This is a genomic window from Microbacterium pullorum (genome assembly GCF_014836535.1).
Lineage (GTDB): Bacteria > Actinomycetota > Actinomycetes > Actinomycetales > Microbacteriaceae > Microbacterium > Microbacterium pullorum.
The window spans coordinates 2849-59036 of sequence record NZ_JACSQP010000001.1; the positions used below are offsets into that span (position 1 = coordinate 2849).

The 56188-nt window shown below is 71.3% G+C and carries 51 protein-coding genes (1 of these 51 only partly in view); 29 read left to right on the plus strand and 22 right to left on the minus strand.

What is annotated here, in order from left to right; genetic code table 11:
* Positions 1 to 166: 166 nt before the first annotated feature.
* Positions 167 to 1405 carry an MFS transporter gene (locus H9651_RS00025; RefSeq protein WP_191717062.1) on the plus strand — a complete coding sequence of 413 codons (1239 nt, stop codon included), beginning with the start codon at positions 167 to 169 and terminating at the stop codon, positions 1403 to 1405.
* Between the two features lie 56 nt (positions 1406 to 1461).
* Positions 1462 to 2427 (plus strand): glutaminase A, encoded by a 966-nt coding sequence (gene glsA / locus H9651_RS00030; RefSeq protein WP_191717063.1) that lies wholly within the window; start codon positions 1462 to 1464, stop codon positions 2425 to 2427.
* 21 nt (positions 2428 to 2448) lie between these two features.
* On the opposite strand, the gene H9651_RS00035 is transcribed toward glsA, so the two are convergent.
* Together H9651_RS00035 and H9651_RS00040 are read right to left on the minus strand one after the other, a co-directional pair.
* On the minus strand, positions 2449 to 4176 hold the full coding sequence (locus H9651_RS00035; RefSeq protein ID WP_191717064.1) for an acyl-CoA dehydrogenase: 1728 nt from the start codon (positions 4174 to 4176) through the stop codon (positions 2449 to 2451).
* Between the two features lie 98 nt (positions 4177 to 4274).
* Positions 4275 to 4940 (minus strand): response regulator transcription factor, encoded by a 666-nt coding sequence (locus H9651_RS00040; protein WP_191717065.1) that lies wholly within the window; start codon positions 4938 to 4940, stop codon positions 4275 to 4277.
* Positions 4941 to 5081: 141 nt separating this feature from the next.
* Between H9651_RS00040 and H9651_RS00045 the strand changes: the two genes are divergently transcribed.
* Positions 5082 to 5369, plus strand: coding sequence for a GlsB/YeaQ/YmgE family stress response membrane protein (locus H9651_RS00045; protein ID WP_191717066.1), 288 nt, complete (start codon positions 5082 to 5084; stop codon positions 5367 to 5369).
* A gap of 160 nt (positions 5370 to 5529) precedes the next feature.
* Here the strand turns inward: H9651_RS00045 and H9651_RS00050 are convergent, their stop codons facing one another.
* From H9651_RS00050 to H9651_RS00065, 4 genes are all read right to left on the minus strand, one after another.
* A complete protein-coding gene (locus tag H9651_RS00050; RefSeq protein WP_191717067.1) occupies positions 5530 to 6999 on the minus strand; it encodes a lipase maturation factor family protein in 1470 nt (489 codons plus the stop codon).
* Positions 7000 to 7063: 64 nt separating this feature from the next.
* Positions 7064 to 7375 carry a hypothetical protein gene (locus H9651_RS00055; RefSeq protein ID WP_191717068.1) on the minus strand — a complete coding sequence of 104 codons (312 nt, stop codon included), beginning with the start codon at positions 7373 to 7375 and terminating at the stop codon, positions 7064 to 7066.
* Positions 7376 to 7405: 30 nt separating this feature from the next.
* Positions 7406 to 8782: an FtsX-like permease family protein gene (locus H9651_RS00060; RefSeq protein ID WP_191717069.1), complete on the minus strand. Its 1377-nt coding sequence runs from the start codon at positions 8780 to 8782 to the stop codon at positions 7406 to 7408.
* Complete coding sequence (locus H9651_RS00065) at positions 8779 to 9522, minus strand: ABC transporter ATP-binding protein (RefSeq protein ID WP_191717070.1); 744 nt, start codon at positions 9520 to 9522, stop codon at positions 8779 to 8781. Before H9651_RS00065 ends, H9651_RS00060 begins: the two co-directional genes overlap by 4 nt.
* A gap of 184 nt (positions 9523 to 9706) precedes the next feature.
* On the opposite strand from H9651_RS00065, the gene H9651_RS00070 reads away from it, so the two are divergent.
* Positions 9707 to 11800 (plus strand): glucose PTS transporter subunit IIA, encoded by a 2094-nt coding sequence (locus tag H9651_RS00070; protein WP_191717071.1) that lies wholly within the window; start codon positions 9707 to 9709, stop codon positions 11798 to 11800.
* A 69-nt stretch (positions 11801 to 11869) separates the two neighbouring features.
* Here H9651_RS00070 and H9651_RS00075 read toward each other — a convergent pair whose 3' ends face one another.
* A complete protein-coding gene (locus H9651_RS00075) occupies positions 11870 to 12568 on the minus strand; it encodes a DsbA family protein (RefSeq protein ID WP_191717072.1) in 699 nt (232 codons plus the stop codon).
* Between the two features lie 139 nt (positions 12569 to 12707).
* On the opposite strand from H9651_RS00075, the gene H9651_RS00080 reads away from it, so the two are divergent.
* The gene (locus H9651_RS00080) at positions 12708 to 14813 is read left to right on the plus strand and encodes a S9 family peptidase (RefSeq protein ID WP_191717073.1); all 2106 of its coding nucleotides are present in this window, start codon (positions 12708 to 12710) and stop codon (positions 14811 to 14813) included.
* Positions 14814 to 14863: 50 nt separating this feature from the next.
* On the opposite strand, the gene pgi is transcribed toward H9651_RS00080, so the two are convergent.
* From pgi to H9651_RS00100, 4 genes are all read right to left on the minus strand, one after another.
* Entirely contained in the window at positions 14864 to 16546 is a 1683-nt protein-coding gene (gene pgi / locus H9651_RS00085) for a glucose-6-phosphate isomerase (RefSeq protein ID WP_191717074.1), read from the minus strand.
* A 116-nt stretch (positions 16547 to 16662) separates the two neighbouring features.
* Positions 16663 to 17568, minus strand: coding sequence for a DUF4097 family beta strand repeat-containing protein (locus H9651_RS00090; protein ID WP_191717075.1), 906 nt, complete (start codon positions 17566 to 17568; stop codon positions 16663 to 16665).
* The gene (locus H9651_RS00095) at positions 17565 to 18242 is read right to left on the minus strand and encodes a response regulator transcription factor (protein WP_191717076.1); all 678 of its coding nucleotides are present in this window, start codon (positions 18240 to 18242) and stop codon (positions 17565 to 17567) included. The genes H9651_RS00090 and H9651_RS00095 overlap by 4 nt, the downstream gene beginning before the upstream one ends.
* Positions 18230 to 19501, minus strand: a complete 1272-nt coding sequence (locus H9651_RS00100) for a sensor histidine kinase (protein WP_191717077.1) — start codon at positions 19499 to 19501, stop codon at positions 18230 to 18232. Before H9651_RS00100 ends, H9651_RS00095 begins: the two co-directional genes overlap by 13 nt.
* Positions 19502 to 19609: 108 nt before the next feature.
* Between H9651_RS00100 and H9651_RS00105 the strand changes: the two genes are divergently transcribed.
* A complete protein-coding gene (locus tag H9651_RS00105; RefSeq protein ID WP_191717078.1) occupies positions 19610 to 20416 on the plus strand; it encodes a Cof-type HAD-IIB family hydrolase in 807 nt (268 codons plus the stop codon).
* Between the two features lie 40 nt (positions 20417 to 20456).
* A complete protein-coding gene (locus H9651_RS00110; protein ID WP_191717079.1) occupies positions 20457 to 21287 on the plus strand; it encodes an aldo/keto reductase in 831 nt (276 codons plus the stop codon).
* A 17-nt stretch (positions 21288 to 21304) separates the two neighbouring features.
* Here H9651_RS00110 and H9651_RS00115 read toward each other — a convergent pair whose 3' ends face one another.
* Complete coding sequence (locus H9651_RS00115) at positions 21305 to 21724, minus strand: VOC family protein (protein ID WP_191717080.1); 420 nt, start codon at positions 21722 to 21724, stop codon at positions 21305 to 21307.
* Positions 21725 to 21984: 260 nt separating this feature from the next.
* On the opposite strand from H9651_RS00115, the gene H9651_RS00120 reads away from it, so the two are divergent.
* Positions 21985 to 22839, plus strand: coding sequence for an aggregation-promoting factor C-terminal-like domain-containing protein (locus H9651_RS00120; RefSeq protein ID WP_191717081.1), 855 nt, complete (start codon positions 21985 to 21987; stop codon positions 22837 to 22839).
* A 15-nt stretch (positions 22840 to 22854) separates the two neighbouring features.
* Here the strand turns inward: H9651_RS00120 and H9651_RS00125 are convergent, their stop codons facing one another.
* Positions 22855 to 23637 carry a siderophore-interacting protein gene (locus H9651_RS00125; protein WP_191717082.1) on the minus strand — a complete coding sequence of 261 codons (783 nt, stop codon included), beginning with the start codon at positions 23635 to 23637 and terminating at the stop codon, positions 22855 to 22857.
* Positions 23638 to 23775: 138 nt separating this feature from the next.
* Here H9651_RS00125 and H9651_RS00130 point away from each other — a divergent pair, with 138 nt between their 5' ends.
* The 4 genes from H9651_RS00130 to H9651_RS00145 are packed head-to-tail and all read left to right on the plus strand — an operon-like array spanning position 23776 to position 27597.
* Entirely contained in the window at positions 23776 to 24789 is a 1014-nt protein-coding gene (locus H9651_RS00130; protein ID WP_191717083.1) for a siderophore ABC transporter substrate-binding protein, read from the plus strand.
* Positions 24790 to 24819: 30 nt separating this feature from the next.
* A complete protein-coding gene (locus H9651_RS00135) occupies positions 24820 to 25836 on the plus strand; it encodes an ABC transporter permease (protein WP_318244702.1) in 1017 nt (338 codons plus the stop codon).
* Positions 25826 to 26842, plus strand: a complete 1017-nt coding sequence (locus tag H9651_RS00140) for an iron chelate uptake ABC transporter family permease subunit (RefSeq protein WP_191717084.1) — start codon at positions 25826 to 25828, stop codon at positions 26840 to 26842. Before H9651_RS00135 ends, H9651_RS00140 begins: the two co-directional genes overlap by 11 nt.
* Positions 26839 to 27597 (plus strand): iron ABC transporter ATP-binding protein, encoded by a 759-nt coding sequence (locus H9651_RS00145; protein ID WP_191717085.1) that lies wholly within the window; start codon positions 26839 to 26841, stop codon positions 27595 to 27597. The genes H9651_RS00140 and H9651_RS00145 overlap by 4 nt, the downstream gene beginning before the upstream one ends.
* Here the strand turns inward: H9651_RS00145 and H9651_RS00150 are convergent, their stop codons facing one another.
* The 4 genes from H9651_RS00150 to H9651_RS00165 form a co-directional block, all read right to left on the minus strand.
* A complete protein-coding gene (locus H9651_RS00150; RefSeq protein ID WP_191717086.1) occupies positions 27598 to 27828 on the minus strand; it encodes a hypothetical protein in 231 nt (76 codons plus the stop codon). It abuts the gene before it with no gap.
* A gap of 9 nt (positions 27829 to 27837) precedes the next feature.
* On the minus strand, positions 27838 to 28851 hold the full coding sequence (locus H9651_RS00155; RefSeq protein WP_191717087.1) for a phosphotransferase: 1014 nt from the start codon (positions 28849 to 28851) through the stop codon (positions 27838 to 27840).
* A gap of 194 nt (positions 28852 to 29045) precedes the next feature.
* Entirely contained in the window at positions 29046 to 30047 is a 1002-nt protein-coding gene (locus H9651_RS00160; RefSeq protein WP_191717517.1) for a DNA-3-methyladenine glycosylase family protein, read from the minus strand.
* A 433-nt stretch (positions 30048 to 30480) separates the two neighbouring features.
* Complete coding sequence (locus H9651_RS00165) at positions 30481 to 31221, minus strand: winged helix-turn-helix domain-containing protein (protein ID WP_191717088.1); 741 nt, start codon at positions 31219 to 31221, stop codon at positions 30481 to 30483.
* Between the two features lie 102 nt (positions 31222 to 31323).
* Here H9651_RS00165 and H9651_RS00170 point away from each other — a divergent pair, with 102 nt between their 5' ends.
* From H9651_RS00170 to H9651_RS14575, 10 genes are all read left to right on the plus strand, one after another.
* Positions 31324 to 31587: a hypothetical protein gene (locus tag H9651_RS00170; protein ID WP_191717089.1), complete on the plus strand. Its 264-nt coding sequence runs from the start codon at positions 31324 to 31326 to the stop codon at positions 31585 to 31587.
* Positions 31588 to 31746: 159 nt separating this feature from the next.
* Positions 31747 to 32778 carry a LacI family DNA-binding transcriptional regulator gene (locus H9651_RS00175; RefSeq protein ID WP_191717090.1) on the plus strand — a complete coding sequence of 344 codons (1032 nt, stop codon included), beginning with the start codon at positions 31747 to 31749 and terminating at the stop codon, positions 32776 to 32778.
* A gap of 101 nt (positions 32779 to 32879) precedes the next feature.
* Entirely contained in the window at positions 32880 to 34190 is a 1311-nt protein-coding gene (locus H9651_RS00180; RefSeq protein WP_191717091.1) for an ABC transporter substrate-binding protein, read from the plus strand.
* Between the two features lie 38 nt (positions 34191 to 34228).
* Complete coding sequence (locus H9651_RS00185; RefSeq protein ID WP_191717092.1) at positions 34229 to 35212, plus strand: carbohydrate ABC transporter permease; 984 nt, start codon at positions 34229 to 34231, stop codon at positions 35210 to 35212.
* Positions 35212 to 36138, plus strand: coding sequence for a carbohydrate ABC transporter permease (locus tag H9651_RS00190; protein ID WP_404802974.1), 927 nt, complete (start codon positions 35212 to 35214; stop codon positions 36136 to 36138). Before H9651_RS00185 ends, H9651_RS00190 begins: the two co-directional genes overlap by 1 nt.
* Complete coding sequence (gene yicI / locus H9651_RS00195) at positions 36138 to 38375, plus strand: alpha-xylosidase (RefSeq protein WP_191717093.1); 2238 nt, start codon at positions 36138 to 36140, stop codon at positions 38373 to 38375. Before H9651_RS00190 ends, yicI begins: the two co-directional genes overlap by 1 nt.
* Positions 38372 to 39853, plus strand: a complete 1482-nt coding sequence (locus tag H9651_RS00200) for a glycoside hydrolase family 1 protein (RefSeq protein ID WP_191717094.1) — start codon at positions 38372 to 38374, stop codon at positions 39851 to 39853. The genes yicI and H9651_RS00200 overlap by 4 nt, the downstream gene beginning before the upstream one ends.
* Positions 39854 to 39862: 9 nt before the next feature.
* Complete coding sequence (locus tag H9651_RS00205) at positions 39863 to 40162, plus strand: GNAT family N-acetyltransferase (protein WP_191717095.1); 300 nt, start codon at positions 39863 to 39865, stop codon at positions 40160 to 40162.
* 112 nt (positions 40163 to 40274) lie between these two features.
* Positions 40275 to 40490, plus strand: a complete 216-nt coding sequence (locus H9651_RS00210; protein WP_191717096.1) for a hypothetical protein — start codon at positions 40275 to 40277, stop codon at positions 40488 to 40490.
* Complete coding sequence (locus tag H9651_RS14575; RefSeq protein ID WP_225216204.1) at positions 40487 to 41050, plus strand: hypothetical protein; 564 nt, start codon at positions 40487 to 40489, stop codon at positions 41048 to 41050. The genes H9651_RS00210 and H9651_RS14575 overlap by 4 nt, the downstream gene beginning before the upstream one ends.
* Here H9651_RS14575 and H9651_RS00220 read toward each other — a convergent pair.
* On the minus strand, positions 41032 to 41811 hold the full coding sequence (locus H9651_RS00220) for an alpha/beta fold hydrolase (protein WP_191717520.1): 780 nt from the start codon (positions 41809 to 41811) through the stop codon (positions 41032 to 41034). The two genes, H9651_RS14575 and H9651_RS00220, sit on opposite strands and share 19 nt — an antisense overlap.
* Positions 41812 to 41917: 106 nt before the next feature.
* Between H9651_RS00220 and H9651_RS00225 the strand changes: the two genes are divergently transcribed.
* Positions 41918 to 42202 (plus strand): DUF2277 domain-containing protein, encoded by a 285-nt coding sequence (locus tag H9651_RS00225; RefSeq protein ID WP_191717097.1) that lies wholly within the window; start codon positions 41918 to 41920, stop codon positions 42200 to 42202.
* On the opposite strand, the gene H9651_RS00230 is transcribed toward H9651_RS00225, so the two are convergent.
* Positions 42181 to 43458, minus strand: coding sequence for an MFS transporter (locus H9651_RS00230; protein ID WP_191717521.1), 1278 nt, complete (start codon positions 43456 to 43458; stop codon positions 42181 to 42183). The two genes, H9651_RS00225 and H9651_RS00230, sit on opposite strands and share 22 nt — an antisense overlap.
* A gap of 140 nt (positions 43459 to 43598) precedes the next feature.
* On the opposite strand from H9651_RS00230, the gene H9651_RS00235 reads away from it, so the two are divergent.
* The 5 genes from H9651_RS00235 (at position 43599) to H9651_RS00250 (ending at position 48732) form a co-directional block, all read left to right on the plus strand.
* The gene (locus H9651_RS00235) at positions 43599 to 44747 is read left to right on the plus strand and encodes an exonuclease SbcCD subunit D (protein WP_191717098.1); all 1149 of its coding nucleotides are present in this window, start codon (positions 43599 to 43601) and stop codon (positions 44745 to 44747) included.
* On the plus strand, positions 44744 to 47731 hold the full coding sequence (locus H9651_RS00240; RefSeq protein ID WP_191717099.1) for an AAA family ATPase: 2988 nt from the start codon (positions 44744 to 44746) through the stop codon (positions 47729 to 47731). The genes H9651_RS00235 and H9651_RS00240 overlap by 4 nt, the downstream gene beginning before the upstream one ends.
* 9 nt (positions 47732 to 47740) lie before the next feature.
* Positions 47741 to 47920 carry a hypothetical protein gene (locus H9651_RS00245; RefSeq protein WP_191717100.1) on the plus strand — a complete coding sequence of 60 codons (180 nt, stop codon included), beginning with the start codon at positions 47741 to 47743 and terminating at the stop codon, positions 47918 to 47920.
* A 4-nt stretch (positions 47921 to 47924) separates the two neighbouring features.
* Entirely contained in the window at positions 47925 to 48053 is a 129-nt protein-coding gene (locus H9651_RS14840) for a hypothetical protein (RefSeq protein WP_263598627.1), read from the plus strand.
* A 100-nt stretch (positions 48054 to 48153) separates the two neighbouring features.
* A complete protein-coding gene (locus H9651_RS00250) occupies positions 48154 to 48732 on the plus strand; it encodes a hypothetical protein (protein WP_191717101.1) in 579 nt (192 codons plus the stop codon).
* A gap of 16 nt (positions 48733 to 48748) precedes the next feature.
* Here H9651_RS00250 and H9651_RS00255 read toward each other — a convergent pair whose 3' ends face one another.
* On the minus strand, positions 48749 to 50827 hold the full coding sequence (locus tag H9651_RS00255; protein ID WP_191717102.1) for an NAD(+) synthase: 2079 nt from the start codon (positions 50825 to 50827) through the stop codon (positions 48749 to 48751).
* Between the two features lie 56 nt (positions 50828 to 50883).
* On the opposite strand from H9651_RS00255, the gene H9651_RS00260 reads away from it, so the two are divergent.
* Positions 50884 to 54432, plus strand: a complete 3549-nt coding sequence (locus H9651_RS00260; protein WP_191717103.1) for a TM0106 family RecB-like putative nuclease — start codon at positions 50884 to 50886, stop codon at positions 54430 to 54432.
* A 28-nt stretch (positions 54433 to 54460) separates the two neighbouring features.
* On the opposite strand, the gene upp is transcribed toward H9651_RS00260, so the two are convergent.
* Positions 54461 to 55093 (minus strand): uracil phosphoribosyltransferase, encoded by a 633-nt coding sequence (gene upp / locus H9651_RS00265; RefSeq protein ID WP_191717104.1) that lies wholly within the window; start codon positions 55091 to 55093, stop codon positions 54461 to 54463.
* 9 nt (positions 55094 to 55102) lie between these two features.
* Positions 55103 to 56188: the 3' portion of a hypothetical protein gene (locus H9651_RS00270; protein ID WP_191717105.1), read on the minus strand. 3 nt of this gene lie beyond the right edge of the window; 1086 of the gene's 1089 nt are visible here — the last part of the coding sequence; its start codon lies off the right edge, out of view; the stop codon is at positions 55103 to 55105.

Sequence of the window (56188 nt, forward strand, 5' to 3'; positions counted from 1 at the left end):
CGCCCCCCCCCCCCCCCCCCCCCCCACGGCGCTGTCGCATGTCGGAGAGGCGGTGTCAGAGGCCGGGTCGACGGCACCCCGATGCTGTGTACTGTCGTAACGGTGCGCGCGCGGCCACCCGATCCGGCGCGCCCGAAGCTCCCCTCGAAAGGCCCGCCGGCACCCCGTGTACTCCCTGCTCCTCACGATCATCTACGTCGCTTTCGTCAGCCTCGGCCTGCCGGATTCGCTCGTCGGCGCCGGCTGGCCCGTCATGCACCAGGACCTCGGCGTCCCCCTCGCCTACGCGGGCATCATCACCATGGTCATCGCGGGCGGCACGATCCTGTCGAGCCTCGCCTCGGAGCGCGTCACGCGCCGGTTCGGGGCGGGAGTGGTCACCGCGGTCAGCGTGGGGATGACCGCCGCCGCCCTCGTGGGCTTCTCGTTCTCCGGCTCGTTCTGGATGCTGTGCCTCTGGGCCATCCCCTACGGGCTCGGTGCCGGTGCGGTCGACGCGGCACTCAACAACTACGTGGCGCTGCACTACGCGGCGCGTCACATGAACTGGCTGCACAGCTTCTGGGGCCTGGGGGCGTCGATCAGCCCGTTCATCATGAGCTACGCCCTCACCTCGGGCCTCGGCTGGTCCAGCGCCTACCTCATCGTCGGCGTCGCACAGGTCGCCCTCACGTTCGTGCTGCTGGTGAGCCTTCCGCTCTGGGGCAGAGTCAACCCCGTCGTGCCGGGCGGCCACGACCTCGAGCCCGATGAGGCGCAGGCGCATGCCGCCGAGGCATCCGGGCGAGGTCGCGCGCACGTCCCGCTCGCCCAGGCGCTGCGCATTCCCGGAGTCACGCTGATTCTGGCCGCCTTCTTCGCCTACTGCGCGCTGGAGAGCACCGCGCTGCTGTGGGCGTCGACGTGGCTCGTCACCGACCGCGACGTGCCGGCGGCGACCGCGGCCGCCTTCGCGTCGCTGTTTCTCCTGGGCATCACCGGCGGCCGGTTCCTCGCCGGCATCTTCGCCGACCGGGTGGGGGACCGGCTCCTCATCCGGGGCGGGTTCGCCACGGTCGCGCTCGGCGCCGTGCTGCTGGCCCTGCCCCTGCAGACCGACGTGGTCGCCCTCGCCGGTCTCGTGATCGCGGGGTTCGGGTGCGCACCGATCTACCCGGCGATCATCCACTCCACCCCGGGCAACTTCGGCCGGCGCAACTCGCAGGCCATCATCGGCATCCAGATGGCGGCGGCCTACACCGGCTCGACCCTCGCACCACCGCTGTTCGGCGTGCTCTCGGCGTGGGTCGGGATGTGGCTGTTCCCGGTGTTCCTCGGCATCCTGGTGGTCCTCGGCCTCGTCATGTCGGAGCGGCTCAACCGGCTCGTCGACCGGCGCAGCCGCGTCGCGCCGTCGGTGAGCTGACCGGACGGTCGCCTCGCCGCGGTGCCAGCCCGCCACGCGCGTGTCAGGGTAGGGGAATGAGCCGTCGATCCGACCCGCGCACCTACGACCTCGATCGGCTGCGCGAGGATGTGCTCGCCGAGCACGGCGGTGAGGTCGACGACAGCATCCCGCAGCTCGCCTCGGCCGACCCCGACTTCTGTGCCCTGGCACTCGCGCTCCCCGACGGCACCGTGCGCTCGAGCGTCCACGCAGACGTGCGTTTCAGCGTGCAGTCGGCGGTGAAGCCGTTTCTGTTCGCCCTCGCCCTGCTCGACACCCAGGGGGAAGCCCTGGACCGCATCGGCATCGAGCCGACGGGTGAGGCGTTCGACGCGATCAAGCTCGAAAGCGGCACCGGCCGGCCGCCGAACCCGATGGTCAACGCCGGCGCGCTGCTGACCGCGGCCCTCGTCTCGGGCGACGACGTCGCGGCGCGCGACGCGCGCATCCTCGCGGGGCTCTCCGCCTTCGCCGGTCGCGCCCTCGAGGTCGACGAGCACGTGGCCCGCGACGAGCACCTGCTCGGCGACCGCAACCACGCCCTGGCCCACCTCATGCGGGCGGAGGGCGCGCTCGAGGTCAGCGCCGACGACGCCGTCGCCGTGTACGCCCGCGCCTGCGCCGTGCTGGTCGACGTCGAGGCGCTCGCCGTGATGGGCGCGACGCTCGCCCTGGGCGGGCGCAACCCCGTCACCGGCGAGCAGGTGGTGCCGCCGGACGTGGCCCGCGACGTCGTGTCGGTCATGGCGACCTGCGGGGTCTACGACGGCTCCGGCAGGTGGATGCGCTCGGTCGGGATCCCCGCGAAGTCGAGCGTCTCGGGTGCCATCGTGATGGCGGTTCCCGGCCGGCTCGGAGCGGCGGTGGTGAGCCCGCCGCTCGACGAGTACGGCACGAGCGTGCGCGGCCACGCGGCGAGCCGGCGACTCAGCGACGACCTGGGTCTGCACGTGTTCGGCGACCCCGAAGACGGGCTGGGCGCGCCCGTGTCGACGGGCTGAGCGCGGCCAGGCCGGCCGCCGTCAGTCGATCTCGCCGCCGGCCACCGTCTCGGCCAGCGCGTGCACGCGGGGGAGGTGGTGGGCGCCGTAGAAGTCCGCGGAGACGAGCCGTGCGGCATCCGTCTCGCTCGGTGTCTCGTGCGCGAGCACCGCGGCAGCGGCGAGAGCGTGCATCCAGCCGCCGGCGAGGGTGCCGAGCAGCATGAGGTACGGCACGCTCACCGCGTAGACGTCGCGCGGCGAGGCGGCGAAGCCGAGCAGGTCGGCGGTCGCGCGGCGGGATGCCGCGAGCGCCCGCTCGAGCCGCTCGGCGGTGCGCCCCGCGACAGGGTGGTCGAAGCCGCGCAGCTGAGTCACAGTCTCGTCGATGCGCTCGAACAGCTCCGACACGGTCGCGCCGCCGTCGCGCAGCACCTTGCGGCCGACGAGGTCGTTGGACTGGATGGCGGTCGTGCCCTCGTAGATCGTGGTGATGCGCACGTCGCGGTAGTGCTGCGCGGCGCCGGTCTCCTCGATGAAGCCCATGCCGCCCTGCACCTGGATGGCATCGCTCGTCACAGCGATGGCGTCTTCGGTCGTCCAGCCCTTGAGGATGGGCACGAAGAAGTCCGCCAGCTTCACCAGGAAGTCATCGGTGTCGGCCCGGTCGAGCAGGTCGCCGACGTAGACGCCGAGGGCGCGCATCGCGAAGATCTTGCTCGACATCGACAGCAGCAGGCGCCGCACGTCGGGGTGCTCGGCGATGGGAGTGCCGGCCGGGCGCTCCAGCACACCGCCCTGCAGGCGATCGGCCGCGTACGCCGCGGCCTGCTGGTAGGCGCGGTCGGCGATGCCCGTCGCCTGGAACCCCATGCCCGCGCGGGCGGAGTTCATCATGATGAACATCCCCGCCAGGCCCCCGCCGACCTCGCCGACGAGGTAGCCGGTGGCATCCTCGTAGGCGAGCACGCAGGTGGGGCTGCCGTGGATGCCGAGCTTGTGCTCGATCGCGACGGTGGTGATGGCGTTGCGGTCGCCGAGCGATCCGTCGTCGTTCACGAGCACCTTGGGGGCGACGAACAGCGAGAGCCCCTTCGCGCCGTCGGGGGCGCCGGGGGTGCGGGCGAGCACGAGGTGCACGATGTTCTCGGCGATGTCGTGGTCGCCCCACGTGATGAAGATCTTCTGGCCGCGGATCGCCCAGCTGCCGTCGTCGCGTGGCGTCGCCATGGTGCGGATGGCGCCGAGGTCGGTGCCGGCGGCCGGCTCGGTGAGGTTCATCGTGCCGGTCCACTCGCCGGAGACGAGCTTGGTGAGGTACGTCTCACGGATCTCATCGGATGCCGCGGCATCCAGGGCGTGGATCTCGCCGGCCGTCAGCAGCCAGCAGAGCGCGAAGGCGGCGTTCGAGGCGTTCCAGATCTCGCCCAGACCCGCGCGAACGGCGCCGGGAAGGCCGTCGCCGCCGGCGGAGACGGGTGCCTCGGCGGTGACCCAGCCCGCCTCGACGAACGCACGGTACGCCTCGGCGAACCCGTCGGGCAGGCGCACCTGACCGTCGTCGAGGCGCGCGCCGACGCGGTCGCCGACCGCTTCGAGCGGAGCGATGACGGAGGCGGCGAACTCGCCCGCCCCCGCGATGATGTCGGTGGCGTCCTCAGCGGTGAGCTCGCCCCCGGTGGCGCGCGCGACGAGGTCCTGCCCGAACGCGTCGGTGAAGAGGAACGCGTAGTCCTCGACGGGCGGCGTGTATGCGGATGCGTCAGCCATGACGGACTCCTGTGCTCGAGGAAGTGGGACTGAGGTTCAGTCTATGCGGGACTGGGTTCCACTTGCGCCCGGAGTGCACGTCGAGTGCGGCGTGCGCGTCACGGCCCACCCATCCAGTGCTCGATGCGGTGCGTGTCGGGTGTGAAGCCGTGCCGCACACCGTAGAGCACGGCCTGGGTGCGGCTCGTGGCGCCGATCTTGCGGTAGACCGACCGGATGTAGGACTTCACCGTGTTCGGGCTGAGATAGGTGAGGCGGGCGACCTCGGCGTTGCTCTTGCCCTGGGTGATGAGGGCGAGGATCTCGGACTCACGATCGGTGATGCCCTCCAGGCGCCCGGGCCACTCCAGGCCCGGCGCACTGGGCGCTCGGCGCGCCTGGTCGCTGATGACCAGCTCGCCCGCGTGGACCGCCTCGATCGCGGCGACCAGCTGCGCCGCGGGCAAGGTCTTCGAGAGGTACCCGTGCACGCCCTGCTCACGGGCCGAGGCGATGAGATCGGGGTGGAAGTTCCAGGTGTACATCACGACGCGTCGGGCTCGTGGATTCCTGATGAGCTCGGAGATCTCGTGGTGATCCGACTCCGGTTGCGCGAAGGAGTCGTACAGCACGACGTCCACCTCATCGCTCACGCCCTGGTTCGCATCGATCTCGGCGATGAGGATGCGGTCGCGGTAATCGTCGAAGAGGTGCGCCAGCCCCTTCAACACCACGTCGTAGTCATCGACGAGGGCGACCGTGATGGGTTTCGGGGACGAGGCCATACCTGAGCTTTTCACCCCCAGGGGTGTGCCGCCACACCCTGAGGGGTGGTGAAGTGAAGTGATGTCGCGAACTGCGGCATCCCGAGTACCGCACGGTGCCCGACACGACACGCCCTCGGGCGTCACAGAAGAGGAGCAATCATGCTCGGTCTCATCATCAGCGTCATCGTCATCGGCCTCATCGCCGGATTCATCGCCCGGGCGGTCGTCCCCGGCAAGCAGGACATGAGCCTGCTCATGACCATCGTCCTCGGCATCGTCGGCTCGTTCGTCGGCGGGTTCCTCGGCTTCCTGCTCTTCGGGCAGGACGCGGCCGACGGCTTCTTCCAGCCCGCCGGCATCATCGGCTCCATCATCGGTGCGATCATCGCGCTGCTGGTCTACGTGATGGTCGCCGGTCGCAGCACCACTTCGCGCCGTCGCTCCTGAGCTGACGGTCCCGCAGGGCCGCGCGGACACGCGGCCCTGCGCGGCATCCGCCGGTGTTCCGACAGCAGGAGATCTCCCCGCCGCAGGACGTTTCGGCCGGAGGGGTCCTGTTGTGGGGAGATCGCCTGCTCTGGGGAGGGCAGGCGAGGGGCGGATGCCGCTACCGCCCGATCGGCCGCACCAGCACCCGGCGCCGGTCGCGCACCCAGCGCACCCGATCGCGGCGGTACTCCGCGTGGGTCGCGAACCGGTAGTGGTACGACACCACCCGCACCCATCTCGGGTGCTCGCGACCGAACGGCGCCGCGCGCAGCAGCGCGAGCGTCGCGGCATCCGCTTCGAGCAGCCGCACCAGCAGCGTGGTGAACCAGCCCTCCAGTGACCGCCCCAGCGGCAGGAACCACATCAGCCAGTCCAGCCGCAGGTGGTACGGCGCCCACTGCCGTGGCACCCGCCGGACGTCGCCCGGCTTGCCCTTGAAGTCATACTCCCGCCAGGTGGCGTCGTCGGGGTCGGCATCCATCGTCGCCTCGATCACGTACTCGATGCGCTCGCGGGTGACGGTGCCGAACGCGCCGTATGCGTTGGCGAGCTGCCACCGATTGAAGCTCGCGTTCATCAGCTGCCGGTGGGCGAAGAGGTTCTGCAGCGCGGGCCGGCTGATGACGAGGTACAGCAGCCCCACGCCGCAGGTGATCGCGAGCCAGTACAGCGGCAGACCGTCGATCATCCAGGGCGGGTCGGATGCCACCGCGGCCCCCGACCCGGGAAGCGACACCGCTGCGAACGCCAGCACGATCGTCGCCCAGTTGAGCCAGGCGAAGTTGCCGGTGAGCACGAGCCACAGCTGCGTCGCGATGACGATGGCCGCCGCCGCCGTGCCGACCAGCGCCGGCACGGGCCCGGGGATCCAGAGCCCGAGAAGCGGCGCGAACAGCAACCAGGGCACCACGAGCTGAGCGAGGTGGTTGCCGATCACCTCGATCTCGTGGAACCACCGCGGCAACAGGTGTGCCTGACGGCTGAGAGGCCCCGGCATGGGCTGCGTCTCATGGTGGAAGGTGAGTGCGGACAGGTCGCGCCACTCGCGCCCACCGCGGATCTTGATCATGCCGGCGCCGAACTCCAGCCGGAACAGCAGCCACCACAGCAGCACGATCACCACGGTGGGCGGTGGCTGGTCGTTCGACCCGAGGAACGCCGCGAGGAACCCGGCCTCGAGCAGCAGCATCTCCCACCCGAATCCATAGAAGGTCTGCCCGATGCTGACTACCGACATGTAGCCCAGCCACAGCAGCAGGAAGCACACCATCGGCACCCACGGTGGCCCGAGCTGCGGGATGCCGGCGACGAGCGCCGCGCTCACGATGAGACCCGCGACGCACAGCGCCGTCAGCCGCCGGTCGGTGTAGCCCACACGGCGGAAGAGCGTCGGACCCAGCAGGCGCGAGCGCCGAGCCGACGTCGCGACCCACGAGAGCAGCTCGGGGGCGGGCAGCAGCCCCCGCTCGCCCAGCAGGGCGCGGAACTGGTTGAGCGTCGACAGGAAAGCGATCGCGTACAGCGCCGCGATGCCGCGCTGCAGCACCTGCCGGGCGAACTCGTAGTCGACAGCAGCGAAACCCTGCATGCACGACACGGTAGGCCCGTCGCCCGTGACGGCGCACGGGGTTGCGTGCGCCGTGTGCTGTCGGTCAGGCTTCGCCGAGGATGCTCCGCATCACCTCGAGCGAGATCTCCTCGCGCTCGCCGTCGGCGTTCTCGAAGACGCGGAACGGCACCCCGTGCTCGAGCAGGTACGCGGCGGTCTTCTCCAGTCGCGGCACGACCTGCAGGTGGTCGGCGCCGAACAGTTCAGCGGTGTAGAGCGGTTCGCCGGCTGCCACTGCCAACCGCATCTCCACCGTGGATCGGCCGTTGATGCGGTACAGCGCCTGCAGGGCGGCCGGCGACAGCACCGCGACGCCGTCGAGCGTGAGCGACATCGAGACGGGGGAATCGGTCATCTCTCCATCGAACCACGCCCGACGCCGCCCTCACGCCGCGCTGCGGCGCACCGAGCGGGCGAGCGGCTCGGTGGCGGCCATTGCCCCGGCCACCGCGGCGAAGCCGGCGACGAAGGTCAGCGCCACGACGATGATCGGTACCGGCGCGAGCATGCCGGAGGCCCCCACGATCGGCACGCTCAGCGCCGCGCCGACGGCGGCACCGCCCAACGCAGCCCAGCGCAGCGGCACCATGACGGCCAGGCTGCGCGACCGGCGCAGCTGATCCTCGGGCATGCCCAGGCGGTCCAGACCCACGATGAGCTCGCGGTCTTCGAGCACCGATGCCGCCTGCGTGACGCCGACCGAGCAGGCCAGCAGCACGAACGCCGCACCCAGGGTCACCAGCACGCCGACGCGGATGTCGGAGAGGAGTGTCCCCTGCTCGTTCTCGCCGACGGACTCGAGCAGCCCCATCCCGCCGCCGGCGACGACGGCGATGAACGCGATCATCGCGATGCCCGAGACCCGCCGCCACGCCTGCGGTGCGTGGGCGGCCAGCTCGCGACCGGCGATGAGGGTCGCCGCCGAGGTCGCGCGGCGCGCCATGCGGCGGCCGTGCGCGGCGACGATGGGGGCGCCGATGACGTTGATCAGCCCCATCGCACCGGCGAACATGCCGATGAGGATCATGACGCCCAGCGTGTCGCTGAGGGTGCCGAAGCTCGCCGCCGCGGCGATGAGCGCGACCAGCGCCACGAGTCCCCCCACGAGCACGACGATCCGGCGCGGTGCGGCATCCGTCCGCCGGCGCACGCCGAGGGGACCCAGCCGCACGGCGCGCAGACTCAGCGCGGCGCTCGTGGTGGCCAGCGCAGTCACACCCACGACGGCCCAGCCGAGCGCCGGCAGTCCCGCCCACACCGCGGCGATACCGACCGGTCCGCCGAAGAAGGGCAGCAGCCCCACCAACGGCAGCAGCACGAGGTACAGCACGACGCCGACGAGGGCTCCGGCGAAGGCCGTGAGCGCGGCTTCGGCGACGGTCATCGCCGACACCTCGGTGCTGGTCGCCCCCAGCAGTCGCAGGGTCGCCAGCCGGTCGTTGCGGCGCCGGCTCGACAGGCGGGCAGCGGCAGCGCCCAGCGTGAACACCGGCACGGCCAGCAGCACGAGGGCCAGCAGGCTCAGCATCGGGTAGAGCGGGTCGCCCGCCACGCGGGGGTCGGTGTGGAACATCACGGTGCCGCCGACGACCACCAGCAGCAGCGCCGTCGTGACGGCGAAGGCGACGACCGGCAGCAGCAGTGCCGCCCGGCCCTGTCGCGACGGGCGGGCCATCAGGGTCGTGAGCGTCACGATGCGCCCGAACGAGCCCACCGAACCACGCGGCGGCGTCGTGGGGGCGCCCACCAGCGCGGCGGTCATCGTCCGGCTCCGCTCGCGGCGGCGGTGGACGCGGTGCCGGCGGCTTCGCCCACGATGCGGCCGTCGCGCATGTGCAGCACGCGGTCGCAGCGCGCGGCGACGCCGGGGTCGTGGGTGACGACGACGAGGCTGCGACCCTGCCCGGTCGTGGCGTGCAGCAGAGCGCCCATCACCTCGGCCGAGGTGGTCGAATCGAGGGCTCCGGTCGGCTCATCGGCGAACACCACCGGGGCTCCGGTCGTCTGCGCGCGGGCGATGGCGACGCGCTGGGCCTGCCCGCCCGAGAGTTGGCCGATGCGGCGGTCCGCCATGCCGGCCAGTCCGAGCGCGTCCAGCCAGCCGGCGGCGTGTGCCTCGGCCTGCTTTCGCGGGAGCCCGGTGACGATCAGCGGCAGCGCGGCGTTCTCGATGGCGGTGAGCTCGGGCAGCAGCAGATGCTCCTGGAAGACGAACCCGACGTGCGAGCGGCGCACAGCCGAACGCTCCGATTCGCTCATGCCGACCAGTTCCAGCACCGCCGCACCGGGCACGGTGAGGCGCACGGAGCCGGCGTCGGGGGAGAGGATCGCCGCGAGGCAGTGCAGCAGCGTCGTCTTGCCGGAGCCGGATGCGCCCATCACCGCGACGGATTCGCCGCGCGCGATGGTGACGTCGACGCCGGCCAGTGCGGTGAGCGGGCCGTAGCGCTTGATGAGACCGGTGGTGGTCAGGGCAGGAGGGGCAGATGTGTTGTTCACCATGCCAGTCTTCGCTTGCGCCCCTCTGTGGTCGTCGGCCTGAAGAGGGATGCCGCATCCCACTCGGGGATGATTCGCAACCCCTCGACCCGCGGCCGTTCCCGGGCTAAAGTCGCCCGCGATGGACCTGGTCTCCTCGCGACCGAGCCCGGTCGGCAGGCTCATCCCCGTGAAGGGAGCAGCGCCCATGCCTGACAGCCCCGCAGCCGAGATCGTCGAGAAAGTCGGCGGACCCGGCAACATCGAGAGCCTCACGCACTGCGCCACGCGGCTGCGATTCCAGTTGCGCGACGGCGACCTCGTCGACCAGAGCGGCATCGAGTCGCTCCCCGGCGTCATGGGGGCGGTGCCCCAGGCGGGCGATCGCTTCCAGGTCGTGATCGGCGGTGGCGTGCAGACGGTCTACAACGAGATCATGGCGCTGCCCACCATGACCGGTGACGAAGAGGGCGACGTCGACGACGCCGCCGCGATCAAGGCGCGCGAGCGTGCCAAGGGGCCTCGCGGCAAGGTCGCGTGGCTCGACACCCTGTTCGAGTTCCTCTCGGACTCTTTCCGCCCGATCCTGGGTGCACTGCTGGGTGCGTCGCTGTTCATCACCTTCATGGCGCTCATGGCGACCCTCGGTGTCATCCCCTCGTGGAACGCACCGGGCGTCGTGCTCGAGCCGTCGTGGGCGTTCATCAACCTCATGTGGCAGTGCGTGTTCATCTTCCTGCCGCTCATGGTGGCCTACAACGCCTCGCAGAAGATCGGCGCCGACCCCTGGGTGGGCTTCGCGATCATGGCGGTGGTCATGCTCCCGGGCTTCATGGCGCTGGGGCAGGATGCCACGGCGCAGCAGATCGTCTTCTTGGGCTCCGACATCACGACCGTGCCGGTCTTCGGCATTCCGCTGACGATCTTCGACTACAGCTCGCAGGTGTTCCCGCCGCTGCTCATGGCCGCCGTGCTCGGGCCGCTGTGGAAGGGCCTGAAGAAGATCATCCCCACGAACCTGCACCTGATCTTCGTGCCGTTCCTGGCGATGCTCATCATGATCCCGCTCACGGCCTTCCTCATCGGCCCCATCGGCGTCTACGCAGGTGCGGGGCTGGCGAACCTGCTGAGCTCGATCAACGACTTCTCGCCGTTCATCTTCGCCATCATCATTCCGCTGGCCTACCCGTTCATGGTGCCGCTGGGGCTGCACTGGCCGATCAACGCGATCATGCTGCTGAACATCCAGACCCTCGGCTACGACTTCATCCAGGGCCCCATGGGGGCCTGGAACTTCGCCTGCTTCGGCGCCACGGCCGCGGTGCTGGTGCTGGCGTGGCGTGAGCGCGACCAGGCGATGAAGCAGACGGCGACCGGTGCCCTCGCGGCGGGGCTGCTCGGCGGCATCTCGGAACCGTCGCTGTACGGCATCCATCTGCGTTTCAAGCGGATCTATCCACGCATGCTCGTGGGCTGCTTCGTCGGCGGCCTCATCATCGGCATCGGCGGGGGCGTCCGCACCGAGGCGTTCGTGTTCACCTCGTTGCTGACCATCCCGGCGTTCCAGCCGCTGGCGCTGTACGGCATCGCGGTGGCGGCGGCGTTCATCACCTCGATGACGCTCGTGCTGATCTTCGGCTACAAGCCGAAGCCCACCGCCGAAGAGGCGGCCGCGGTCGGCGACAGCGGCACGGTCGCCGCGCCGACGGCTGGGTCGGGTGCACCTGCCGCGGCGACCGCGGGGGCCGCGGTCGGCGGGGCGGCGACGGCGACGGCCGTCAGACCCACGACGGCGACGGCCACCGCCGATGCCGGCAACGCGCCCAACGTGGGGGCGGCGCTGCAGATCATGTCGCCACTGGACGGCAGGGCGGTGCCGCTCTCGGACGTGCCCGACCCGGTGTTCGCCGGCGGCACGATGGGCCCAGGCGTCGCGATCGAGCCGAGCGGTGACACCGTCTACGCGCCCGGCGCAGGCACGGTCGCTGCCGCCCAGCCCACCGGGCACGCCTTCGGGCTGGTGCTCGACGGCGGCATCGAGCTGCTCATCCACGTCGGCATCGACACCGTGAACCTGAAGGGCGAGGGGTTCGATGTCAAGGTGCACAACGGCGACCGCATTGAGGTCGGAACGCCCCTGGTGACGTTCGACCGCGCGGTCATCGAGAAGGCGGGCTACCCGCTCATCACCCCGGTGATCGTGCTCAACGCCGACCAGTTCGACGCGGTCGACCCGATCGAGCTCGGCCCGACGACGGCCGGCGCGCCGCTGCTGTCGGTCGAGACGAAAGCGGCCGACTGACGCGGGCTCACCCTCGACCGGAGCCGACACGGCGGCGCGGCACGTCGGGCTCGTGCCGCGCCGCCGGGGTCACTCGGCGGCGGCCGCCGCCACGGCCTCACGGAGGCGCGCGGCATCCGACCCGTCACCGCGGATCTCGAACGTCTCGCCGTCGACGACGAGCAGCGGCACGTGGTCGACCGGGGTGTCGCTGCCGACGACGGTGCCGACCCAGCGGTCGTTGCTCTCCTGCACCCATTCGGCCATCGTTCGTCCTTCGACTCCCGCGGTGAGGTCGGCGGCGACGCCCGCCTCGGCAGCGTAGGCCAGCAGATCTGCGTCGGTCGGTGCTCCGGCGGCATCCACCTGGTTGGCCTGCAGCAGGGCGTACAGCGGCAGCAGCGCATCGGTCTCACCGGCCTGGGCGGTGAGGGCGAGGAGGTTGGCCGCGCGTGTGGAGTAGTCGGTGGTGTCGCCGCGCTTGGCGCTGACGTAATTCATCGGGTGCAGCGCCAGCGTGATCGTGCCGTCGGCCACCCAGGCTTCGAGGTCGTCCCCGGTGGTCTCCTCGAGCACTGCGCAGTACGGGCAGGAGAGGTCGGTCCACAGCTCCACGCTGACCGCGCCGTCGCCCGTGACGAGTCCCTCGTCCACCGGCAAGGACGCGGGGGACGAGGTGGGGGACGCGCCCCCGCCGGCGCTCGCCTCGTCTCCGGCCGCACTGCAGCCGGAGAGGGCGACCAGCGCCGCCGCGACTACGGCGAGGGGGAGGAGTCGCTGACGGTTCATGCTTCGTTGTTACCGGGTCGGCGGCGCCCGTGCACGTTCATCGTAGAAGAGGCACGACGCATCCCCCCGCTATGGTCAGACCACATGTACGTTCCCTACGAACGGGGGCGGGAACGCAGGCGGCGATAGCCTGGAAGGCATGGTCACGACTCCCTTCGACGCCCTCGACGACTACATCGCCCTGCCTCGCGTGGAGGCGGTGGCAGTGGCTCCGGACGGCGCACGGGCGGTGCTGACCGTCGCGACCCTCACGAAGGATGCCACCGGCTACGAGCGCTCGCTGTGGGAGGTGCCCGCCACCGGCGACGGCACCCCGCGCCGGCTCACACGGTCGGCCAAGGGCGAGGCGGGTGCGGCGTTCCTTCCCAGTGGTGACCTGCTGTTCGTCTCCGCCCGTCCCGATGTCGAGGCAGCCGACGGCGAGGACGCCGGTCAGCTGTGGCTGCTGCCCGCCGCGGGCGGCGAAGCGCGCCCGGTGACGCGGCTGGCCGGTGGCGTGTCCGGCATCGCCGGGGTGGCCGAAGCCGCCGAGCGCCTCGTGCTCGCCGCGGGCCTGCTTCCCTCGGCCGAGACCCTCGAAGACGACGCGCGTCTGCGTGCCGAGCGCACCAAGCGCAAGGTGTCGGCCATCCTCCACGACACCTACCCGGTGCGGCACTGGGACCACGACCTGGGTCCCGACGAACCGCACCTGCTGTCGCTCGACCTCGACGGTCTCGACGACACCCTCGCCGCCGTCGCCGACGAAGAAGCGGCTGCCGAGGGGGCCGACGACCTCGGCGCGGATGCCGACCGACCCGAGCCCTACCCGGCCAGCCTGCCGCGCCCCCGCGACCTCACCCCGCACCCCGGACGCACCGGCGAGAACGCCGGCACCGCCCTCACCCCCGACGGCACGACACTCGTGGCCGCCCTGCTGGTGTCCACCGGCCTCGACGGTCGCTACCGCCTGGTGTCGATCGACGTCGCCACCGGCGCGCACACGGTGCTGCGCGACGAGTCGGGCGTCGACCTCACCGCCCCCGCGATCAGCCACGACGGGACCACGCTCGCCTATGTGCGGTCGGTGAAATCGACGCCGGCCGCCCCGACCGCGCAGGAGCTGTGGGTGAGCAGCATCGACGGCTCGTCGCCGCGGCGCATCGCCGCCGAGTGGGACCGGTGGCCGAGTGGCATCCAGTTCGACCACGACGACCGTGCGCTCATCGTCACCGCCGACTCCGACGGGCGGGGGCCGGTGTTCCGCATCGGCCTGGACGACGGCGCTGTCGACCAGATCACCCACGACGACTTCACCTACACCGATGTGCACGTCGACCGCCGCACCGGCGACCTCGTGGCGCTGCGCTCATCGTGGATCGCCGCGCCCCACCCGGTGCGCATCGCGCGCGACGGTGCGGTCACCGTGCTCGCCACCCCCGCGCCGGCGCCCGAGGTGCCCGGCACGATCACCGAGGTGGAGACCACCGCGGCCGACGGCGCGCGCGTGCGCGGCTGGCTGCTGCTGCCCCAGGGCGCCGCGGCCGAGACCCCGGCGCCGCTGCTGCTGTGGATCCACGGCGGCCCGCTCAACAGCTGGAACGCGTGGAGCTGGCGCTGGAACCCGAACCTCGCCGTCGCCCGCGGCTATGCCGTGCTGCTGCCCGACCCGGCGCTGTCCACCGGGTACGGCCTGGACTTCATCGCGCGCGGCTGGAACAGCTGGGGTGCGGCGCCGTTCACCGACCTCATGTCGATCACGGATGTCGTCGAGGCCCGTCCCGACATCGACGAGACCCGCACGGCCGCGATGGGCGGGTCGTTCGGCGGGTACATGGCCAACTGGGTGGCCGGGCACACCGACCGGTTCCGGGCGATCGTGACCCACGCGAGCCTCTGGGCGCTCGACCAGTTCGCCGGCACCACCGACCACGCCGGGTACTGGCAGAGCATCTTCACGCCGGAGGCGATGCTCGAGAATTCGCCCCACCGGGCCGTCGCCGACATCCGTACGCCGCTGCTGGTCATCCACGGCGACCGCGACTACCGAGTGCCGATCGGCGAGAGCCTGCGGCTGTGGGCCGAGCTCATGGAGCACCACGGCAACGACGACGGCACGACCGAGCACCGGTTCCTGTACTTCCCCGACGAGAACCACTGGGTGCTCAAGCCCCAGCACGCCGTGGTCTGGTACGACACCGTGTTCGCGTTCCTCGGCGAGCACCTGCGGGGCGACGCGCCCACCCGTCCCGCCGGGCTCGGCTGACCCGCGGGCTGCGGCGGGGCGAGCGCCCTGTCGCAGCCGCGCGGTCGGCGTCAGTGCCGGCGGTGCGCCCGGTAGTACTCCAGCAGCCCGCGCGTGGAGGCATCCTGTGCCGCCAGCGCGTCGGCGTCGCCCTCGATCGCGGGGGCGATCTGCAGCGCGAGCTGCTTGCCCAACTCCACGCCCCACTGGTCGAACGAGTTGATGCCCCAGATCACGCCCTGGGTGAAGGTGATGTGCTCGTACAGCGCGATGAGCTCGCCCAGCACCCGGGGCGTCAGCGAGTCGGCGAAGATCGACGTCGTCGGCCGGTTGCCGGGGAATGTGCGCGCTGCGACGAGCGGACCGGTGGTGCCCTCGGCCTCGACCTCCTCGGCGGTCTTGCCGAACGCGAGCGCCCTGGTCTGCGCGAGGAAGTTCGCCAGGAACAGTCCGTGCACGTCGCGTCCGTCGTCGGCGAGCGGGTAGGCGGGGTTCACGAAGGCGATGAAGTCCGCCGGGATGAGGCGGGTGCCCTGGTGGATCAGCTGGTAGAACGCGTGCTGTCCGTTGGTGCCGGGCTCGCCCCAGAACACCTCGCCGGTGTCGGTGGTGACGGGCGTGCCGTCCCAGCGCACCGACTTGCCGTTGGATTCCATCGTCAGCTGCTGCAGGTAGGCGGCGAAGCGGTGCAGCTGCTGGGCATAGGGCAGCACCGCGTGCGACTGCGACCCGAGGAAGTTGGAATACCAGACGTTGAGCAGTCCCATGAGTACCGGGACGTTGCGCTCGAGCGGGGTCGTGCGCACGTGCTCGTCGACGGCGTGGAAGCCGGCGAGCAGCTCGCGGAACACGTCGGGGCCGAGTTCGATCGCCAGTGACAGGCCGATCGCGGAGTCCACCGAGTAGCGACCGCCCACCCAGTCCCAGAATCCGAACGCGTTGGCCGGGTCGATCCCGAAGGCGGCGACCTTGTCCAGCGCCGTGGAGACGGCGACGAAGTGGTGGGCGACGGCGTCGGTGCGCGACGCGTCGCTGCCGTCGATCGCGCCGGTCTTTTCCAGCCCCGACCACAGCCAGTCCCGGGCGAGACGGGCGTTGGTGAGGGTCTCCAGCGTCGTGAAGGTCTTGGATGCCACGATGAACAGCGTCGTCTCGGGGTCGAGTCCCGCAGTCTTCTGCGCGATGTCGGTGGGGTCGATGTTCGACACGAAGCGTGCGGATATGCCGGCGTCGGCATACGGCTGCAGCGCCTCCGACACCATGACCGGTCCGAGGTCGGAGCCGCCGATGCCGATGTTCACGATCGTCTGCACCTTCTTGCCCGTGACGCCGACCCATTCGCCCGAGCGCACCCGGTCGGCGAAGGCCGAGACGGCCGTCAGCACCTCCTGCACGTCGTGGTCGACGTCTTGACCGTCGACGACGAGGGCGGGGGAGGCGCCGGCGGGTCGGCGGAGCGCCGTGTGCAACACGGCGCGGTCTTCGGTGGTGTTGATGTGCTCGCCGGCGAGCATCGCCGCATAGCGCTCGGCGACGCCGGTCTGCTCGGCCAGGCGCACCAGGGCTGCGAGCACCTCGTCGGTGACGAGGTTCTTCGACAGGTCGACGTGGAGGTCGGCCAGCGGCAGGCTGAGGCGCTCGGCGCGACGCGGGTCGATGGCGAACCAGTCGCGCAGGTCGGGGGCGAATGTGTCGCGCAGCGCGGTCAATTCGGTCCAGGCGGGCGTGGTGGTGGCGTCGATGGGGGCGGTCACGCCGTCCACGCTAACGCGACGGGGTGCACAGCGTCCACGCGGCAGCCGTGACAACGACAGCGGAAAGGCCCGGTCGGATCTTCCGACCGGGCCTTTCCCTGTACCAGAACCCGGATTCAGCGATCCGAGCGCAGCGTCACATCTCCCGCCGACACGTTCACCGAGATGATGCGCGTGGCCTGCGACGTGGTCTCGAGCCGGTTGTCGAGGCCACCGGCCGAGACGTCGGACTCGACGCGGTACGGTCCCGCAGGGACCGTGAGGTCCAGCGACCCGGCGCTCACGTCGATGGCGACGTCGGTGGGGGCGCTGCCGGTGAGCACGGCCTTCAGGCCCCCCGCGCTGACGTTCAGCTCGGCGGTGTCGATGTCGGCCAGTTCGAGGTTCGCCCGACCCGCGCTGACGTCGGTGCTCAGCTCCGTCGCCGCACCGGTGACCGTGAGTTCGCCCGCGTTCACCTCGAGGTCGAGCGACCCGAACTCACCATCGACGTCGAGCGACCCGGCCGAAAGCACGAAGTCCGCCTCGAGGCCCGCGCCTGCCAGCTCTTCGGGCAGCTCCAGCACGACTCGCGTCGGGCCGTCGTAGAACCACCAGCCGAAGAACCAGCGCTGCGGCGACCGCACGACCAGCTCGTCGCCCTCACGGGTGAGGGTCCAGTTTCCGGCACCGGCGTCGGCCGTGATGTCGAGCACGGCCTCGTCGGTGTCGGTGAACAGCACGCGCACGTCGCCGGCGGACACGTCGATGTCGAGGGAGTCGACGCCTGCGGCATCCACCGCGATGCGGTCGTCGACGGGGCCACCCGAGCGCACCACCGCCCCGATGATGCCGAAGGTGACCGTGCCGAGGATGAGCAGTCCGCCCACGACGATCGCGATGATCGCGACGACCCGTCCTGCGGACGACCGCTGCGGCGGCGGGGTGGGAGCGCCGGGCTGCGGGGGCATGGCCGCGTCGGGAGGCGGGGGCGTGGTCGCGCCGGGCTGCGGGGTCGTAGGGCGTGTGAGTGGCGTGCTCATCGTGATGCTCCTGTCTGCGGCAGGTCGCCGCCGTGTTCGAGGTGGGCCAGCGCTGCCAGCACCCGCCGGTTTCCTGCCTCGTCCTGCTCGAGGTCGAGCTTCTGGAAGAGGGAGGTGATGTACTTCTCGACGCTCGCTTCGCTGACGTGCAGCGTGCGGGCGATGGCCTGGTTGGACTTTCCTTCGGCGATCAGCGCCAGCACGGTGCGTTCGCGGTCGGTGAGGCGGGCCATGCGGTCGTCGCGGGTACGTCGCATGAGCAGCTGCGAGACGACCTCGGGGTCGAACACGGTGCCGCCGGCGCCGATCTGCGCGACCGTCTCGACGAACTCGGCCACATCGGCCACCCGGTCCTTCAGCAGGTAGCCCAGCGCCCCGCCGCGGCCGGCGATGAGCTCCGACGCGTAGCGCTCCTCGACGTACTGGCTGAGCACGAGCACCGGCAGGTGCGGGTTCGCGGCGCGCAGGGTGAGGGCTGCCCGGATGCCCTCGTCGGTGAACGTCGGGGGAAGCCGCACATCGAGGATGCAGAGGTCGGGCGTCGTGTCGGCGACGACCGTGTCGAGGTCGTGGGCGTCGGGGAGGGCGGCGACCACGGTGTGGCCGGCGTCTTCGAGCAGTCGTACGAGACCCTCGCGCAGCAGCGCGGAATCCTCACAGATCAGGATGCGCACGGCACACTCACCTCCAGCGAGGTCGGGCCCCCGACGGGGCTGTCCAGACGCACCGTGCCGCGGGCGGCGACGATGCGGTTCGTGATGCCGTCGAGGCCGCCGCCGGGGAGCACGCGGGCGCCTCCCATGCCGTTGTCCTCCACACGGGCCCACAGGGTGCCGTCGTCGCGGCTGCGCACGACGACGCGGCATTCGCTGGCGCGGGAGTGCTTGGCGGCGTTGGTGAGCGACTCGGCGATCGCGAAGTACACCGCGGCCTCCGCCTCGCGGGTGCACCGTCGGTCGATGCGCACATCGACGTGCACGGGCACGTGCGAACGGGCGACGAGCGCCGACAGGGCGGCGTCGAGGCCACGGTCGTCCAGGACAGAGACGTGGATGCCGCGCGCCAGCTGCCGCAGCTCGGTGATGGCGGCCTTGGTCGAGGTGTGCGCCTCGGCGATGAGCTCGCGCGCGGCATCCGGATCGGTGTCGAGCTTCTGCTGGGCGAGGCCCAGCGTCATGCCGACGGACACCAGTCGCGGCTGCACGCCGTCGTGGAGGTCGCGCTCGATGCGGGTGCGCTCCACTTCGCTGGCGCGCACGGCCCCGGCGCGCTGCACGTCGGAGGTGTGCACGCGCTCGGCCAGCATCGCCTCGCGGGAGGGGACGAGGATCGCCCGGGTCAGGATGCCGTCGAGCAGGGCGATGCCCACGAGCAGCGCGGCACTGACGACGACGGCGAGGCCCCCGATGACGGCGGCCCAGCCGCTGTCGAGGACAGCGCCGGTCCAGGGGATGCGCACGACGTCGCCGGCGATCGGGGCGAAGAGCAGCCCCACGCCGGAGGCGAGAGTCGACAGCAGCGTGAGCACGAGTCCGCCGAGCAGGGTCGCCAGCGCCGCGCTGGCGACGCCGCGCCACATCGGGCCGTCGATGAACTGCTGCCAGAGCATGCGCACCCAGCCACCGAAGCCCGAGCGTGTCATGCGCCGGGGCCGCAGCGACGGCAGGCCGTAGTCGTAGAAGCCGTCGGCGCGGGCGTATTCGAGCCACGCGGTGGCGTAGAGCACGTACACGAAGCCGATGAGGAAGAGCAGGCCGATGCCGAGCACCAGGGCGAGGCTCAGCCCGAGGCTCAGGAGGGTCACGATGACGGTGAACAGGACGGTCCCGGCGATGGCCCAGGCAGCCAGCATGGCCAGGGCGCCGAGGACGCGCAGCGGCGTCGCGCGTGGCGTGTTCGCCACCGGCGCGGCGGGGACGGGAGGAGTGGTCATGGCTCAAAGGTAGGACGGGGGTGGGGTGGGGCACCGCCCCGGCATCCGGAGTCTTTTGTTCGGGTTATCCCGAGAGTCGCGCTCAGAGTGGGCTGAGACGATGGGGTGGTGACCACTCCCGACATCCGCCTCATCGCCGTCGACATGGACGGCACCCTGCTCGACCCCGACGGCGCGGTGCCGCCGCGGCTGTGGCCGCTGCTGGAGCGGCTGCGCGAGCGCGACATCGCGTTCGCGCCGGCCAGCGGCCGTCAGCTGGCGACGCTGCAGCGCTCGTTCGGTGCGGCCGGGGGAGAACTGGACTACATCGCCGAGAACGGCGCGTACGTCGTGCGCGACGGAGTCGAGGTCAGTTCCGACGCGCTGGATGCCGCGTTCGTCCGCACCGTCGTCGAACGGCTGCGCGCGCTCGCCGCGCAGGGCATGCGACTGGGCTTCGTGGTGTGCGGCAAGGCATCGGCGTACATCGAGGCGCCCGATGAGCGGTTCCGCGTCGAGGCGGAGAGGTACTACGCCCGGCTCACCGTCGTCGACGACGTGCTGGCGCAGGATGACCAGGTGCTCAAGATCGCCGTGTACGACCACGACGGCAGCGAGACCCACACCGCGCCGGCACTGAGCGATCTGGGAGAGAGTCACCAGGTGGTCGTCTCGGGACATCACTGGGTCGACATCATGAACCCCGGCGTCAACAAGGGTGTCGCCCTGCGGCACCTGCAGCAGGACCTCGGCATCACGCCAGCCCAGACGGCGGCGTTCGGCGATTACCTCAACGACATCGAGCTGCTGCAGGCCGCCGAGTGGTCCTACGCCATGGCCGACGCGCACCCCGACGTCGCCGCCGTCGCGCGGTTCCGGGCGCCGTCGAACGCCGAATACGGCGTCATCACGACGATCGAGTCGCTGCTGGGCTGAGGTGTGCCCCGCGGCCGGGGTGCAGGCGTAGCGTGGAGGGATGATCTCGATCCCCCCGGTGACGCTCAACGACGGCACCGAGCTTGCGCAGCTCGGTCTCGGAACCTACAACCTGCGCGGCCCCGAGGGCGTCGATGCGATCGCCGCCGCGATCGACAGCGGCTACCGGCTGCTGGACTCGGCGGTCAACTACGAGAACGAGGCCGAGGTCGGCGAGGCCGTGCGGCGCAGCGGCATCCGCGATGAGCTCATCGTCACGACCAAGGTGCCCGGTCGCGATCACGGCTACGAGCAGACGCTCGCCAGCGCCGCAGGCTCCCTCGAACGGCTGGGCCTGGACCGCATCGACCTGTACCTCATCCACTGGCCGAACCCCTCCGTCGACCGTTACGTCGACACATGGCGCGCCATGATCGAGCTGCGCGAGCGCGGAACGGTGCGCTCGATCGGGGTCTCGAACTTCACCGAGCCGATGCTCGCCCGGCTCATCGACGAGACCGGCGTCACGCCCGCCGTCAACCAGGTGGAGCTGCACCCCTACTTCCCGCAAGCGAAGCTCCGCGCCTTCCATGCGGCGCACGGGATCCGCACCGAGAGCTGGAGCCCGCTCGCCCGGCGCAGCGAGCTGCTGACCGAGCCGGTGCTGGCCGAAGTCGCCGAGGCGCACGGGGTCACCCCGACCCAGGTCGTGCTGCGGTGGCACACCGAATTGGGCTCGACCCCCATCCCGAAGTCGGCGCATCCCGAGCGGCAGCGCGAGAACGCCGACGTGTTCGGCTTCACCCTCACGAACGACGAGGTCGCCGCGATCAGCGGGCTCGAGCGGGGTCGACTCTGGGACGGCGACCCCGACACGCACGAAGAGATGTAGGGGTCGGATGCCGCTCCTTACGACGCGGCGGGTGCGGGGTCGATGGAGACCAGCCAGGAGATGCCGAACCGGTCGGTGAGCATGCCGAAGAGTCCGCCCCACGGTGCCTCGCCGAGCGGCATGGTGACATTGCCGTCGACCGACAGCGCCTCCCAGAAGCTCCGCGCGGCCGGTTCGTCGTCGCCGCTGATCGACACCGAGAACCCCGTGGCGGCATGGTGCGTCATGCTGCTCGGGGTGTCGGCAGCCATCAGCACGAACCCCTGCGGCGTCTCGAGCTGCGCGTGCATGACCAGGTCGGCATCGGCGGTGTCGTCGGTGCCGCCGAACGAACCGAACGTGTCCACGGTCAGCTCACCGCCGAACACCTCGCGATAGAACTCCATCGCCTCGCGGGCCCGGCCCTCGAAGTTGAGGTACGGATTCAGGGTCAGCATGATGTTCCCTCTCGGGTCGCTCCGGATGCCGGTGGTCCCGGCGGTCCCCAGTATTCAGCCGGGGGAGGGCGACGGGCAAGGGTGGGGCGCCCGCTCGCGCACAATAAGCCCTGATCGAGAGGTCATCCGCGTTCTCACGGATCGTTCAGTGACGACGGAGCGTTCGTCCAGAGTGACCTTGCACAGTGGGGTACTGCGCCCGGCCCGAGGGCGCGGCGCCGCTGTGCCGGCGCACTCCGCTCACGGAAGCACGTTTCGTCATGCCTACATTCACGTCAGCCCTGTCCCGGCGCGCGCTGCGCGTCGCGCACCACCGCCGCGTGCGGCGGCGCCTGGCCGTAGCCGGCGCCATCGCCGCCGGTATCGCCTTCGGCGGGCTGGCCGCCACCGGTGCCGCGGCGGCCGCCGAAGCGCTGCCGTTGTCGGGCGACCCTTCGGGGGCGACGACCCTGCAGTCGGTCGCCGTCGAGGCTGCCGCCACCGTCGACGAGGCCCACGCGGCCATCGCCGGTGCCGAGGCGATCTCCACCGAGATCGCGCAGTCGGGCCTCGACCTCGGCGGTGAGGCGACCGAGGTCGATACGAGTGACCTGCAGGCCGCGGTGGAGCGGCTGTCGGGCTTCGAGGTGATGCCGCTCCTGCTCGTTCCCGACGTCGTCGATGAGACCGCGGAGCACATCGAGACCGTGACCACCCGCGTCGCCGATCTGCGCTCGCGCCTCGACGCGGCGCAGGCGCAGAAGGCCGCCGAAGAGGCGGCCGCGGCCGCGGCGGCAGCCGAAGCTGCAGCCATCGCCGCCGGCAACACCGTCGAGGGCGCCAAGGCGACCGCCGCTGAACTGGCCGCCACGCAGTACGGCTGGGGGAGCGACCAGTTCCAGTGCCTCGACTCGCTCTGGACGAAGGAGTCGGACTGGAACTACCAGGCGGTCAACCCCTCCTCCGGGGCCACCGGCATCCCCCAGTCGCTTCCCGGCCACAAGATGGCCACCGCCGGAGCGGACTGGCAGACCAACGCCACGACCCAGATCCGGTGGGGGCTCGACTACATCTTCCGGGCGTACGGCACGCCGTGTGCGGCGTGGGCGCATTCGCAGGCGACCGACTGGTACTGATCGACCGCGCCCCGCTCAGTGCGGGGCGTGGTATTCGTCTTCGCCGTGCTTCCAGTAGCCCTTCGCCACGAATGCGTCGGGCTCCAGACCCCAGCGCTCCTGCAGCAGCGCGCGGGCGGGCTTGACGATGCGCTGCTCGGCGGCGACGAAGGCGAACACCGCGCCCGCGGGCCGGTCGGCGGCGGTGAGCGCGTCGAGGCGCCGCGCGAGCGCGGTGCCCGCGGCATCCGCCCCCCGGTGCACCTGTTCCACGGTGACACCCGACGGTGCCTCGATCGGCAACTCGTGACGCGCATCGGGCACCTCGACGAAGATGCGGCCGACCGCGTCGGCATCCATCGTGCGGGCGAAGCGTCGCATCGCCGGCACGGCGGTCTCGTCGCCCGCCAGCAGCCATGCGTCGGGCCGGCCGGTGATGACCATCGACCCGCGCGGGCCGCCGACGCCGGCGACCGCACCGATCTCGGCGGTCGCCGCCCACTGCGCGGCGACGCCCTCGCCGTGGATGGCGAACTCCAGGTCGAGCCAGCCCTCGTCGCCGCTCCACGTCAGCGGCGTGTACTCGCGACTCGGCGCCGCGCGCAGCTCCTCGACCGTCGCGGGAGCGGCCGTCGGGAAGAACACCCGGATGTGGTCGTCGGCACCGAGCGAATCGAAGCCGCGCAGGTCGTCACCCTCGAGCCGTACCCGCACGTAGCCGGGGGTCAGCCACTGCCGCGCCGCCAGTCGTGTCATGCGGAACCGCAGATCCAGCGGACGACGCTCGCGTTGGAAGGATGCCGGGGTGGTCGAAGTCATGAGGTTAGGCTAACCTACCTAGCGGGTCGACCTGATCAGATTCCGGCCCTTCCACCCTACGACGATGCCGTCGGAGCCGACGTCGTCCGTCGATGGCCCGCGCTCCGAATCGTCGCCTTCACCGGAGATGACACCCCTATGCGCACCACACGACCGCTGCTCGCGGCCTCCCTCGCCTTGGTCACCGCCGTCGCTCTGACCGGCTGTGCGACCGACGCCACCGAGCAGACCGCCGAAGCGGCCGAGGGCGTCGGCACCGTGTCGTATTCGTGGGACCGCAACCTCGCCGGCGAGGACGAGGATCCGCAGTACGAGCAGACCACGGTCGAGGTGCCGGTGAACCCCGAGAGCATCGTCGTGTTCGACATGGCGAGCCTCGACACCATCGGTGCACTCGGCGGCGAGGTCGCCGGCGCCCCGCTGGACTCGGTGCCCGACTACCTGCAGGGCTACCTCGCCGACGACGCGTTCAACGCCGGCACCCTGTTCGAGGCCGACCTCGTCGCGATCGAGGCCCAGCAGCCCGACCTCATCATCATCGGTGGACGCTCGACGGCTCTCTACGAGGACCTGAGCGAGATCGCCCCGACCGTCGACCTCAGCATCAGCGGCACGTTCCTCGACACCCTCGAGCGCAACACCACCTTCCTCGGCGAGGTGCTCGGGGCAGAGGATGCCGCGGCAGCCGCCCTCGCCGAGCTGGAAGCCGGCATCGACCAGGCGCAGGCCGTCACCGCCGACGCCGGCACGGGCCTGGGGCTCATGGTGTCGGGTGGACGCCTCAGCGCCATGGCGCCCGCCGGCGACGGCGCGACCGGCCGCAACGCCCGCGGCGGCCTCATCTACGACGTGTTCGGCGTGCAGCCGGTCGTCGAGGACATCGAAGCGGCCACCCACGGCGAGCCCGTCTCGTTCGAGTTCCTGCTCGAGCAGGACCCCGACTTCCTGTGGGTCGTCGACCGCGACGCGGCCACCGGCGCCGAAGACGCCCAGGCTGCGGCCGTTGTGCTCGACAATGACATCGTGAAGGAGACGACCGCCTCCATGCAGGACCAGATCGTCTACCTGAACGCCACCGCCTGGTACATCGTGTTCGGCGGCATCGACACGACGCGCATCATGATCGACGACGTGCTGCAGATCGCCGGCTGAGCGTCGCTGAGCCGCTGAACCGCCACTGAGGTGACCACCTTCGCCGCGCCGACGAGCGCCCCCACCCGCCCCCGCCCCCGGCGGACGTGGGTGGGGGCGCTCATCGGCGTGAGCCTGGTCGTGCTGGCCGCAGTCAGCCTGTTCGTCGGCGTCTCGGACGTCACCCCGGCCTCCCTCCTCGAGGGCGGCGCCGACGGCACCGCCGCGTTCCTCCTCGCCGCGAGCCGCGTGCCGCGCACCGTCGCGGTGCTGCTCACCGGCGCATCGCTGGGCATCGCCGGGCTCATCCTGCAGATGCTGGTGCGCAACAAGTTCGTCGAGCCGGGCACCACCGGGGTGACGGAGTTCGCCACCCTCGGCATGCTCGTGGCCATCGTGCTGTGGCCGGGCCTGGCTGTCATGGGCAAGATGGGCGTCGCCGCGGCGTTCGGGCTCGTGGGCACCTGGGTGTTCCTGCGCGTCGTGCGGGCGGTGCCGGTGCGCCAGCTGGTGCTCGTGCCGCTCGTGGGCATCATGCTCGGCGGCATCGTCGGCGCCGTGACGGCGTTCTTCGCCTACCGCCTCGACCTGCTGCAGTCGCTCGCGCAGTGGTCACAGGGCAGCTTCGCCACCGTCATGGCCGGCCGCTACGAGTACGTCTGGATCGCCGGCGTCATGGTGATCGTCGCCTGGGTCGCCGCCGACCGCTTCAGCGTGATCGGGCTCGGTGAGGAGTTCGCCACCAACCTGGGTCTCGACTACCGCCGCGTCGTCGCGATCGGCATGGTGATCGTCGCGGTGATCACGGCGGCGGTGCTCGTCACCGCCGGCATGATCCCGTTCCTCGGGCTCGTCGTGCCCAACATCGTGAGCCTCATCATCGGCGACAACGTGCGCCGCTCGATCCCGTGGGTCGCCGGCCTCGGCGCGCTGTTCGTGCTGGCCTGCGACCTCATCGCCCGTACCGTGCGGTTCCCGTACGAGATCCCGCTGTCGGTCATCGTCGGCGTGGTCGGTGCGGGCCTGTTCCTCTGGCTGCTGCTGCGAAAGGGGAGTCGTGCCCACTGACATCGCCACCCGCCCCGCCGCGACCCTGCCGGTGCGCGCGCGCCTGGCATCCGTCTGGTCACGCCCCGGCGTGCGGCTCGGGGTGCTCGTCGTGGCCGTCGCCGTGCTCGCGGCGCTGTACCTGTTCACCGCGGTGCCCGGGTCGCTGGCGTATGCGGTGAAGATCCGCGGACTCAGCGTCATCGCGATGGCGGTCGTGGCGACCGCGGTCGGCGTCTCGACGGTGATCTTCCACACGATCACGCAGAACCGCATCCTGACGCCCTCGATCATGGGCTTCGACGCCTTCTACATGCTCGTGTCCACGGTGATCGTGTTCCTCCTCGGGGCGACGACGCTCCTGCGCGCCGACCCGGTGGTGCTGTGGCTCGTGCAGGTGGTGGTCATGGTCGCGTTCAGCGTGTTCCTGTTCACCTGGCTCTTCGGCGGAAAGCGCCGATCGATCCACCTGATGCTGCTGGTGGGCATCGTGCTCGGCACGTTCTTCCGCAGCATCACCGAGTGGATGCAGCGGATGCTGGACCCGCTCGATTTCCAGGTACTCACCGACACCGCGTTCGCCTCGCTCACCCGGCCCGACGAGACGCTGCTGGTGCTCACCGGCAGCCTCGTGGTGCTCGCCTGCCTGGCGGTGCGACCGCTGCTCGGCACCCTCGACGTGCTCACCCTCGGCGAACCGGCCGCGGTGGGCCTCGGCGTGAACCACCGCCGCGTCATCATGGCCCTGTTCGCGGTCGTCTCGGTGATGGTCGCGGCATCCACCGCGCTTGTGGGTCCCATCCTCTTCTTCGGCCTCATCGTCGCGAACCTCGCCTACTCGTACGCCGGCACTTTCCGGCACCGGTGGACGCTGCCGACCGCGGCGCTGCTCGGCGTCGTGTTCCTGCTCGGCGGGCAGCTGCTGCTCGAGCGCGTGTTCGGGTTCGGCGGCAGCCTGTCGATGATGATCGAATTCGCCGGTGGACTGTTCTTCCTCTATCTCGTGCTGCGAAAGGGGGCGCGATGATCGCGCTCGATTCGGTCTCCAAGGCCTACAACGGACGCACGGTGCTCGACGACGTGTCGATCGAGTTCGGTGGCGAGGGGGTCACGGCGCTCATCGGCCCCAACGGTGCCGGCAAGTCGACCCTCTTCAGCCTCGTCGGCCGGCTCATCCGTCCCGATGCCGGCACCGTCACCGTCGATGGCATGGATGTGCGCACCGCCGCGTCGGGCGACCTCGCCACGACTCTCGCGGTGCTGCGGCAGGACAACCACATCGCCGCACGTCTCACGGTGCAGGACCTCGTGGAGTTCGGCCGGTTTCCGCATTCGAAGGGGCGCCTGACGGTCGTCGACCGCGAGCACATCGACCGCGCGATCGCCTACCTCGATCTGGAGGCGTTCCGCGGACGGTTCCTCGACGAGCTGTCGGGAGGGCAGCGCCAGCGCGCGTTCATCGCGATGGTGCTCGCGCAGGACACCAAGTACGTGCTGCTGGACGAGCCGCTGAACAACCTCGACGTGCGCCACATGGGCGAGATCATGAAGCTCGTGCGGCGCATGGCGCTGGAGTTGGGCAAGGTCGTCGTGGTGGTGCTGCACGACATCAACTTCGCCGCCACCTACTCCGACCGCATCGTCGCGATGCGCGACGGCCGCGTGGTCGCCGATGCGCCGGTCGCAGAGATCATGCGCCCCGAGGTGCTGGGTGAGGTCTACGAGACCCGCGTGGACGTGCGCGAGATCGACGGACGCCCGGTCGCCCTGTACTACGCCTGACTACAGCTGTGCGCCGTCGTCGTCGCGATCGTAGATGCCGGTGTTGCGGCCGCGCCACGATTCGTAGGCGATGAGCCAGCCGACCGAGATCGCGCCGGCGAGCACGAGCCCGAGCCAGACGTTGTCCATGACGAGGCCGAACAGCACGCCGGCGACGAGCAGCAGCACGGTGCCGGCGATCCAGCCGATGCGGCCGCGGGGCCATCCGGATCCGGTGCGAGGGTCGGTCATGCCGTCAGCCTACGCGCCGAGCTGTTCGCGGAGCAGGCAGCAGGCCACCGCACCCTGTGTGAGCTGGAACTCACTCAGCGTGGGCAGGCCCGGCGGGGCCGGGCGCCGGCCGGCATCCAGCATGAACCCCGCGAAGGCGGCCAGCACCCCCGCCACCGCTGCGTCGTCGGCGGCGGCGAACACGGGGTGCGTGGCGCGCAGCCGCGCGATGTCGGCATCCGCGTCGTGCATCCGCACATCGACCAGCAGCAGCACCGCATCGAACCAGGGTGCGCCGCGCGCCGCCCAGGGCCAGTCAACGAGGACCGCAGTGCCCGCGGCATCCAGCAGGATGTTGTCGCTGCGCGCGTCGTAGTGCACGAGCGACTCGCCCCGGCACTGCGCGACGACGTCGGGTGCCGCGGCCGCCCAGCGCGGCGCCCGCTCCCAGGCCCACGCCACGTCGGGGTCGGTGAGAGCGGCGGTGAGAGGATGCCCGGGCTCGCCTGACGGCGCGTGCGTGTGGTCGTCCGTGGGCGGGTCGGCGAGCAGTCGCGCCCAGCCGCCGGCGAGCTCGGCGACGTGGCCGTCGATGGGGCGCAGAACCCGCCGCGCCGCCGCATCGAGCGGCGCGGCGGCGACGCGGGCGAAGGCATCCAGCGTCGCCTCGAGGGCGTCGGGCTGCCACGGGAGGCGGGGGCTGGCGCCGTCGATCTCCTCGAAGGCGAGCGCGATCCAGTCATCGCCGCCGGCCGTGCCGATGAGCCGCGGCGCGGGGACGCCGCCGGGGAGCACGGCGGCCACGGCGGCCTCGCGGCGGTGGATGCCGACGACCTGGGGATTGCGGTCGGCCGTGGCCGTCTTGACGAATGCGCGTCGGCCGTCGGCGCACAGCACGCGGTCGGCGGAGCCGGGGGAGAACCCGCCGGACTGGCTGCGGGCCGCGACGACGGGCGAGCCGAGCAGGTCGGCCACGGCGTCGCGCACTTGGGCGGGGATCTCGTCCCAGCCGACGCGGCGTGGGGGAGCGGAGAGCGACGTCATCCCGGGAGTCTGGCACAGGGGAAAGGCGGGACGGCGGCGGCGGTGGGTCGGCCGTTGGTCCGCGCATCTCACGGTGGCCGCGCGGTCGCGCGCACAACGTCGCCTTTCCGGGGGGCTTCGGGCCGGTAGGCCTCGGAATCGGTGGTCGTTCGGCCCGGATTGGAGACGTTGTGCACACCGGTCACGGGGCGCTGTCAGCGGTCGCGGTGATCCTCGGGGTGCAGGCGCGGGCCGCGGCGCTGCTCGCGCACGCCGCTGGCGTAGATGAGCCGGATCACCCGCTGCCGGTGACCGGCCCAGGGCTCCAGCAGCTCCAGCATCCCGTCGTCGTCGACGCGGTGCCCGGTCAGGGCATTGCCCACCTCGTGCGCCAGGTGGTAATCCGCGACGCTGACCGCGTCGGGGTCGCCGAGCGCGCGGATGCGGGTCTCGGCGGAGGTCCAGATGCCGATGCCCCGCAGGCTCATCAGCACGCGGTCCACGGCCTCGCCGGCACCGGCATCCGTCACCGCCGCCACGATCGTGTCACCCCTGCGGGCCGTCTCGACGATCGTGCGTGCCTGCGGTGGCTCGACGCCGGCGCGATGCCACGCCCAACTCGGGATGCGCCGCCAGCCGTCGATCGACGGCGGCGCGAACATCGGCTTCGGGGTGGGACCGGGCGCGCGCTCGCCGAAGCGGCTCACCAGCACCCGCCACGCGCCGAAGGCCTGCAGGCCGGTGACCTTCTGCTCGATCACTGCGCTCGCGAGGGCCTCGAAGACGAGGTCGGTGCGGCCGATGCGCAGCCCCGGGTTGCGGCGGTGCACCTCGGCGATGAGCGGATGCCGCCCGGCGTCGAAGCCAGTGGGGTCGTCGAGCCCGCCGCACAGGGCGGGCAGCTGGTGCAGGGCCCACTCGGCGCCAGGGCCCCACGCGGCCGCCCGGACACGGTCGCGGTCGGCGCGGATCGCGAGGGTCGCGACGCCCTCGGGGGTGTGGCTCGCGCGCCACAGCACCGGTCCGTCGACGGCGAAGGCCGGGTCGTTGACGCCGTGACGCTGGTAGCGGATGGCCCGCGCCGCATCGATCGGCACGCGAGGCCGGTATTCGGTCTCGAGGGGCCGCGCGTCGCGGGCGCGCGGGTCGGGGCGCGTGGAAAGCGGGCGCCCGGGGGCACGGATGGAGCCCGCCGGCAGCCGTTCGCCCGTTCCCATGGTCACGCCGCCACCCTACGTCGCGTTCCTGACATCGGCCCCCGGCGGCACGTCGGCAGCTGTCGGCGGCGGGTGCGGCGGGACCGGCGTGCACAATGTCGCTGATCCGCGCCGAATGGTGGGTGAAACCGCGGTTTGCGGGGAGTAACGCCGCGGATTGGCGACATTGTGCGCGGGGCGTGCGGGCACGTGCGGCACCGCGGTGTCACTGACCGGGCGGCGGGTGCAGCGCCGCGGGCGGCGGGGATGGCGGGGCTGGCGTGCACAACGTCGCTAATCTGCGCCGGATGGCGGGCGAAACCGCGGTGTGCGGGCCGCAAGACCCCGTAATGGCGACATTGTGCGCCGGAGCGTGCGGGCACGGGCGCGCCCCGGCAGCGCGCGGGCGCGGCAGCGCTCGGGCGCGAGCCGCCCGGGCGTGACCCTGCGCGGGTCAGAAGCGGTCGGGCGAGGGGGAGCCGTGGCCGTAGCGGATGACGACGTCGGCGTGGCGGTCGAAGCGGTAGCCGACGCCGCGCACGGTGCGCACGATGTCCTCGTAGCGGCCGAGCTTGGCGCGCAGGCGTCGCACGTGCACGTCGATCGTGCGCTCGCCGGGGGCCTCGTCATCGGTCGTGCCCTGCCAGAGCGACGACACCAGCTCGGTGCGCTCGATCGTGCGACCCTCGCGCAGCACGAGGTACTGCAGCAGCTCGAACTCCTTGAAGGTGAACGCCGCCGAGGAGCCGTCGATCAGCACGCGCTTGCGCGAGATGTCGACAGTGACCCCGCCGGGGGCGGAGTCCTCGTCGGGGTCGTCCTGCTGGGTGCGGGCCACCGCACTCGGCTCGTGGAGCGCGAGGCGCACGACGTCCACGTCTCGGCCGCCGGCAGTCGTGGGTGCCAGCGCCACGGTGGCGTAGGTCTCCGCGTGCGGGGCGAGTTCGCCCAGCGTGCGACGCAGCGCCTCGACGAGCACCGAGAGTGACACGCCGTCCTGGGCTGCCTTCAGCTCGTCGATGCCGACATACAGCGCGAAGCCGCGGGGAGCGGTTCCGGCGGGCACCTGCCGGGCAGCGGCAGCCGCCGGAGCCGCGGGAGCGGCGGCGACCACGGGCGCCACCGGCGCGACGTCTTCGACGGCGCGCAGGTGACGGGTAGCGGCGGGACGGGTGAGGAGCGCGGTGTTCGACATGGGAGAAGTCCTTGTGGAGTGGAACCCGGGCAATGCGCCTGGAGCGGGTTCGAGCTGTGTTGCGGGCGGCCGGTCGGCCGGGTGGCGAGCATGCGACGACGCGTGATCGGCGTTCGTTACGGTGCTGAGGAGCTCGGCCGCGGCGTTCAGATCAGCGGCGGCGCGAGCCCGGCGGGTTCGTCGGGTCAGCGGCACATTCGGCAACACATGACAGCAACACGGCCGGCCATCATCATGGCGGCAGTCCCGTTCGCCTCCACGGCGGACAGAGAGCGTGCGTTGTCAGTCATGTCGGCCATTATGACCAACGATGTCGAAGCGTGTCAAACCGCACGGATGCCGCTGCTCGCGGATGACGAAATGTGACAGATTGCTCAATCCGCCGAGCAGTGTCGGCGCGCACCGCAGTCGACGGATAAGTTGCCAATTGCCACAAACCCCTTGACGACATGCGCGCAACGCATCAAACTGCATGTCGAAGCGCTTCCGCGAAGCGCTTCGATCGACCAGGACGACGGAGTCAACGTGGCAAACATCAACGAGGTGGCCGAGGCGGCCGGGGTGTCCATCAGCACCGTCTCGTACGCCCTGAGTGGCAAGCGACCGGTGTCGCCGGCCACGCGGCGACGCATCGAAGACGCCGTGCGCGTCCTCGACTACAGTCCCAACGCCGGTGCTCGCATGCTGGCGGGACGCCGCACGCAGATCTTCGCGCTCACCGAGCCGCTGCGCAAAGACACCCACGCCCCGACGCACATGGCGTTCGTGCTGGCCACGGCGATCGCGGCACGTCGCAACGAGTACGACATCCTGCTGCTCACCGATGAGGAGGCCCAGGCCGGGATGCGCCGGGTCGCGGCCAGCGGGCTGGTCGATGCGATCCTCGTGCTCGACGTCGCCCCCGACGACGCGCGCGTCGCGTTGGCCCGGCAGATCGCCACCCCCACCGTGTTCATCGGGATCCCCGACGACTCCGATGGTCTCATCTGCGTCGACCTCGACTTCGAGGCCGCTGCGGCCATGGCGGTGGATCGCCTCGCCGATGCCGGGCACCGCTCGGTCGGTCTGGTCGGGCAGATCGAAACCGCGTACACGACGTCGAACTTCCCGCCGCGCGTGCGCTCCGCGGTGTTCGACCGTGCGCGCGAGCGCGCGATCTCGGCCGCCCACGCGAACACCGGCGTGACGCAGAGCGACCGCACGGCTGCCCGACGAGCAGCCGCGTCGCTGCTCGACGGCGGGGCGACCGGCCTGGTGCTGCACTGCACCGACGATGCGCACGCCGCGGTGCTCGCCGAGATCGCCGACCGCGGTCTGCGCGTGCCCGAGGATGTGTCGGTCGTCTCGGTGGGGGCCTCGTTCGACACCGCGGCGCTGTCCACGCCGCTGGACTCGATCCCGCTGGTGCCCGCGGCCTCCTGCGACCTGGCCGTCGAGTTGGCGCTGGAGGCGCTCGAGCCCGCGGGCGCCACGCCCGGTGTGCGTCTCATCACGCCCACCTACCACCGGCGCGGCTCCATCGCCCCACCCCCTGATCCGCGCGTCGAGGCTGATTGAACGCCGCGGCATCACGGGATTCTTCTGCGCGTCGCTAGTCGAAGCGCTTCGACAACCTGACAGATCGACCGACGACGGTCACCGAGAAAGGAGTGCCGACGATGGCACGCAGCACACACACCCACACCCGGCGGGCTCTCGCCGCGCTCGGAGCCCTGACAGCCGGAGCACTCGCGCTGTCGGGATGCTCCGGAGGCTCCGGCGACGAAGCCGGCGGCGACACCCTGACGCTCTGGCACTACGAGGGAGCCAACAGTGCGATGGGCATCGCCTGGGCGGAGGCCATCAAGGTCTTCGAGGAGGAGACCGGGGCCACCGTGGCGTTCGAGGAGAAGAGCTTCGAGCAGATCCGCTCGACGGCGAGCCAGGTGCTCAACTCCGACGAGGCCCCCGACCTCATGGAGTTCAACAAGGGCAACGCGACGGCGGGACTCCTGGCCAGCCAGGGCCTGCTCGCCGACATCTCCGAGGCCGTCGAAGAGTACGGCTGGGACGACAAACTCGCCCCCGCCCTGCAGACAACCGCCCGCTACAGCGAGGACGGCGTCATGGGCTCGGGCTCCTGGTACGGCGTGCCGAACTATGGCGAGTTCGTCACCGTCTACTACAACGCCGACGCCTTCGCCGACGCGGGGCTGGAGATCCCGACGACCTATGAAGAGTTCACCGCGGTGCTCGACGCGTTCGTCGCACAGGGCGTGACGCCCTTGGCCGAAGCCGGCCTCGAGTACCCGCTCGGTCAGCTCTGGTACCAGCTGGCGCTCAGCCAGGCGGACCGCGGGTTCGTCGACGACTACCAGCTCTACACCGGCGAGGTCGACTGGGAGGGCGAGGAGATCACCTACGCCACCGAAACTCTCGCCGACTACGTCGACGCCGGGTACATCTCGCCCGACGTCACGGGGCTCAAGGCAGAGGATGCCGGGGTGTCGTTCATCAACGGCAGCGCGCCCATCTTCGTGTCGGGCAGCTGGTGGTACGGCCGATTCGCCGATGAGATCGACGGCTTCGACTGGGGGCTGTTCCCCTTCCCGGACAGCGACCTGAGCCTGGGTTCGTCGGGCAACCTCTGGGTCGTGCCCGAGCGGGCGGCGAACAAGGATCTCGCGTACGAGTTCATCGAGATCACGATGCGTCCCGAGATCCAGGCGCTCATCGGGAACAACGGCGGCCTTCCCGTCGCAGCCGATGAAGCCGACATCACCGACGAGCAGAGCCTCCAACTGATCCAGGCGTTCAATGCGATCAATGAGAAGGACGGTCTGTCGTTCTACCCCGACTGGCCGACGCCGACCTTCTACGACACGCTCGTCGCCGAGCTGCAGGAACTCGTCAACGGCACCAAGTCGGCGGCGGACGTGCAGCAGTCGTTGGGCGCCGAGTACGACTCCTACGTGGCGGACTTCCGCTGATCCCGCCCCCCCGGGCACCCCTGCCACAGGAGACGCTCATGACCGCCGTTCCCTTCGTGCGCCCCGCAAAGGCCAGGCGCACCCCGCTTCCGCCGGAGGAGCCGCTGATCCCGCAACGGGGTCGCCGAGGCTCGGGCTCGTACTGGCTGTACCTGCTGCCCGGATTCACCCTGCTGACGGTGATCGTCATCGTGCCGCTGGGGTGGAACATCTTCCTCACCTTCACCGAGTGGCGCGGCATCAAACCCCCCGAGTTCATCGGACTGGACAACTGGATCCGGCTGTTCGGCGACGCGAAGTTCTGGACCTCGTTCGGCAACAGCGTGTGGATGATCGTGGCGATGGTGGTCGTGCCGACGCTCGTCGGACTCATCCTCGCTGCGCTGCTGTTCGACCTCGTAGGACGCAAATTCGGCGGCAAGGTCGCAAGCTTCCTCCGCGCCACCTACTACCTGCCGCAGATTCTGCCTGCCGCGATCGCCGGCATCGTGATCGGCTGGATCCTTCGCCCGCAGGACGGCGCGCTGAACACCATCCTGGAGAGCATCGGGCTCGGCGCGCTCACCCACAACTGGCTCGGCAGTCCCGACACGGCGCTGGTGAGCCTCATGGTCGTACTGGTGTGGATCCAGATCGGCTATCCGGTCGTCGTCTTCATGGCGGCACTGCAACGGGTCGACCCCGAGCTGTACGAGGCGGCCGAACTCGACGGCGCCAACTGGATCCAGCGGTTCCGCGCCATCACGGTGGCGATCATCCGGCCCGAGATCTACGTCGTCACCCTCACGTGCACGATCGCCGCGCTCAAGGTGTTCGGCCCCGTCTACGTGCTCACCCGCGGTGGGCCCGGCAGCTCGACGATCGTCCCGGCGTACTACGCCTACACGGAGTTCTTCCAATCCCAGCAGGTCGGCTACGGCGCGACCATCGCCACGGCCCTGACGATCGTCATCGCGATCGTGTCGGTGCTGTTCATCCGCGCGCAGAACGCCGCGGAGCGCAAAGAAAGGGCGGGACTGTGATGGCCGCCACGACCACGACCGCCCCGGCCGGCACCCGCCCGCCGCGCACCGTGACCCCGCCCGCGCGCGGCCGCCGCACCGTCCGCCCCCGCGGCGGCATGCGCAAGCGCACCGGCGTGGACTGGCTGATGCTGGCGTTCGCGGTGATCGCCGCGATCGCGATCATCGCGCCGTTCTACCTGATCCTGGTGAACTCGTTCAAGTCTCCCGCCGACTACTCCAACGGCGGCCCGCTGCAGCTGCCGAGTGCGCTGTACTTCGACGGCATCGCGGCCTTCTGGGAGCGGGTGAACTTCCCCGAGAAGGTCTGGAACTCGTTCTTCATCTCCGGCATGGTGGCTCTGCTCGCGGTGCTCATCTCGGTGCTCAACGCCTTCGCGATCGGCATCGGCCGCGTCAAGGGCCGCTCGTGGATCGTGCTGCTGTTCCTGCTGGCCAACCTGCTGCCGCAGGAGGCGCTGCTCTACCCGCTGTACTACATGTTCAAAGCCGTCGGGCTGTACAACAACGTCTGGTCGGTGATCATCGTCTTCACGGTGATCCAGGCCGCGTTCGGCACGTACTTGCTGGCGTCGGTGTACGGCACGTTCCCCAAGGAGGTGCTGGAGGCGGCATCCATCGACGGGGCCAGTCGCTGGCAGATCCTCTGGCGCGTGATCTTCCCGATCTCGCGTCCGACGCTCTCGGTGCTGGTCATCTTCTTCTTCATCTGGACGTGGAACGAGTTCCTGATCCCGTTGACCTTCCTCGTCTCCAACGAGAACCAGACCGTTCCGGTCGCGATCAGCATGCTCCAGGGCGACCGGCTCATGGACGTCACCACGACGAGCGCGTCGGCACTGCTGGGTCTCATCCCCACGCTCATCTTCTTCCTCATCTTCCAGCGCACCCTCACCCGGGGCATCACGGCAGGAGCAGTCAAGTAATGAAGTTCACCGACGGGTTCTGGCAGCTGCGCCCCGGCGTCACCGCCCTGTACGCCCAGCAGGCGTACGACATCGAGCAGACCGATGCCACGGCCGACGGCCCGGGGCTCGTTGTCACCGCGCCCACCGCGGTCATCACCAAGCGCGGCGACACCCTGAACCGGCCCGTGCTCACCGTGACGCTGTCCTCCCCGCTGGAGGGGGTCGTGCGCGTGCGCATCGCCCACCATGAGGGCGGGCGCCGGCACGGCGGGTTCGACCTGCCCGGTGCGGTCGCCGGTGGGGCGGGAACGGCATCGGTCGACGCCGACGGCGGGGTGCTGCGCACCGGCTCGCTCACGGCACGGGTCGCGCCCGGTGCGCCGTGGAGCCTGTCGTTCGAGTCCGAGGGTCGCCGGCTCACCGGCAGCGGTCACAAGGCGCAGGGCTACGTGCGCCTGGCCGCGGGCGCCCAGGTGGATCCGGGCATCGTGGGCAACGCGCGCGCCGCCGAAACCGCGGCGACCCCCGACGCGTTCGTGCACGAGCAGCTCGACCTCGCCGTGGGGGAGCTCGTCTACGGCCTCGGGGAGAGGTTCGGGCCGCTGGTGAAGAACGGCCAGACCGTCGACATCTGGAACGCCGACGGCGGCACCTCCAGCGAGCAGGCCTACAAGAACGTGCCGTTCCATCTCTCCAGCCGCGGCTACGGCGTGCTGGTGAACGACCCCGGCCACGTCTCGTACGAGATCGGGTCCGAGACCGTCGAGCGCGTGCAGTTCTCGGTGCCGGGCGAGGTGCTGGAGTACTTCGTCTTCGCGGGCCCGACCCCCAAGGACGTGCTCGACCGCTACACGGCGCTCACCGGGCGGCCTCCCGTCGTGCCGGCGTGGTCGTACGGCCTGTGGCTGTCGACGAGCTTCACCACCGACTACGACGAGCAGACGGTCACGTCGTTCATCGACGAGATGGCGCGGCGCGAACTGCCGGTGTCGGTGTTCCACTTCGACTGCTTCTGGATGCGCGAGTTCAACTGGTGCGACTTCGAATGGGATGCCCGGGTGTTCCCCGATCCCGAAGGCATGCTCGCCCGCCTGCACGACAAGGATCTGCGGGTGTGCGTCTGGATCAACCCCTACATCGGTCAGCGCTCGCCGCTGTTCCGTGAGGCCGCCGACCAGGGCTATCTCGTGACCCGGCCGGACGGATCGGTGTGGCAATGGGACCTGTGGCAGGCGGGCATGGGACTCGTGGACTTCACGAACCCGGATGCCACGGCCTGGTACCAGGGGCACCTGCGTCGCCTCATGGCCCAGGGTGTGGACTGCTTCAAGACCGACTTCGGCGAGCGCATCCCCGTCGACGTGGAGTGGTTCGACGGCGCCGACCCCTCGCGCATGCACAACCTCTACACCCAGCTGTACAACGCCGCCGTGCACGAGGTGCTCGTGGCATCCCGGGGCGAGGGCGACGCGGTGCTCTTCGCCCGGTCGGCGACCGCGGGCGGCCAGACCATGCCGGTGCACTGGGGCGGCGATTCCACCTCGACCTTCGCATCGATGGCCGAGACGCTGCGCGGTGGGCTCTCGCTCGCGCTCAGCGGCTTCGCCTACTGGAGCCACGACATCGGCGGGTTCGAGGGCACGCCGGATGCCGGTGTGTACAAGCGCTGGACGGCGTTCGGCCTGCTCGGCTCGCACTCCCGGTTCCATGGTTCGCAGTCCTACCGCGTGCCGTGGGCGTTCGACGAGGAGGCGGTGGAGGTGACCCGCGTGTTCACCCGGCTGAAGATGCGGCTCATGCCGTACCTGTTCCAGCGGGGGGTGGAAGCCGCACGCACCGGCGTGCCGCTCATGCGGCCGATGGTGCTGGAGTTCCCCGACGACCCGGCGACGGCTTACCTCGACCGCCAGTACATGCTCGGGCCCGACCTGCTCGTCGCGCCGGTGTTCACCGAGAGCGGTGAGGTGGAGTTCTACCTGCCGGCCGGCACCTGGACGAGCCTGTTCACCGGCGAGAGTGTGGAGGGCGGGCGCTGGGTGCGCGAGACGCACGGGTTCACCAGCATTCCGCTGTACGCCCGGCCCGGTGCCGTGCTGCCCTGGGGTGCGCGTGAGGACCGACCCGACTACGACTACCTCGACGGGCTCACCCTGCGCGTCTTCCCGGGTGGCACCGGAACGGCGGAGGTGCTCGTGACGACCCCCGACGGCCGCTCCGCCACCTTCACCGCCGACCGAGACGACGTGACACGATGAACCCCGTGACTCAGATGACGACACCCCCGATCGCCCCGAGCCCCGACTACCGCGACACCGGCCTCGTCTTCCCCGCGGGCTTCACCTTCGGCTCCGCGACCGCCGCCTACCAGGTGGAGGGCGCGTTCGACGAGGACGGCCGGGGGCCGTCGATCTGGGACACGTTCAGCAAGACGCCCGGCAAGGTCTGGAACGGCGACACCGGGGACGTCGCCTGCGACCACTACCACCGGGTCGAGGCCGACCTCGATCTCATGGCCGACCTGGGGCTGGGCGCGTACCGGTTCTCCATCGCCTGGCCGCGCATCATGCCCACCGGCACGGGCGAGGTGAACAGGGCCGGAATCGACTTCTACTCGCGGCTCATCGACGGGCTGCTCGCGCGCGGCATCCGCCCCGTCGCGACGCTGTATCACTGGGACCTCCCGCAGGCGCTGGAGGATGCCGGTGGCTGGCCGGCGCGGGCGACGGCGGATGCCTTCGAGCGCTATGCCGCCGTCATGGGCGAAGCCCTCGGTGACCGCGTGCACACCTGGACGACGCTGAACGAACCGTGGTGCTCCGCCTACCTCGGCTACGGGCAGGGCGGTCATGCGCCGGGGCGGCACGAACCGGCCGCCGCGCTCGCCGCCGTGCACCACCTCAACCTCGCCCACGGCCGTGCCGTGCAGGCGCTGCGGGCGACGTCCACCGGCGACCCGGAGTACTCGGTCACACTCAACTTCCATGTGCTGCGCGGGCAGGGCGACGGCGCCGGCGAGGCGATGCGCCGCATCGATGCGCTGGCCAACCGTGCCTTCACCGGGCCGATGCTGCGCGGCGAGTACCCCGCCGACCTGCTCGACGACACCGCCGACGTCACCGACTGGTCGTTCGTGCGCGACGGTGACCTCACCGCCATCCACCAGTCGATCGATGTGCTCGGCGTCAACTACTACTCCACCGCGACCGTTCGGCTGTGGGACGGCCACTCGCCCCGGCAGCAGAACGACGGTCACAAGGCCGCCGGCGGCGGCACGGCATGGCCCGGCAGCGACCAGGCGGTCGAGTTCGTCGAGCAGCCCGGGCCGTACACCGCGATGGGATGGAACATCGCCCCCGAGGGCCTCGAGGAACTGCTGCTGTCGCTGCGCGACCAGTTCCCCGCGCAGCCGCTCATGGTCACTGAGAACGGTGCCGCCTTCGACGACACCGTCGCCGCCGACGGCAGCGTTCCCGACGCGCTGCGTCGCGACTACCTCGGCCGCCACTTCGCCGCCGCGCACCGGGCGCTGTCGCAGGGCGTGGACCTGCGCGGCTACTTCGTGTGGTCGCTGCTGGACAACTTCGAGTGGGGCTACGGCTACGCCAAGCGGTTCGGCATCGTGCGGGTCGACTTCGACACCCTCGAGCGCACCGTCAAGGACAGCGGGCGCTGGTACGCGCAGTTGGCCACAACCGGCGTGCTTCCGGCCTGGGAGGCCCCCGGCCGGGCGTAGCCTGGCGGCATGACCGAATTCCGGTTCGAGGATCAGACCGACGCCTCCCGATGGGCGATGCTCCGCGGCGATGAACTGGTGAGCGTGCTGGACTATCGCGACGACGGTCGCACCGTCGCGATGACGCGCGCCTACACCGTGCCCACCTTCCGCGGGCACGGCTACGCCGGGCGACTCGTCGCGCACGCCGTGGCCGCGCTCGAAGCGCGCGGCGACCGGGACGTCGTGCCCACCTGCTGGTACGTCGCCGACTGGTTCGCCGCCAACCCGCGCCACCGCGGCATCCTGCGCGAACCCCGCTCTGCCTGAGCGCTTTACTGCCGTCACCCGCACGCCTAAGCCCGCGGCGGGCCATCCGTCAACCCCGTGCGACGCATGCCCCGGCCGGGCGAGAGTGGGGTGCAGACGAGAGGAGCGCACCATGACCGACAATTCGGATCAGGGACTGCCCGACGGAGTGATCAACGCCGACCCGCCCGGTGGCTGGGAGGGCATCGACGATGTGGAATCGGGTGAGCGCAACGCCGACGCCGTCGGGTCGCCCGACCTGAGCGGTGCACCCGTGGACGTGGGCGATGTCGAATCGCCCGAACCGTCCCGTGGTGCCGACCCCGACCTGGGAGTGGAGGAATCATGACCGAGCGCGAGAACGAGTTCGACAACCCCGGGGGGAACCACCCCGATCAGGGCGGCGCCGACGCCGACGCGATGCAGCGCACGGCGGCGGCGAGCCCCGCCGATCGCGACCCGGCCAACCCGGTCGTCGGCCCGGAGGGTGCGGCGGCGGTCGCCGCCGAAACGCAGGGACGCGTCGCCGGGCACGAGGCGGCGCCGGTCGACGGTTCCGCCGCGCCCGCCGCAGAGCCGACTCATGAGGCGGTGGGCATCGGCGTCATCGACGGCGACGCGAGCGCCGCCGACCACCACGGGCAGGACGAGGGCCGCGACACCCTGACTGCGGGCGAGTCGCAGCGCGACCTGTCGGCGGATCAGGAGCAGCGGCTCCCGGCGATGGCGCAGAACAACGCGTCCCAGGTCGACAAGGTCTCGGGCATCGTCGCGCAGACCCGTAACGACGTCGGCACCGAGCCCCACGATCGCATCGTCGAGGTGCTGCACCAGCGGCTCGAGCAGGCCGGCATCCAGCTGCCCGATGACGAGGTGTCGGAGCTGGCGCGTCAGGTGTCGACCGGCTGAATCCCCGCGTGGGCGATGATCGCGTGCGCGGCGGGCGCCGCGTCGCGGATCATCGTCTCGTGGCCGTGCCCGGGGATCTCGACCAGTCGGGCGCCCAGCGCCGTGGCCGCCCGGCGGCACCAGGCCCGCGGGCACACGATGTCCTTGGATCCGCGGATGACCAGTGCCGGAGCGGCGACGCGCGGATACGTGAGCTCCGGGCGGTGCGTGAGCATCGCCCGGGTCTTGCGTCGCAGGTGCGGCCCGGCGCGCACGTACTCGCGGGCACCGAGCACGAGCACTTTGGGGCTCTCCACGACGAGGTCCAGCGCCAGTCGGCCGAGCTGCGGCAGCGCGCCGCGGGCGGCGGGGTCGACGGTGGGGGCGACCAGCACGATGCGGTCCACCTGCCCCGGATGCCGCGCCGCGAGTTCCGCGACCACCTGGGTGCCCATGGAGTGCCCGATCGCGACCGTCTCGCCGGCGGTGCGATCGTCCGCATGCAGATAGGCCGCGACGAGATCGGCGAGCCGCTCGATCGAGGGCACGCGCGGCGGCTCGGCGGCGGCGCCGTAACCGGGGAGGTCCACCGCCAGCACCCGTCCGTGCGGCGCGAGGTGCTGCACGAGGTCGGCGAACACCCGGCGGCCCATGCCGATGCCGTGCACCAGCAGGAACGTGCGCGGCCCCGACCCGGTCGCCTCGACGACGAGCTCCGCCCCGTCATGGCGGAAGACGACGATGTCGGCGTCGTTCGTCATCGGTTCGGGCTCGCTCACCATTCGACAGTACGGGCTCACCGGCGCGGCATCCTGAGCGGACACAGGACGCGGGGTGCCTCGGCGGGTGGGGGTGGCCGGTGCGGCATCCGGAGCGTACGGTGACCGCATGTGCCGCAACATCCACACCCTTCACAACTTCGAGCCCGCCGCCACCGACGACGAAGTGCGCGCGGCGGCGCTGCAGTACGTGCGCAAGATCTCGGGCACGACCAAGCCCTCGAAGGCCAACGCCGAGGCGTTCGACCGGGCCGTCGACGAGATCGAGCACGCGACGCGGCATCTGCTGGCCGACCTCGTCGCCGTCGCGCCGCCGAAGAACCGCGAGGAGGAGGCCGCCAAGGCACGCGCTCGGGCGGAGAAGTCGGGCCGCTACGCGCCGCGCGTCGCCTGACGGCGCGGACCGCGCGGTCGGCGCGGAGTGTCGAGCCCGATGTGGATGCGGGTGCGCTTGCGCTCCACGACGATGAAGATGCTCCCGATCACCCACAGCGGCACCTGCGTGAGGAAGGCGAGCCGGAACGCGTCGAGCGTGTAGGTCTCCGGAGTGCCCGCTCCCTGGATGTCCAGCGCCACCCCGATCAGGAAGATCGCGATGAGCCCGGCGAGGAAGCCGCCGGCGTTGGTGATGCCGGTGGCCGTGCTGAGGCGGTGCGAGGGGTTGTGCGTGCGGGCGTGGTCGAACGCGATCATCGAGGCGGGTCCGCCCATCGCCAGCGCGATCGCGAGGCCGAGCAGCATCCACAGCGGGGCGGGGCCGGGGTGCGCGATGACGATGAGCCATGCCACGGCCTGCACCGCGATCGACGGCAGCACGAGTGCCCGTGAGCGCACGTGCGGCACCCGCGTCGACAACGCTCCCATGACCGGCCCGATGCAGATGCCCGCGAGCACGTACACGGTCGTCACGAGCGCGGCCTCGCCCGGGGTGAGCCCTTCGCCGGCGGTGAGGAAGGGGAAGCCCCAGAGCATCACGAACGCCGAGCCGGCGAACGGGGTCGTGAAGTGCGACCAGAACGCCAGGCGGGTGCCCGGGTGCGACCAGGCGGCACGGATGCCGACGCGGGTGTCGACCGCCGAGGTGACGACGCGGATGGCGCCGGTGTCGGTGTCGACGGTGACGTCGACGTCGCGCTCCGGCGGTCGGTTGCGGATGAGGGCGAACACGAGCACCGTGAACAGTACGCACAGGCCCGCGAGGCTGCCGAAGGCGACAGACCAGCTCGTGGCGTGCAGCAGTGCCGCCAGCGGCACGACGGCGGCGATCTGACCGAGCTGACCGAGGATGCCGGTGAGCTGCACCATCACGGGTCCGCGCTGCGCGGGGAACCAGGTGGCGATCAGGCGCAGCACGCTCGGGAACACCGCGGCGTCGCCCGCACCCAGCAGCATGCGGGCGGCGATCGCGACGCCCACGTCGGGGGAGAGCGCCATCACGAGCTGCCCCACGGCCATGAGCGCCATGCCCGCCGTGATGAGCGGACGCGCGCCCCAGCGGTCGAGCATGAGGCCGATCGGCAACTGCATGGCGCCGTACACACCCAGCTGGATGACGGCGAACATCGACAGCGTCGACGCGTCGATGTCGAAGCGGTGCGCGGCATCCACCCCGACCGAGGCCAGTGACGTGCGGTTCATCACCGAGAGCATGTACGCCACGACTCCGACGCTCCACACCGTCCAGCTGCGCCACGAGGGCGAGGAGGCGGGGAGGGCGGTGGTCACGGCGCACCCAGCCTACGCGGGCGATCCTGCGCGGCGATGTCGGTGGCCCCGATTACCGTGGAAACATGCGCATTCTGCACACCTCCGACTGGCACATCGGGCGGACCTTCCACGGTCATTCCACGCTCGATGCGCTCGGCGGTGTGCTGCGGGCGCTCGTGGCGCAGGTGCGCGAGCACGACGTCGACGTCGTGATCGTCGCGGGCGACGTGTTCGACTCCGCCACCCCCGCCGCCGGCTGCTACGCGCTGCTCACCGACACGCTCGCTGCCATCGCCGACGCCGGTGCGCAGGTGGTGGTCACCAGCGGCAACCACGACTCCGCCGCCCGGCTGGGGTTCCAATCGACCCTCCTGCGCCCCGGCATCCATGTCGTGACCGACCCGCAGACGGTGGGAACACCCCTCACGGTGAGCGACGCCGACGGGCCCGTGCACATCTACGGCATCCCGTTCCTCGAACCGGCGCTGCTGCGGCACGTCTGGCCCGGGGTGCGCACGCAGGCCGAGGTGCTCGGGCGGGCCATGCAGCTCGTGCGCGACGACCTCGCGACCCGTGGCGGGCGCTCGGTCGCGGTGGCGCACTGCTTCGCCGCGGGCGTGGAACCCACCCCGCACCTCGAGCGCGACATCCAGCAGGGCGGCCTCGACGTCGTGCCGCTGTCGACCTTCGACGGCGTCGACTACATGGCGCTCGGCCACATCCACGGGCGGCAGCGGCTGTCGGAGCGGGTGCGTTACGCCGGCGCGCCGCTGCACTACAGCTTCGGTGAGGGCGACAAGCCGCGCGGGTCGTGGCTGGTCGAGCTCGATGCCACGGGCCTCGCCGATGTCACGTGGCTCGAGCTGCCGGTGCCGCGCCGCCTCGTCACGCTGGTCGCACCGCTGGACGATTTGCTCACCGACGAGGCGTACGCGGGGCACGAAGGCGACTGGGTGTCGGTGGAGTACACCGACACGCTGCCGCAGCGCGATCCGATGCGCCGCTTGCAGGAGCGGTTCCCGCACTGCGCGTGCGTGGCCCACAAGCCCGCCGAGAAGACCCGCGACGACGGCCTCAGCTACGCGCGGCGGGTGCGGTCCGCGCGCAGCGACCGCGAGCTGCTCGACGCGTTCCTGCGCCACGTGCGCGAGGGCGACGGGGCGAACGTGCGCGAGGCCGCCCTCATCGACGACGTCCTCGACGCGCAGACGCTCGCCGAGGCGGCCAGATGAAGCTGCACAGGCTCGACCTCACCGGGTTCGGCCCGTTCCTGGCCACTCAGACGGTCGATTTCGACGCGTTCGAGCGCGACGGCATCTTCCTCATCTCCGGCCGCACCGGTGCCGGCAAGTCGAGCATCCTCGACGGGGTGAGCTTCGCGCTCTACGGCAGCGTGCCCCGCTACGACAGCGGCGACAAGCGCCTGCGCAGCGACCACTGCGCTCCCGAGGACCCCACCGAGGTGCGACTGGAGTTCACCGTCGGCGACCGCCGGTGGCGGGTGACGCGCGCGCCGGAGTACCAGCGGCCCGCCCGTCGAGGCGGGGGCCTCACCACCGAGCCGACGCGCGCCGAACTCGACGAGCTGGTCGACGGCGTGTGGATCGGGCGCGCCGCGAAGCCCCGCGAGGTCGGGCTCGCGCTGGATGAGATCCTCGGGCTCAATGCGCAGCAGTTCCAGCAGGTCATCCTGCTCGCGCAGAACAAGTTCTCCCGCTTCCTCCTCGCCTCCGGCGCCGACCGCCAGCCGCTGCTGCGGACGCTCTTCGGCACACGGCGCTACGAGGAGTACGTGCGGGCCCTGGGCGAGCGCAGCAAGGCGGCGCAGGCCCGGCTCGCGACCCTCGGCGAACACGCCCGTACGCTGCTCGACCAGGCCGAGCGGCTCATCACCGAGCACGCCCTCGCCGGCGACGGCCCGACGCCCGACGACCTCGCCGGGCGCCGTCAGGCCGCCGAGATCGCGGTGCAGCGCGCCGACTACCGACTCGACACGCTCGTGCGCGAGCGGTCCGATGCCGATGCCGCCTTCGCCGCGGCGACGACGGCCCACGCCGAACGGACGGCGCTGGCCAAGGCGCACGCCGACCTCGCGCAGGCCCGCGCCCGCCTGACGGCTCTCGAAGCCGATACTGAATCGATCGCCGAGGCGCGGCGTGAACTCGAGCGCGCCCGCGCCGCCGAAGCCCTGCGCTCGGTGCTCGACGCGGCCACCCGCACGGCGCACGCCGTGACTGCGGCCGCCGCCGACGCCGCCACCGCGGAGCGCGTGTGGGGGCAGGTCGCACCCGACCCCGACACCGATCTCGCCCGCTTCGTCGAGCAGCTCACCGGCGACCTCGCGGTGTGGTCGGCCGCAGCCGAACATGAGGCCGGGCTCGCCGCCCGCGAGGCCGAGATGGCCGCGGCCGTCGAGAGCATCGCCGCGCTCGAGCTTGAGCTGCAGACCCTCGACGCACAGCGCGCACAGATCCCCGCCGAACTCACCCGCCTCACCGACCTGCTCGCCGCGGCGCGGGCGCAGGCGACGACGCTCGAGACGGCGCGGACGCACCGCGACGCCGTCGCCGCGCGGGTCGTCGCTGCCCGCGAGACCGAGACGCTGGCCCGCGCGCTCCGCGAGGCCGACGCCACCCGCCTCGACGCGTCGGCGGCTGCCGATGCCGCCGCGGCAGCGGTCACCGCGCTGCTGCGGCGCCGGCTCGACGGGTACGCCGGCGACCTCGCCGCGGCGCTCGTCGACGGTGATCCCTGCGCCGTGTGCGGCTCGACAGCCCACCCGCACCCCGCCGCCCGCGGCGACGAGCCGGTGACCGACGAGATGCTCGCCGCAGCCGAAGCCGCCAGAGACGCGGCGCTGGCCGCCGACCGTACGGCCGCCGAGGCGGCGCGCACTGCGCATGACCGCCACGCCGCCGCGGCCGCCCGCGCGGGCGGCGAGGCGCTCGACGCGCTCGAGGCCGCGCTCGCAACCGCCGACGACACCCTCGCCGCCGCCGAGGCCGCCGTGCGAGAGCACGACCTCCTCACCACCCAGCGCCGTGAGCTCGAAGAACTCGATGCCGCCTCGCAGCGCGCCCGCGACGACCTGGCCGCGCAGCTCGCCGCAGCGCGCGAATCTGTCGCCGCGCTGGAGGCGACGCTCATCGGCATCCGCTCCACCGTCGCGGCCGCGCGGGGCGACTACGCCACGGTGGCCGAGCGTGTCGCCGAGGCGACGGTGCGGCGAGAGGCTGCCCACTCGACCCTCGCCGCCCGCGCCGGGCTCGCCCGCGCCGACGCCGACCTCGCAGCGGCGACGGCAGAGCTCGACGAGCGCCTCGCGGCATCCGACTTCGCCGATGCCGCCGAGGCGACCGCCGCGCTGCGCGACGCCGCCGTCGTGCGCGACCTCGCCGCGCGCGTGGCGGCTCACGACGCGGCACTCGAGGCCACGCGCGTGCGCACGCTCGAACTCGAGCTCGAGCTGGCGGGCACTTCCGACGAGCCGGTGGACCTCGAGGCGTCGTCCGCGGCCGTGGCGGCTGCCGATGCGGCCCGCGCGGTCGCGATCGCCGCGGAGCGCGACGCCGAGAACGCCGCGGTGCGCCTGCGCGACCTCGTCATGCAGACCGACGACGCCTACGCGGCCGTGGCCGAGCACGCCGAGGCGGCCGAGGCCGTGCGGCGTCTGGCCGACACCGTCGCCGGGCGCGCGCCGAACACCATGAAGATGGATCTGGAGACGTTCGTGCTCGCGGCCGAACTCGAGGAGATCGTGGCGGCGGCCAACGTGCGGCTGGAGGAAATGTCGGCCGGGCGATACACGCTGCACCACTCCGACGCCCGGGCCGCACGGGGCGCGGCATCCGGTCTCGGCATCGACGTGCTCGACGCCCACACCGGCCAGCTGCGGCCGCCGCAGTCGCTTTCGGGCGGCGAGACGTTCCTCGCTTCGCTGGCGCTCGCCCTCGGGCTCGCCGAGGTCGTCACCGCACGGGCGGGCGGCATGCGGCTGGACACCTTGTTCATCGACGAAGGGTTCGGCTCGCTCGACGCCGACACCCTCGAACTCGCCATGCGCACCCTCGACGAGCTGCGCGCCGGCGGCCGCACCGTGGGTGTCATCAGCCACGTCGAGGCGATGAAGGAACAGCTGCCCGCACAGCTACTCGTCGAAGCGACGCCGCGCGGGCCCAGCCTGATCCGGCAGGACGATGTGCTCGCGGCCTCGTAAGCTGGCCTCATGAATACAAGCACTCTGTGGACGGTCCTGGGCGTCATCGCTGCGATCGTGATCGCGTGGATCCTGGTCAGCGTGCTCGGCAGCCTGCTGTGGTTCGTCGCCAAGCTCGCGATCGTGGCCATCGTCGCCGTGATCGTCTTCTTCGCACTGCGCGCGGTCTTCTCGGGCTCGCGGCCGTAGCGGCATGAGTTCCGCCGATCCGCAGCACAACAAGCCGTCGCCAGCGCGCGTTCTGATCTGGCTCGTCGTCGGTGCCATCGGCGTCTACTTCCTGGCATCCGGCATCATCGGCATCATCGCCGGCGGCGGCTGACGCGTCGAGGGATTATCCACGGGCGGGTGGCGTGGCCGCCGCTCGTGTTCTCGGCGAAGATGAGACAACCGGCGGTCATCCCGCCGGGGAGAGGTACGTCATGGAATCCATTCCGCTCGACACGCCCGATGGCATCACCGCCCGACTCGGCTGGAACCCCAGCGTCAGCGTGCACGACCGTCGCCGCATCCTCACCCGCGAGATCATCGCAGGACTCGTGCGCTGCGACCCGAAGGAGATCCGCATCGAGCGAGAACCTCCGCGCGGCTACGGCTACCACACGCGGCTCATCGCCTCCCGCGACGGCGTCGACCTGCCCTACGCCGTGAAGACGGCCAGCTTCCGCGCCGCGACCGTGGTCGCCGTCGCCGCCCCCTCCATGCCGCTCGGCATCGATGTGCGCGACATGCACCCCGACGCGGCCGACATCCACATGATGCAGAAGCACTCGCATCTGCTGGACGAGAGCAACATCCCCGCGCTCGTGGATCACTGGGCGAAGGTGCAGGCCGTGCTCGAGGCCGACGGCCGCGGCGTGCGTGTCGCCGCCGACCACGTGCGGCTGGATCCCACCGGCCGCAAGGGATGGCTGCCCGACCGCAAGTCCGGGTACCACCTCGCCGACCTGTCGCGTGAGGGCTGGATCATCACGATGGCCTACGGGTCGCTCTCGGTCTGACCCGCCCCGCGCCCGGCTACGCCGGCGGCAGCGCCGCGTCGAGCTCTGCGAGCCAGGCGCGGGGGTTGCCGTCGCTGGGGGCCCGCCAGTCGCCGCGAGGCGACAGCGACCCGGCGGCGGTGACCTTGGGTCCGTTGGGGATCGCCGAGCGCTTGAACTGAGCGAAGCCGAAGTACCGTTGCAGGAACACCCGCAGCCAGCGCACGATCGTCTCGCGGTCGTAGGCGTAGCGCTCGTCGTCGGGGAAGCCGGGAGGCCAGGAGCCGGCATCCGGATCGGCCCACGCGTGCTCGGCGAGGAACGCGATCTTCGATGGGCGCAACCCGTAGCGCAACACGTGGAACAGCGTGAAGTCGTGCAGCGCGTAGGGTCCGATGGTGTCCTGCGTGGACTGCACCTTGCCGTCTTCGCCGGCGGGCACGAGCTCGGGGCTGATCTCGGTGTCGAGTACGGAGCGCAGCACCGCCACCGCGTCGTCCGACAGTCGGGTCGCGGCGTCGTCGGCCGCGCCGCCGCTGCCGGGCCGGTGGGCGATCACCCAGCGGATGATGTGCTGGATCAGGGTCTTGGGCACGCCGGCGTTGACCGCGTAGTGGCTCATGTGGTCGCCCACGCCGTAGGTCGCCCAGCCGAGTGCGAGCTCCGACAGGTCGGACGTGCCGATGACGATGCCGTTCTCGCGATTCGCGATGCGGAAGAGGAAGTCGGTGCGCACCCCCGCCTGCACGTTCTCGAAGGTCACGTCGTACACCGGCTCGCCCGACGCGTAGGGGTGCCCGATGCCCTTCAGCAGCTCATTCGCGGCGGGGCGGATGTCGATCGTCTGGATGCTGGCGCCGATCGCCTCGGCCAGCGCGATCGCGTTGGACTTGGTGTGCTCGCTCGTGGCGAAGCCGGGCATCGTGTACGCGAGGATGTCGCTGCGCGGCCGGCCCATGCGGTCCATCGCCCGCGCGACCACCAGCAGCGCGTGCGTGGAATCGAGCCCGCCGCTCACGCCGATGACGGGGCGCGGCCCGCCGATCGCGCGCAGGCGCTGCTCGAGGCCCGACACCTGGATGCTGAACGCCTCGTAGCAGTCCTGGTCGAGGCGGGCCGGGTCGTCGGGGACGAAGGGGAACCGGTCGAGCACTCGGCGCAGCCCCACATCGGTCGCCGGCGGGTCAAGGAACAGCTCGACGGTGAAGAAGTCGCGGCCTTCGGCGAGACGGTTGTCCTCGAACGTGCCCTGGCGGATGCGGTCCTGCCGGAGGCGATCGAGATCGACGTCGACGACGCTGCGGCGGGGGCCGTCAGGGAACCGCTCGGTCTCGGCCAGCAGCGTGCCGCCCTCGTAGATCATCGTCTGCCCGTCCCAGGAGACATCGTTCGTCGATTCGCCCATGCCGGCGGCGGCATACGCGTAGGCGGCGAGGCAGCGCAGCGACTGCGACTGGCACAGTGTCTTGCGGTCTTCGGCGCGGGCGATGGTGATGGGGCTGCCGGAGAGGTTGGCTAGCACGGTGGCGCCGGCCAGGGCGGCACGCGACGACGGCGGCACCGGAACCCACATGTCCTCGCACACCTCGGCGTGCAGCACGAGCCCGGGCACGTCGCGCACGTCGAACAGCAGGTTGTTGCCGAAGACGGCCTCGTGGGCACCGACGCGGATCGACTCGCCCGTCCAGGGTGTGCCGGCGGCGTACCAGCGGCGCTCGTAGAACTCGCGGTAGGTGGGGATGTACGACTTCGGCGCCACCCCGACCAGCTCGCCGCGGTGGATGACGACCGCGCAGTTGTACAGGCGGTTGCCGTGGCGCAGCGGTGCGCCCACCACGAGCACGGGGAAGAGGTCGACGGATGCCGCGACGAGCCGCTCGACCGCGCGCTCGACGGCATCCAGCACGGCGTCCTGCATCACCAGGTCCTCGATGGCGTAGCCGGTGAGGCAGAGTTCGGGGAACACCGCGACGGCGACCGCGTCGTCGTGGCATTCCCGCCACGACTCCAGCACCGACTCGGCGTTCGTGGCCGGGTCGGCGACCGCCATCGGGATGGTGCACGCGGCGATGCGCGCGAAGCCGTGCCGGTAGACGCTCTCGAAGGGGAGGCTCATCCGTCCAGTCTGGCACTGTCGGACCCCGCGGCTAGGGTCGAAGACGAAAGGTGGATATGCGATACATCGAGGACGAAGCCCGAATCGTCTGGAGCGCGAGCGACCTGAAGGCCGCGGCCGAATGCGAGTTCGCCTGGCTGCGCGCCATCGACGCGAAGCTCGGCCGCGTGCCGGCGGTCGAGGACCCCGAGGACCTCACGCTCGAGCGTGCCGGGCGCCTCGGCATGGCGCACGAGCGGCGCGTGCTGGATGAGTATCGCCGGGCCTTCCCGGGACGCGTGGTCGAGATCGCCGAAGCGCGATCGACGGATGCCGCCGCTCTCGCCGAGGCCGTAGCCCAGACCCAGGCGGCGCTGCGCTCCGATGCCGCGGTGATCTACCAGGCTGCCTTCACCGCCCCCGACTTCGTCGGTTTCGCCGACTTCCTGGTGCGCGACGAGGTGACGGGCAGCTGGGTCGTGCAGGACACCAAACTCGCTCGCCACGCTCGCGTCACCGCCCTCATGCAGCTCGCGGCCTATGTCGTGCAGCTCGACGCCCTCGGCGTGGCCCGTGCGGATCACGTCGAGCTGCTGCTGGGCGACGGCAGCACGTCTACCCACGCGGTGCGCGACCTGCTCCCCACCTTCCGGCTGCGCCGCGCGCGGCTGCTCGCCCTCATCGCCGACCGCGACGTGGCGGCGGGCGCCGCCGGCGAGCCCATTCCGTGGGGCGACCCGCGGGGCGAGCTGGGCGTCATCGCCTGCGGCCGCTGCGCCACATGCGACCTCGAGGTCGTCGCGCACCGCGACCTGCTGCTGGTGGCGGGCATGCGGCCCGTGCAGCGCGAACGGCTGCGCGCCGGCGGCATCCTCACGATCGACGACCTCGCCGCCGCCCACGAGGCGCCCGCACGCATGTCGTGGGACGTCTTCGCGAGCCTGCGCACGCAGGCGCGGCTGCAGCTGGACAGCCCCGCCGGCGTGCCCGAGCCCGCGGCATCCTCCGCCGTCGCGCACGCCGTGTCCGCCGGGAATGCCCACACGGCCGACCCCGCGGGCCTCCTCGCGCCCGTCACCGGTCCGGCGCCCGTCCCGACGTACGAGGTCGTGTTCCCGCAGGCACTGGGTGCCCTGCCGCTGCCTGACGCCGGCGACATGTTCTTCGACTTCGAGGGCGACCCGCTCTACACCGAGGGCCCGGCGACGACCTGGGGCATCGACTACCTGTTCGGGTGGGTCGACGTGCGCGAGCAGTACAGCGCGATCTGGGCCCACAGCTTCGCCGAGGAGCGGGCGGCGTTCGAGCGCTTCCTCGACCTCGTGGCGCTGCGCCGCCGCGAGCGCCCCGGCATGCACATCTACCACTACGCCCCCTACGAGCCGACGCACCTGCTGCAGATGGCGGCGCGCTACGGCGTGCGCGAGGGCGACGTCGACCGGCTGCTGCGCGACGGCGTCTTCGTCGACCTCTACCCGATCGTGCGCCGGGCGCTGCGCGTGGGGTCGCGGTCGTACTCGATCAAGAAGCTCGAGCCGCTGTACATGGGCGACGAGGTGCGCACGAGCGACGTCCAGCGCGGCGATGACTCCATCGTCAAGTACGTGCAGGCCAGGGCCGCCGCGGAGGACGGCGACGACGCGACAGCCGAGGCCGTCTTCGCCGACCTCGCCGACTACAACCGCTACGACTGCGTCTCCACGAGGCGCCTGCGCGACTGGCTGGTCGAACGCGCGAAAGACGCCGGCATGCGCCCCTCGGTCGAGCCCGATCCCGTCGACGCCGGCTATGAACCCTCGCCGCGTGCCGAAGCGCTCGGGCGGCTGGCCGACGGTCAGCCGGAATCCGACGCACAGGCGCTGCGGCTCGCAGCCGCTGCCATCGACTACTACCCCCGCGAGCGCAAGACGTTCTGGGCCACGCACTTTCTGCGGCTTCGCGAGCCGGTGTCGACGTGGGCCGACAGTCGCGATGTCGTCGTGTTCGACGCCGAGCGTTCGCGCGTCGTGCAGGACTGGCATCGGCCCGAGGGCGGCCGCGTCGACCGGCGCCTCGTGGAGCTGCGCGGCGAGCTCGCCCCGGGCACCCGGTTGAAGGAGCGCGGACGGCCCTTCGTCGTCTACGAGCGGCCCGCGCCCTTCCCCGTCGACGCCGGGCCGCGGGCGTTGCACGCTGCCCGCTCGGCCGAGATCGTCGAGGTGCTCGACGACGGCGTCATCGTCAGCGAGACGCCCGTCGACGGGTTCACGTGGTCTGAGCTTCCCGTCGCGCTCACGCCCGAGGGTCCGCCTGCCGCCGGCAGTCAGCAGGGTGCGATCGACGAATGGGCGGATGCCGTCGTCGCGGCGGCTCCCGCCCTGCCCGCCGACGCGGCGACCGACCTGCTGCGCCGGATGCCGCCGCGCACGCGGTCGGGCGCGCTCGCGCGCGGCACCGGCGACGTCGTTGCCGACATCACCGCGTCGATCGCGGATCTGGACCACAGCTACCTCGCCGTACAGGGCCCTCCCGGTACCGGCAAGACCTACGTCGGATCGCACGTGATCGCCCGCCTCGTCGCCGAGCGCGGGTACCGCGTGGGCGTGGTCGCGCAGTCGCACGCGGTCGTCGAGAACATGCTCGACCGGGTCGTGGCCGCCGGGGTGCCGAAGGCGCAGGTCGCCAAGGCGCTGAAGGAAGTACCCACGGGGGAGGAGTCCTTCACCGTCATCGCGAAGAACGGCGTGCAGGCGTTCGCCGCCGAGCAGCCCGCCGGATACGTCATCGGCGGCACCGCCTGGGACTTCTGCCATCCCACCCGCGTGCCGCGGCACAGCCTGGACCTGCTCGTCATCGATGAGGCGGGCCAGTTCTCGCTGGCATCCACCATCGCCGTGTCCGTCGCCGCGTCCCGCCTGCTGCTGCTGGGCGACCCGCAGCAGCTGCCGCAGGTCAGCCAGGGCACGCACCCCGAGCCGGTGGACACCTCGGCCCTCGGCTGGGTCATGGACGGCGCCGAGGTCATCGACGAGGCGTACGGGTACTTCCTGGCGCAGACCTGGCGCATGCATCCGGCCGTCGCCGAGCCGGTCTCCGAGCTGGCGTACGCCGGCGAGCTCGCCTCGCACCCGTCGGCGGCGGCGCGGCTGGTCACCGGCATCGAGCCGGGCGTGCACCCGGTCGCGGTGCGGCATCACGGGAACGCGACGCAGTCGCCCGAGGAGGCCGCGGAGGTCGTGCGCATCGTCCGCGACGTCGTCGGGCGGGCGTGGACCGATGGTGCCGGTGCGCCGCCGCGGTCGCTGACGGCCGCCGACATCATCGTGGTGACGCCCTACAACGCGCAGCAGGTGCTTGTGGAGGAGGCGTTGCAGGCCGCAGGTCTCGGCGAGGTTCCGGTCGGCACGGTCGACAGGTTCCAGGGGCAGGAAGCGGCGATCGCGATCGTCTCTCTCGCGGCATCCAGCGGGCGCGACGCGCCGCGCGGGCTGGAGTTCCTGCTGCTGCAGAACCGGCTCAACGTCGCGGTGTCGCGGGCGAAGTACGCCGCCTACGTCGTCTACGCGCCCGGCGTGCTCGACGATCTGCCGCGCACGCCCGAGGGAGTGGCGCGACTGAGCGCCTTCGCCCGACTCGTGCGGGCCTGAGGCGGCGGGGCCGCCTCAGCGGCGCGGGTCAGACCGTGCCGTAGAGGCGGTCGCCGGCGTCGCCGAGGCCGGGCACGATGTACCCCTTCTCGTTGAGACGCTCATCCAGCGCGCCCAGCACGAGCGTCACGTCGCGGTCGCCGACCTGCTTCTCGATCGCGGCGACGCCCTCGGGGGCGCCCAGGATGCAGATGGCGGTGACGTCCTGCGCGCCGCGGGCGAAGAGGAAGTCGATCGCCGCACCCAGCGACCCGCCGGTGGCGAGCATGGGGTCCAGCACGAAGCACTGCCGGTCGCTGAGGTCGTCGGGCAGACGCTCGGCGTACGTCGCCGGCTGCAGGGTCACCTCGTCGCGCAGCATCCCGAGAAAGCCCACCTCGGCGGTCGGCATGAGCTTGACCATGCCCTCGAGCATGCCGAGCCCCGCGCGCAGGATCGGCACGACGAGCGGGCGCGGCTCGCTGAGGCGCACCCCGGTCGTCTCGGTGACGGGGGTGCGGATGGCGATGGGTTCCACGTGCACGTTGCGGGTCGCCTCGTAGGCGAGCAGCGTGACGAGTTCTTCCACCAGCTGCCGGAACATCGGCGACGGCGTGCGCTCGTCGCGCAGCACGGTCAGCTTGTGGGTGATGAGGGGGTGGTTGGCCACGTGCACACGCATGGCTCAAGACTACGCGGTGGACCCCTCCGCTGCGGGCGCCACGTCCCAGGCGGCCGCGAGGATGACGTTGTCGGCCAGCAGCCGCACCTCGGCCAGCTGCTCGATGTGCGGGGTGGAGAAGCTCACGAGGCACAGCCCCCGGCCGTCGGGGAAGGCCAGCCAGTAGTCGACCACCCCGAGCGGACGGCCGGCGAGCTCGGGTGGCCCCATGCGGCGCGTCGTCAGTCGCAGGAAGGAGGTGCCGCCGGTTTCGGCGGCGTGCAGCTGGTCCTGCGGGCCGAGGGCCGTGCTGAGCCGCTCGCCGACGGCATCCAGGTGCGAGCGCTCACCGGCGGGTCCGAGTTCCTGCCAGTACTGGGTGACCGAGACGGATGCCGCAGCCTCGGCCGTGCGCCGCGTGAGGAAGGCGAGCAGGTGACCCCCGCCACCGGCGGCCGTCCGCGCCGTCTGTGTGAGCCAGGTTGTCAACTGGCCGCGCAGGACCGGCGCCGACGGCACGCCCTTCAGCTGCGCCTTCACGAGAGCCCGTACGTCCCGCTCGATGTGACGCGGTTCGGTCAGGTCGATGCGCGCCCAGTCGTCGCCGAGGAACAGGTCGAACCCCACGACGCGTTCTCCCTCGCGCAACCCGCGCTCGGCCTGCTCCTGTGTGATCCAGGCGACGGCGTCGTCGTCGGGGGACGGCTGCAGTGACGCCCGCACGTCCTCGGGGGTCGCCTGCACCGGGTGGGGTCCGGCGGCGTCGAACACGACGCGCCGCAGCAGCGGCAGGTAGGCGTCCAACAGCGGGATGAGCCCCACGCCGGCCTGCAGGGCGAATTCGCGCTCGGCGTTGTCGGCCAGGAAGGCGGAGTAGGTCTCAGTCGACGAGAACAGGTGCAGCTCCCACTTGCGCTCGCCCTCGGGGTCGGCGGCTTCGATGACGCGGGTCTGGGTCTCCCCGCCCGGGCCGCGCATGAGCGGTACGACGACGTAGTCGGCGCGAAGAGCGCGTCCGATCGCGGCGACGTCCACCGCGGCGAGGGCGGCGGCGAGACGCGCCGAGCCCACATCGGTCGACGGGGCGATCGGCATCGACTCCGGCTGCTCCTCGCT

Bases quoted from the DNA above. Each gene is read 5' to 3' on its own strand.
- H9651_RS00245 (WP_191717100.1), top strand. From the start codon at position 47,741: ATGAATACAAGCACTCTGTGGACGGTCCTGGGCGTCATCGCTGCGATC.
- H9651_RS00120 (WP_191717081.1), top strand. From the start codon at position 21,985: ATGCCTACATTCACGTCAGCCCTGTCCCGGCGCGCGCTGCGCGTCGCG.
- yicI (WP_191717093.1), top strand. From the start codon at position 36,138: ATGAAGTTCACCGACGGGTTCTGGCAGCTGCGCCCCGGCGTCACCGCC.
- H9651_RS00180 (WP_191717091.1), top strand. From the start codon at position 32,880: ATGGCACGCAGCACACACACCCACACCCGGCGGGCTCTCGCCGCGCTC.
- H9651_RS00055 (WP_191717068.1), bottom strand. From the start codon at position 7,375: ATGACCGATTCCCCCGTCTCGATGTCGCTCACGCTCGACGGCGTCGCG.
- H9651_RS00100 (WP_191717077.1), bottom strand. From the start codon at position 19,501: ATGACCACTCCTCCCGTCCCCGCCGCGCCGGTGGCGAACACGCCACGC.
- H9651_RS00150 (WP_191717086.1), bottom strand. From the start codon at position 27,828: ATGACCGACCCTCGCACCGGATCCGGATGGCCCCGCGGCCGCATCGGC.
- H9651_RS14575 (WP_225216204.1), top strand. From the start codon at position 40,487: ATGACCGAGCGCGAGAACGAGTTCGACAACCCCGGGGGGAACCACCCC.
- H9651_RS00075 (WP_191717072.1), bottom strand. From the start codon at position 12,568: ATGAACCGTCAGCGACTCCTCCCCCTCGCCGTAGTCGCGGCGGCGCTG.
- H9651_RS00070 (WP_191717071.1), top strand. From the start codon at position 9,707: ATGCCTGACAGCCCCGCAGCCGAGATCGTCGAGAAAGTCGGCGGACCC.
- H9651_RS00090 (WP_191717075.1), bottom strand. From the start codon at position 17,568: ATGAGCACGCCACTCACACGCCCTACGACCCCGCAGCCCGGCGCGACC.
- H9651_RS00130 (WP_191717083.1), top strand. From the start codon at position 23,776: ATGCGCACCACACGACCGCTGCTCGCGGCCTCCCTCGCCTTGGTCACC.
- H9651_RS00080 (WP_191717073.1), top strand. From the start codon at position 12,708: ATGGTCACGACTCCCTTCGACGCCCTCGACGACTACATCGCCCTGCCT.
- H9651_RS00145 (WP_191717085.1), top strand. From the start codon at position 26,839: ATGATCGCGCTCGATTCGGTCTCCAAGGCCTACAACGGACGCACGGTG.
- H9651_RS00200 (WP_191717094.1), top strand. From the start codon at position 38,372: ATGAACCCCGTGACTCAGATGACGACACCCCCGATCGCCCCGAGCCCC.
- H9651_RS00060 (WP_191717069.1), bottom strand. From the start codon at position 8,782: ATGACCGCCGCGCTGGTGGGCGCCCCCACGACGCCGCCGCGTGGTTCG.
- H9651_RS00065 (WP_191717070.1), bottom strand. From the start codon at position 9,522: ATGGTGAACAACACATCTGCCCCTCCTGCCCTGACCACCACCGGTCTC.
- H9651_RS00230 (WP_191717521.1), bottom strand. From the start codon at position 43,458: ATGCTCTCGGTGATGAACCGCACGTCACTGGCCTCGGTCGGGGTGGAT.
- H9651_RS00185 (WP_191717092.1), top strand. From the start codon at position 34,229: ATGACCGCCGTTCCCTTCGTGCGCCCCGCAAAGGCCAGGCGCACCCCG.
- H9651_RS00220 (WP_191717520.1), bottom strand. From the start codon at position 41,811: ATGGTGAGCGAGCCCGAACCGATGACGAACGACGCCGACATCGTCGTC.
- H9651_RS00050 (WP_191717067.1), bottom strand. From the start codon at position 6,999: ATGCAGGGTTTCGCTGCTGTCGACTACGAGTTCGCCCGGCAGGTGCTG.
- upp (WP_191717104.1), bottom strand. From the start codon at position 55,093: ATGCGTGTGCACGTGGCCAACCACCCCCTCATCACCCACAAGCTGACC.
- H9651_RS00035 (WP_191717064.1), bottom strand. From the start codon at position 4,176: ATGGCTGACGCATCCGCATACACGCCGCCCGTCGAGGACTACGCGTTC.
- H9651_RS00110 (WP_191717079.1), top strand. From the start codon at position 20,457: ATGATCTCGATCCCCCCGGTGACGCTCAACGACGGCACCGAGCTTGCG.
- H9651_RS00260 (WP_191717103.1), top strand. From the start codon at position 50,884: ATGCGATACATCGAGGACGAAGCCCGAATCGTCTGGAGCGCGAGCGAC.
- H9651_RS00250 (WP_191717101.1), top strand. From the start codon at position 48,154: ATGGAATCCATTCCGCTCGACACGCCCGATGGCATCACCGCCCGACTC.
- H9651_RS00040 (WP_191717065.1), bottom strand. From the start codon at position 4,940: ATGGCCTCGTCCCCGAAACCCATCACGGTCGCCCTCGTCGATGACTAC.
- H9651_RS00155 (WP_191717087.1), bottom strand. From the start codon at position 28,851: ATGACGTCGCTCTCCGCTCCCCCACGCCGCGTCGGCTGGGACGAGATC.
- H9651_RS00235 (WP_191717098.1), top strand. From the start codon at position 43,599: ATGCGCATTCTGCACACCTCCGACTGGCACATCGGGCGGACCTTCCAC.
- H9651_RS00210 (WP_191717096.1), top strand. From the start codon at position 40,275: ATGACCGACAATTCGGATCAGGGACTGCCCGACGGAGTGATCAACGCC.
- H9651_RS00205 (WP_191717095.1), top strand. From the start codon at position 39,863: ATGACCGAATTCCGGTTCGAGGATCAGACCGACGCCTCCCGATGGGCG.
- H9651_RS00045 (WP_191717066.1), top strand. From the start codon at position 5,082: ATGCTCGGTCTCATCATCAGCGTCATCGTCATCGGCCTCATCGCCGGA.
- H9651_RS00115 (WP_191717080.1), bottom strand. From the start codon at position 21,724: ATGCTGACCCTGAATCCGTACCTCAACTTCGAGGGCCGGGCCCGCGAG.
- H9651_RS00190 (WP_404802974.1), top strand. From the start codon at position 35,212: ATGGCCGCCACGACCACGACCGCCCCGGCCGGCACCCGCCCGCCGCGC.
- H9651_RS00225 (WP_191717097.1), top strand. From the start codon at position 41,918: ATGTGCCGCAACATCCACACCCTTCACAACTTCGAGCCCGCCGCCACC.
- glsA (WP_191717063.1), top strand. From the start codon at position 1,462: ATGAGCCGTCGATCCGACCCGCGCACCTACGACCTCGATCGGCTGCGC.
- H9651_RS00160 (WP_191717517.1), bottom strand. From the start codon at position 30,047: ATGGGAACGGGCGAACGGCTGCCGGCGGGCTCCATCCGTGCCCCCGGG.
- H9651_RS00240 (WP_191717099.1), top strand. From the start codon at position 44,744: ATGAAGCTGCACAGGCTCGACCTCACCGGGTTCGGCCCGTTCCTGGCC.
- H9651_RS14840 (WP_263598627.1), top strand. From the start codon at position 47,925: ATGAGTTCCGCCGATCCGCAGCACAACAAGCCGTCGCCAGCGCGCGTT.
- H9651_RS00165 (WP_191717088.1), bottom strand. From the start codon at position 31,221: ATGTCGAACACCGCGCTCCTCACCCGTCCCGCCGCTACCCGTCACCTG.
- H9651_RS00125 (WP_191717082.1), bottom strand. From the start codon at position 23,637: ATGACTTCGACCACCCCGGCATCCTTCCAACGCGAGCGTCGTCCGCTG.
- H9651_RS00255 (WP_191717102.1), bottom strand. From the start codon at position 50,827: ATGAGCCTCCCCTTCGAGAGCGTCTACCGGCACGGCTTCGCGCGCATC.